Source organism: Streptomyces sp. NPDC000941 (assembly GCF_053599555.1).
The window spans coordinates 1-47,126 of sequence record NZ_JBSFMM010000078.1; the positions used below are offsets into that span (position 1 = coordinate 1).

The 47,126-nt window shown below is 71.5% G+C and carries 47 protein-coding genes and 2 pseudogenes; 27 read left to right on the forward strand and 22 right to left on the reverse strand.

Annotated elements, in window-relative coordinates; all coding sequences use genetic code 11:
* Positions 1 to 164: 164 nt before the first annotated feature.
* From ACWDSL_RS24530 to ACWDSL_RS24550, 5 genes are all read right to left on the reverse strand, one after another.
* A complete protein-coding gene (locus ACWDSL_RS24530; protein WP_450488760.1) occupies positions 165 to 992 on the reverse strand; it encodes an ABC transporter permease in 828 nt (275 codons plus the stop codon).
* Entirely contained in the window at positions 992 to 1,978 is a 987-nt protein-coding gene (locus ACWDSL_RS24535) for an ATP-binding cassette domain-containing protein (RefSeq protein WP_450488762.1), read from the reverse strand. The genes ACWDSL_RS24530 and ACWDSL_RS24535 overlap by 1 nt, the downstream gene beginning before the upstream one ends.
* A 254-nt stretch (positions 1,979 to 2,232) precedes the next feature.
* Positions 2,233 to 3,627 (reverse strand): RNA-guided endonuclease IscB, encoded by a 1,395-nt coding sequence (iscB, locus tag ACWDSL_RS24540; protein ID WP_450488764.1) that lies wholly within the window; start codon positions 3,625 to 3,627, stop codon positions 2,233 to 2,235.
* A gap of 261 nt (positions 3,628 to 3,888) precedes the next feature.
* On the reverse strand, positions 3,889 to 4,131 hold the full coding sequence (locus ACWDSL_RS24545; protein ID WP_450488766.1) for a DUF397 domain-containing protein: 243 nt from the start codon (positions 4,129 to 4,131) through the stop codon (positions 3,889 to 3,891).
* Positions 4,128 to 4,958, reverse strand: a complete 831-nt coding sequence (locus ACWDSL_RS24550) for a helix-turn-helix domain-containing protein (RefSeq protein WP_450488768.1) — start codon at positions 4,956 to 4,958, stop codon at positions 4,128 to 4,130. Before ACWDSL_RS24550 ends, ACWDSL_RS24545 begins: the two co-directional genes overlap by 4 nt.
* Positions 4,959 to 5,099: 141 nt before the next feature.
* On the opposite strand from ACWDSL_RS24550, the gene ACWDSL_RS24555 reads away from it, so the two are divergent.
* The 7 genes from ACWDSL_RS24555 (at position 5,100) to ACWDSL_RS24585 (ending at position 8,922) form a co-directional block, all read left to right on the forward strand.
* Positions 5,100 to 5,516: a hypothetical protein gene (locus ACWDSL_RS24555; protein ID WP_450488770.1), complete on the forward strand. Its 417-nt coding sequence runs from the start codon at positions 5,100 to 5,102 to the stop codon at positions 5,514 to 5,516.
* Complete coding sequence (locus ACWDSL_RS24560) at positions 5,517 to 5,675, forward strand: hypothetical protein (RefSeq protein ID WP_450488772.1); 159 nt, start codon at positions 5,517 to 5,519, stop codon at positions 5,673 to 5,675.
* 400 nt (positions 5,676 to 6,075) lie between these two features.
* A complete protein-coding gene (locus ACWDSL_RS24565) occupies positions 6,076 to 6,366 on the forward strand; it encodes a hypothetical protein (protein WP_450488774.1) in 291 nt (96 codons plus the stop codon).
* A gap of 213 nt (positions 6,367 to 6,579) precedes the next feature.
* A complete protein-coding gene (gene tgmA / locus ACWDSL_RS24570; protein ID WP_450488776.1) occupies positions 6,580 to 6,876 on the forward strand; it encodes a putative ATP-grasp-modified RiPP in 297 nt (98 codons plus the stop codon).
* Positions 6,876 to 7,703 (forward strand): MvdC/MvdD family ATP grasp protein, encoded by an 828-nt coding sequence (locus ACWDSL_RS24575; protein ID WP_450488778.1) that lies wholly within the window; start codon positions 6,876 to 6,878, stop codon positions 7,701 to 7,703. Before tgmA ends, ACWDSL_RS24575 begins: the two co-directional genes overlap by 1 nt.
* Positions 7,700 to 8,539 (forward strand): protein-L-isoaspartate O-methyltransferase family protein, encoded by an 840-nt coding sequence (locus tag ACWDSL_RS24580; RefSeq protein ID WP_450488780.1) that lies wholly within the window; start codon positions 7,700 to 7,702, stop codon positions 8,537 to 8,539. The genes ACWDSL_RS24575 and ACWDSL_RS24580 overlap by 4 nt, the downstream gene beginning before the upstream one ends.
* Positions 8,540 to 8,610: 71 nt before the next feature.
* Entirely contained in the window at positions 8,611 to 8,922 is a 312-nt protein-coding gene (locus ACWDSL_RS24585; RefSeq protein ID WP_450488782.1) for a DUF6087 family protein, read from the forward strand.
* A gap of 210 nt (positions 8,923 to 9,132) precedes the next feature.
* On the opposite strand, the pseudogene ACWDSL_RS24590 reads toward ACWDSL_RS24585, so the two are convergent.
* Both ACWDSL_RS24590 and ACWDSL_RS24595 read right to left on the reverse strand, forming a co-directional pair.
* Positions 9,133 to 9,427 (reverse strand): annotated as a pseudogene (locus ACWDSL_RS24590) (ATP-binding protein); the annotation flags it as partial.
* Positions 9,428 to 9,662: 235 nt separating this feature from the next.
* Positions 9,663 to 10,661 (reverse strand): DUF5937 family protein, encoded by a 999-nt coding sequence (locus tag ACWDSL_RS24595; RefSeq protein WP_450488784.1) that lies wholly within the window; start codon positions 10,659 to 10,661, stop codon positions 9,663 to 9,665.
* Between the two features lie 95 nt (positions 10,662 to 10,756).
* Here ACWDSL_RS24595 and ACWDSL_RS24600 point away from each other — a divergent pair, with 95 nt between their 5' ends.
* On the forward strand, positions 10,757 to 11,950 hold the full coding sequence (locus tag ACWDSL_RS24600) for an MFS transporter (protein ID WP_450488786.1): 1,194 nt from the start codon (positions 10,757 to 10,759) through the stop codon (positions 11,948 to 11,950).
* Between the two features lie 33 nt (positions 11,951 to 11,983).
* On the opposite strand, the gene ACWDSL_RS24605 is transcribed toward ACWDSL_RS24600, so the two are convergent.
* Both ACWDSL_RS24605 and ACWDSL_RS24610 read right to left on the reverse strand, forming a co-directional pair.
* Positions 11,984 to 12,316 carry a hypothetical protein gene (locus tag ACWDSL_RS24605; protein WP_450488788.1) on the reverse strand — a complete coding sequence of 111 codons (333 nt, stop codon included), beginning with the start codon at positions 12,314 to 12,316 and terminating at the stop codon, positions 11,984 to 11,986.
* Positions 12,317 to 12,500: 184 nt separating this feature from the next.
* On the reverse strand, positions 12,501 to 13,082 hold the full coding sequence (locus tag ACWDSL_RS24610; protein ID WP_089509831.1) for a TetR/AcrR family transcriptional regulator: 582 nt from the start codon (positions 13,080 to 13,082) through the stop codon (positions 12,501 to 12,503).
* Positions 13,083 to 13,346: 264 nt separating this feature from the next.
* On the opposite strand from ACWDSL_RS24610, the gene ACWDSL_RS24615 reads away from it, so the two are divergent.
* The 5 genes and pseudogenes from ACWDSL_RS24615 to ACWDSL_RS24635 all read left to right on the forward strand — a co-directional run bounded on the left by ACWDSL_RS24615 (position 13,347) and on the right by ACWDSL_RS24635 (position 18,878).
* On the forward strand, positions 13,347 to 13,697 hold the full coding sequence (locus ACWDSL_RS24615; RefSeq protein ID WP_450488790.1) for an antibiotic biosynthesis monooxygenase family protein: 351 nt from the start codon (positions 13,347 to 13,349) through the stop codon (positions 13,695 to 13,697).
* 156 nt (positions 13,698 to 13,853) lie between these two features.
* Positions 13,854 to 14,240 (forward strand): VOC family protein, encoded by a 387-nt coding sequence (locus tag ACWDSL_RS24620; RefSeq protein WP_450488792.1) that lies wholly within the window; start codon positions 13,854 to 13,856, stop codon positions 14,238 to 14,240.
* Positions 14,241 to 14,477: 237 nt separating this feature from the next.
* The gene (locus ACWDSL_RS24625; RefSeq protein ID WP_450488794.1) at positions 14,478 to 14,906 is read left to right on the forward strand and encodes a DUF4267 domain-containing protein; all 429 of its coding nucleotides are present in this window, start codon (positions 14,478 to 14,480) and stop codon (positions 14,904 to 14,906) included.
* Between the two features lie 358 nt (positions 14,907 to 15,264).
* Positions 15,265 to 15,988 (forward strand): annotated as a pseudogene (locus tag ACWDSL_RS24630) (AraC family transcriptional regulator).
* A 235-nt stretch (positions 15,989 to 16,223) separates the two neighbouring features.
* Positions 16,224 to 18,878, forward strand: a complete 2,655-nt coding sequence (locus tag ACWDSL_RS24635; protein WP_450488796.1) for a hypothetical protein — start codon at positions 16,224 to 16,226, stop codon at positions 18,876 to 18,878.
* A gap of 164 nt (positions 18,879 to 19,042) precedes the next feature.
* Here the strand turns inward: ACWDSL_RS24635 and ACWDSL_RS24640 are convergent, their stop codons facing one another.
* From ACWDSL_RS24640 to ACWDSL_RS24650, 3 genes are all read right to left on the reverse strand, one after another.
* The gene (locus ACWDSL_RS24640) at positions 19,043 to 19,594 is read right to left on the reverse strand and encodes a hypothetical protein (protein ID WP_450488798.1); all 552 of its coding nucleotides are present in this window, start codon (positions 19,592 to 19,594) and stop codon (positions 19,043 to 19,045) included.
* 97 nt (positions 19,595 to 19,691) lie between these two features.
* A complete protein-coding gene (locus ACWDSL_RS24645) occupies positions 19,692 to 20,993 on the reverse strand; it encodes a sensor histidine kinase (protein ID WP_450488800.1) in 1,302 nt (433 codons plus the stop codon).
* Complete coding sequence (locus ACWDSL_RS24650) at positions 20,990 to 21,688, reverse strand: response regulator transcription factor (RefSeq protein ID WP_450488802.1); 699 nt, start codon at positions 21,686 to 21,688, stop codon at positions 20,990 to 20,992. Before ACWDSL_RS24650 ends, ACWDSL_RS24645 begins: the two co-directional genes overlap by 4 nt.
* Positions 21,689 to 21,847: 159 nt before the next feature.
* Between ACWDSL_RS24650 and ACWDSL_RS24655 the strand changes: the two genes are divergently transcribed.
* Genes ACWDSL_RS24655 through ACWDSL_RS24670 form a run of 4 tightly spaced genes read left to right on the forward strand, consistent with a single transcriptional unit; the run spans position 21,848 to position 25,591 of the window.
* Positions 21,848 to 22,396 (forward strand): hypothetical protein, encoded by a 549-nt coding sequence (locus tag ACWDSL_RS24655; protein ID WP_450488804.1) that lies wholly within the window; start codon positions 21,848 to 21,850, stop codon positions 22,394 to 22,396.
* A complete protein-coding gene (locus tag ACWDSL_RS24660; RefSeq protein WP_450488806.1) occupies positions 22,396 to 23,628 on the forward strand; it encodes a peptidoglycan-binding protein in 1,233 nt (410 codons plus the stop codon). The genes ACWDSL_RS24655 and ACWDSL_RS24660 overlap by 1 nt, the downstream gene beginning before the upstream one ends.
* Positions 23,625 to 24,281: an ABC transporter ATP-binding protein gene (locus ACWDSL_RS24665; RefSeq protein ID WP_450488808.1), complete on the forward strand. Its 657-nt coding sequence runs from the start codon at positions 23,625 to 23,627 to the stop codon at positions 24,279 to 24,281. The genes ACWDSL_RS24660 and ACWDSL_RS24665 overlap by 4 nt, the downstream gene beginning before the upstream one ends.
* Complete coding sequence (locus tag ACWDSL_RS24670) at positions 24,281 to 25,591, forward strand: ABC transporter permease (RefSeq protein ID WP_450488810.1); 1,311 nt, start codon at positions 24,281 to 24,283, stop codon at positions 25,589 to 25,591. The genes ACWDSL_RS24665 and ACWDSL_RS24670 overlap by 1 nt, the downstream gene beginning before the upstream one ends.
* 666 nt (positions 25,592 to 26,257) lie before the next feature.
* Here ACWDSL_RS24670 and ACWDSL_RS24675 read toward each other — a convergent pair.
* On the reverse strand, positions 26,258 to 27,217 hold the full coding sequence (locus tag ACWDSL_RS24675) for a helix-turn-helix transcriptional regulator (protein WP_450488812.1): 960 nt from the start codon (positions 27,215 to 27,217) through the stop codon (positions 26,258 to 26,260).
* 177 nt (positions 27,218 to 27,394) lie between these two features.
* Here ACWDSL_RS24675 and ACWDSL_RS24680 point away from each other — a divergent pair, with 177 nt between their 5' ends.
* Both ACWDSL_RS24680 and ACWDSL_RS24685 read left to right on the forward strand, forming a co-directional pair.
* On the forward strand, positions 27,395 to 28,459 hold the full coding sequence (locus ACWDSL_RS24680) for an aldo/keto reductase (RefSeq protein ID WP_450488814.1): 1,065 nt from the start codon (positions 27,395 to 27,397) through the stop codon (positions 28,457 to 28,459).
* Between the two features lie 32 nt (positions 28,460 to 28,491).
* The gene (locus tag ACWDSL_RS24685; protein WP_450488816.1) at positions 28,492 to 28,791 is read left to right on the forward strand and encodes a putative quinol monooxygenase; all 300 of its coding nucleotides are present in this window, start codon (positions 28,492 to 28,494) and stop codon (positions 28,789 to 28,791) included.
* A gap of 25 nt (positions 28,792 to 28,816) precedes the next feature.
* On the opposite strand, the gene ACWDSL_RS24690 is transcribed toward ACWDSL_RS24685, so the two are convergent.
* On the reverse strand, positions 28,817 to 29,518 hold the full coding sequence (locus tag ACWDSL_RS24690; RefSeq protein WP_450488818.1) for a hypothetical protein: 702 nt from the start codon (positions 29,516 to 29,518) through the stop codon (positions 28,817 to 28,819).
* Positions 29,519 to 29,623: 105 nt separating this feature from the next.
* Between ACWDSL_RS24690 and ACWDSL_RS24695 the strand changes: the two genes are divergently transcribed.
* Positions 29,624 to 30,583 (forward strand): D-2-hydroxyacid dehydrogenase family protein, encoded by a 960-nt coding sequence (locus ACWDSL_RS24695; protein WP_450488820.1) that lies wholly within the window; start codon positions 29,624 to 29,626, stop codon positions 30,581 to 30,583.
* A gap of 79 nt (positions 30,584 to 30,662) precedes the next feature.
* On the opposite strand, the gene ACWDSL_RS24700 is transcribed toward ACWDSL_RS24695, so the two are convergent.
* Genes ACWDSL_RS24700 through ACWDSL_RS24710 form a run of 3 tightly spaced genes read right to left on the reverse strand, consistent with a single transcriptional unit; the run spans position 30,663 to position 33,806 of the window.
* A complete protein-coding gene (locus ACWDSL_RS24700) occupies positions 30,663 to 31,463 on the reverse strand; it encodes a hypothetical protein (RefSeq protein ID WP_450488822.1) in 801 nt (266 codons plus the stop codon).
* On the reverse strand, positions 31,456 to 32,886 hold the full coding sequence (locus ACWDSL_RS24705) for an ABC transporter permease subunit (protein WP_450488824.1): 1,431 nt from the start codon (positions 32,884 to 32,886) through the stop codon (positions 31,456 to 31,458). Before ACWDSL_RS24705 ends, ACWDSL_RS24700 begins: the two co-directional genes overlap by 8 nt.
* Positions 32,883 to 33,806: an ABC transporter ATP-binding protein gene (locus tag ACWDSL_RS24710; protein ID WP_450488844.1), complete on the reverse strand. Its 924-nt coding sequence runs from the start codon at positions 33,804 to 33,806 to the stop codon at positions 32,883 to 32,885. The genes ACWDSL_RS24705 and ACWDSL_RS24710 overlap by 4 nt, the downstream gene beginning before the upstream one ends.
* A 267-nt stretch (positions 33,807 to 34,073) precedes the next feature.
* Between ACWDSL_RS24710 and ACWDSL_RS24715 the strand changes: the two genes are divergently transcribed.
* Complete coding sequence (locus ACWDSL_RS24715; protein ID WP_450488826.1) at positions 34,074 to 35,243, forward strand: sensor histidine kinase; 1,170 nt, start codon at positions 34,074 to 34,076, stop codon at positions 35,241 to 35,243.
* Positions 35,240 to 35,965: a response regulator gene (locus ACWDSL_RS24720; protein WP_450488828.1), complete on the forward strand. Its 726-nt coding sequence runs from the start codon at positions 35,240 to 35,242 to the stop codon at positions 35,963 to 35,965. The genes ACWDSL_RS24715 and ACWDSL_RS24720 overlap by 4 nt, the downstream gene beginning before the upstream one ends.
* A 166-nt stretch (positions 35,966 to 36,131) precedes the next feature.
* On the opposite strand, the gene ACWDSL_RS24725 is transcribed toward ACWDSL_RS24720, so the two are convergent.
* From ACWDSL_RS24725 to ACWDSL_RS24745, 5 genes are all read right to left on the reverse strand, one after another.
* Positions 36,132 to 36,497, reverse strand: a complete 366-nt coding sequence (locus ACWDSL_RS24725; RefSeq protein WP_450488830.1) for a PH domain-containing protein — start codon at positions 36,495 to 36,497, stop codon at positions 36,132 to 36,134.
* Between the two features lie 60 nt (positions 36,498 to 36,557).
* A complete protein-coding gene (locus ACWDSL_RS24730) occupies positions 36,558 to 37,904 on the reverse strand; it encodes a FlgD immunoglobulin-like domain containing protein (protein WP_450488832.1) in 1,347 nt (448 codons plus the stop codon).
* Between the two features lie 228 nt (positions 37,905 to 38,132).
* Complete coding sequence (locus ACWDSL_RS24735; protein WP_450488846.1) at positions 38,133 to 39,611, reverse strand: DUF1996 domain-containing protein; 1,479 nt, start codon at positions 39,609 to 39,611, stop codon at positions 38,133 to 38,135.
* A gap of 60 nt (positions 39,612 to 39,671) precedes the next feature.
* Positions 39,672 to 40,358 carry a response regulator gene (locus ACWDSL_RS24740; protein ID WP_450488847.1) on the reverse strand — a complete coding sequence of 229 codons (687 nt, stop codon included), beginning with the start codon at positions 40,356 to 40,358 and terminating at the stop codon, positions 39,672 to 39,674.
* Positions 40,359 to 40,390: 32 nt separating this feature from the next.
* On the reverse strand, positions 40,391 to 41,752 hold the full coding sequence (locus ACWDSL_RS24745) for a sensor histidine kinase (protein WP_450488834.1): 1,362 nt from the start codon (positions 41,750 to 41,752) through the stop codon (positions 40,391 to 40,393).
* Positions 41,753 to 41,967: 215 nt separating this feature from the next.
* On the opposite strand from ACWDSL_RS24745, the gene ACWDSL_RS24750 reads away from it, so the two are divergent.
* From ACWDSL_RS24750 to ACWDSL_RS24770, 5 genes are all read left to right on the forward strand, one after another.
* Complete coding sequence (locus tag ACWDSL_RS24750) at positions 41,968 to 42,669, forward strand: ABC transporter ATP-binding protein (RefSeq protein ID WP_450488836.1); 702 nt, start codon at positions 41,968 to 41,970, stop codon at positions 42,667 to 42,669.
* Complete coding sequence (locus ACWDSL_RS24755; RefSeq protein WP_450488838.1) at positions 42,666 to 44,105, forward strand: PDGLE domain-containing protein; 1,440 nt, start codon at positions 42,666 to 42,668, stop codon at positions 44,103 to 44,105. Before ACWDSL_RS24750 ends, ACWDSL_RS24755 begins: the two co-directional genes overlap by 4 nt.
* 1 nt (position 44,106) lies before the next feature.
* Positions 44,107 to 44,871, forward strand: coding sequence for a cobalt ECF transporter T component CbiQ (gene cbiQ / locus ACWDSL_RS24760; RefSeq protein WP_450488840.1), 765 nt, complete (start codon positions 44,107 to 44,109; stop codon positions 44,869 to 44,871).
* On the forward strand, positions 44,868 to 45,668 hold the full coding sequence (locus ACWDSL_RS24765; protein WP_450488842.1) for an energy-coupling factor ABC transporter ATP-binding protein: 801 nt from the start codon (positions 44,868 to 44,870) through the stop codon (positions 45,666 to 45,668). The genes cbiQ and ACWDSL_RS24765 overlap by 4 nt, the downstream gene beginning before the upstream one ends.
* A 73-nt stretch (positions 45,669 to 45,741) precedes the next feature.
* Positions 45,742 to 46,950, forward strand: coding sequence for a serine hydrolase domain-containing protein (locus ACWDSL_RS24770; protein ID WP_450488849.1), 1,209 nt, complete (start codon positions 45,742 to 45,744; stop codon positions 46,948 to 46,950).
* Positions 46,951 to 47,126: the final 176 nt, after the last annotated feature.

Below are 47,126 nucleotides of genomic sequence, written 5' to 3' on the forward strand. Positions count from 1 at the left end.
GCCGAACAGGCCGACAGGGCGGTGTACGAGGACGCGGTGTCCTCGTACGCCGCCCTGGGGCGGGAAGAATTGCTGGCCACGGCCCTGACGGCGATCGAGCCCCTGACGCCCGCTCCGCGGGAGTACGGCGGGTACGGCAGGCACGGCGAGCACTGCCGGGCCCGCTAACGCCGGGGCTCCCGCTTGAACATCGCCCGCGCCCAGAGGAAGCCCACCAGAGTGAGCCCCACGCACCAGGCCACCGCGATGACGCCGCTGTTCCCGATCTCCGTGCCCATCAGCAGCCCCCGCAGCGTCTCGATGATCGGGGTGTAGGGCTGGTACTCGGCGAACCAGCGCAGCGCGGTCGGCATCGAGTCCGTGGGGACGATCGCGCTGCCGAGGAACGGCAGGAACTGCAGCGGCATGGGCGCGTTGCTCGCGGTCTCGGGGCTCTTGCACGCCATCCCCATGGCGGCGGAGAGCCAGGTGAGCGCGACGGTGACCAGCGCCAGAAGGCCGAGCACGGCCAGCCATTCGACGGCGGTGGCGTTCGGCCGGAACCCCATGGCCAGCGCGAGCCCGGTGACCAGCGCGATGGCGATCAGCGTCTGGAGGACGCAGCCGACGACGTGTCCGACCAGCACCGACGACCGTGAGATCGCCATCGTACGGAACCGGTTGATGATGCCCGCGGTCATGTCGACGGAGATGGCCACCGCCATCGCCAGCGATCCGGAGGTCGCCGCCATCAGGATGATTCCGGGGGCGGCGTAGTCGATGTAGTCCGTGTCGCCGCCGCCCGCCCCGCCCATCGGGCCGACACCGGTGCCCAGCGCGCCACCGAAGACGTACACGAACAGCAGCAGCATGACGATCGGCATCGCGGCGACGGAGATCGTCATGGCGGGGTAGCGCAGCGCGTGCCGGAGGTTGCGCCGCAGCATCGTCATGGAGTCGGTCAGGGGACGGGAGAGGGGCCGGGACAGGGGCCGGGACATGGTGCTGCTCATCACACGTTCACCTTCTGTGCGGTGGTGGTCTGGGTCCGGTCGGTCGGGTGGCCGGGTTTTTCGGTGAGGGCGAAGAAGACGTCGTCGAGGTCGGGGGTGTGTACGGACAGCTCCTCGGCGTCGATCGACTCGGCGTCCAGCCAGTCGAGCAGCGACCTCAGCTCCCGTACGCTGCCGTCGCTCGGCACCTGGAGGGTGAGCGCTTCGTCGTCGCGCGAGACCTCGCCGAAGGCGCGGGCGGCCCGTTCGAGATCGCCGGGCACGGCGAACCGCAGCCGGACATGCCCCCCGGGAATCCGCCGCTTGAGCTCTTCCGCGGTCCCCTCCGCGACCAGCTTCCCGCCGTTGAGCACCGCGATCCGGTCGGCGAGCTCATCGGCCTCGTCCAGGTACTGCGTGGTCAGGAACACCGTGACCCCGTCCGCCACCAGGTCCCGGACGATCTGCCACATGGTGTGCCGGCTGCGCGGGTCGAGGCCGGTGGTCGGCTCGTCGAGGAAGATGATGCGCGGCTGCCCGACCAGGGTCATCGCGATGTCGAGCCGCCGCTGCATCCCGCCCGAGTAGGTGGCGGGCGTCCTCTTGGCCGCGTCGACCAGGTCGAACCGCTCCAGCAACTCGGCGGCGCGCCGCCGCCCCTCGCGCCGGCCCAGGTAGTTGAGGTCGGCCATCAGGAGCAGGTTCTCCTCGCCGGTGAGCAGCTGGTCCACCGCCGAGAACTGCCCGGTCACCCCGATCGCGGACCGCACCGCGTCGGGGTCCTTGGCCGGATCGTGCCCGGCGACGCGGATCTCACCGCCGTCGGCGCCGATCAGCGTGGACAGGATCTGGACCACGGTGGTCTTGCCGGCGCCGTTGGGCCCGAGCAGCGAGAAGACCGTGCCCTCGGCGATGTCCAGATCGATGCCGTCGAGCACCACCTGCTCGCCGTACGCCTTGCGCAGCCCGGTCGCCGTGATGGCCCGGGGGGTTCGGGAAGTCGTCATGCCCAAGAGGGTGCGGGCGGCCAGGTTCACGGCGGTTTCACGGCGGTTTCACGCCCGCCGCCCGGCTCAATGACCGCTTGGCCGACCTGGCCGACCTGGCCGACCCGGTTCCGGGAACGGGCTCGGATCATCCGGTACGCCGCTGCGTTGGGCACTCGTTCCCGAGCTTTTCGGTCACGTGGAGCGCTTCGCCCTCAAAGGGGGCGATCCGACGGCCGGGAGGAATGGCATCTTTGGATTGTTCTGACGCGCATTCACGCGCGGGAGCATTCTGGTTGGTAGGTGTAGCCGTCGCCTCGCTGGAGGAGGCGGATGTTGGTGTGTCGGATTCCTGCGGCGAGGCCGTGAGGGGTGCGGATATCGAACTTGCCGGTGGTGCGGATCACGACGCGGCCGGTGTGGGTGCCGGTGTATTTGCCCTTGGGTACGGAAGCGGTCACGAGGTCGCCGGTGGCGTAGCCGTGCACGGTCTTGATTCGTGGGCTGGTGCGGCGGGGGAAGCCGTGGCGGTCGGGGCTGGTGCGCTGGTGCCGGCCGCGCCCTGAGCATCCGGCGACCAGTATGGTGGTGGCGGTTTCGGTGATTGTGTCGAGTTTGCCCACGTTGAGGGCGTCGAGTGTGTGGGACTTCGGGAGTCCGCAGCGGGTGCGGTTCCACTTCGTGCGACCGCCGGAAGCGACGTGGGTGGGCAGTATCTGGTCGAGGGCGCGCCACAGTGCCCAGCGGGTGGACTGCACGGCTGCCGCATCCCGCAGTGGGGCTCTGGCCTGGCCCAAGATCTTGGCGAGCTTGGTGGTGTCGCGTACGAATTCCTCGACGGGGCGGTTGGATTTGGTTTCGTTGCAGGGGATGCAGGCGGTGACCAGGTTGGAGATGCGGTCGCTGCCGCCCCGGCTGCGGGGGTGGATGTGGTCGATGTTGAGCGGCACTCCTGTGATGCCGCAGTAGACGCAGGCGCGGCCGAACTTGGTCAGGAGGTATTCGCGGATCTCGGTGCCGTGGAGGGTGCCGCGCTGGTACTCGGCTCCTTCCAGTGGCTTGCCCTCGCTGATGGCGTGGGTGTCGAACGCGACGCGTTCCACATGCACGGCGCGGACCGGTGCCCAGCGCGAGAGGCGCGTCACCCACGAGACGGTGGTGGTGACCCGGTGCTGGAGGGACGGGGCGAGCCAGCCGTCGGGGCGGGTGCGGTTGTTGAAGCGCGGGGCGCGGTAGCGCAGGTTCGAGGTGCGGCGACGGCGCCGGTAGGCGGCGCGCTGCCCCATCTTCTTCCGGATGATCGCGCCCCGGTGGTCGAGCTGGACTGCGTACCGTCCCCTGCGTTCTCCCGCTCGGGCGGTGAACGCGGCGATACCGGTGTGTTTGCTGCCGGGATCGACACCCAGCTCCACGCCATCGACCTCGGATTCGGCGAGGGCGCGGTCCTTGAGACGGATGGCGAACGGGGTGTGCCGGTGGACGACGGCGCGTCCTCTCTTGAGGAGCTTGCGGGCCCTGGCGGGTGTACAGGGCTGTAATGGTTGGCCGTGCTTGTCGAGCACGAACACAAAGGGGTGCCGCTCACGCGGCTCCTCCCCAACCGGCTGGTTGGGGGTGACGCCCCCACCGCCAGGTGAAGCGGCGGGGATCTCACCTCGCACATGTTCCACGCCGGTTGCCTCACGGCGCTCGACCCCCGTTTCGTCCCTGTTCCCGGGGTTGTCTGCTGGGCCGAGTTCCAGAGCAAGCTGCTGGTGAAGCACAGCTTGGTGGGTCTTCTCGCCTACGCGGAACGTAGCCAACTTCAGTCACCTCCAACGTGCTTTGTTGACTGGTGCTGGTAACGGCGGCTCTCAACCATTGCGGCTGAAAGATCGGCCCGTCAGGGCCGGGAACCCGTTACGGACGTTGCTCATGTGGGTGCGCCTCCATTACGGATTGGATGAACGCCGCTGGCAGGTCGAGAAGTCGCCGCCCCGGACCGCCGCGACGAACGACGACCAGGACGACGCCGGGAACAGCAGCGCCGCACCGTGGGGGACCTTGGAGTCACGGACAGGTATGACGCCGGAGGCGGAGCAGGTGGGTGCCCACTCGACACAGTTGCCTCCGTTGCCGTTGCTGTAGCTGGACTTGACCCACTCCGCACGGGAGAGGTCGGGGATATGGCTCATGTGGGTAGCGCCTCCATGACGGATTGGATGAACGCCGCCGACTCGCGTCGCGACAGGGCGTCGGCCCTGAGCAGATCGTAGGACCACTGGAGGGCGTTGACACGCTCCGAATCCTCCAGCAGCGTGCCGGTCCCGATGCTCTCCTCGAACGCCACCTCCGTGCCGTCGTCGAGGGTCATGAGCTTCAAACCGCCCCCCACCAGGGCGTGCGCCCCGTGGTCGAAGGGGACCACCTGGACTGCCCTGTTCGGGGTGTCCACGAGTGCGATGAGCCGGGCAAGCTGCTCCCGCATCACGGCCGGGCCGCCGATGGGTCGCCTCAGGACCGCTTCGTCGAGGACCAGCGCGAGCTCGGTCGGCGGGTCGGAGCGCAGGAGCTCCTGTCGACTCATACGGGCCATGACCAGTTCGTCGATCCGTTCGGCGGTCGCCTTCGGCATGGAGGTGCGGATCAGCTCGCGGGCGTACTCCTTCGTCTGGACAATCCCGGGAACGAGCTGCCCCGCGTACTCCTTTACGGTCCGCGCCCGCTCCTCCAGCTCCATCAGGCGCTGGTACTGGTCGGGGTGGATCTCCTTTCGCATCAGGGCGTACAGGGACGCAAAGAGATCACCTGTAGTGAAAATCTGATCGAGAATGGGCGGCAGCTCACGAGGCGGCATGTACTCGGCCACCTCGATACGCGCCAGATGGCTGCGGCTGGAGTGGGCTTCCGATGCCAGCCGCTCCAGACTCCACTCCCTTTCCTGGCGTTTGACGCGGAGCTGATACCCGAACAGATGTCGGATGGAACGGTCGGGGGTGAGTTCGCGTGAAGGCGGTGCCATGCGTTCGAGTTCCCTTCTCCCATAGGGATGTTGGGATATCCCGCGAGATCCCGGGATATCCAACTTCTCCCGACCCTACTCACATTGGCCGATGCTGTGAGGAGAAACAGAAAACCCCCGCGACGGGCAAGGTCCGGGGGCGTGGCGATCAACCCCGTGGAGGCCGACAGCATGCGTAAACATAGCGCTTGGATCTTCGAAATGCTGCTGCGGCTGTTATTTCCCGGCCATGGCCGTCACCGTGCTGCCGATTCTGCCGAGTACGGCCCCGCCGTGCGGCACCGGGCCAAGCCGATGGCGCCTACGGGGGCCGCGTCGGCCGAGTACGCGAACGGCTCCCCCGGCCAGTCCCGTCCGGTATCCGGGTTGCCGGACGGCCACGGGGCGGACATGGTCCGGCCCTACCTCGTCGCGTACGAACAGCAGCGGGAACAACGGCAGCGCCAGCTGCGCGCGGAGGGTCGGTTGCGGCGGCGGCGTCGCCGGACGCTGTGGTTGGCCGTGCACGGAATCGACATCGGCCCCCGCGTCATCCATGGCATGAGGGTGGTGGCATAGATGGATAGCCCGACGACGACGCCGCCCGCGCCGCAGCAGGGGCAGGGCGGGCAGCAGCAGGGGCACCCGGGCAGCGACGACCGCCCGACCCTTGAGGAGCTGCGGCAGCAATCGGCAGCCCTGAGCGAACAGATCGCTCAGCATCTGGGGCGGCGATGAACAGCGCGGAATGGGCCAGGGTTTTGCCGAATCTTGCGGTCGGCATGGTGGTCTACGACCGGCGTTACGAGATGCCCGGGACCATCGTCGACTTTGACGGGCCGTTGGTCTGCCTCACTCGTCCTACGGGCCTCGCATGGCGATCGCACTGTGCCTCCGTGCGCGCCGCCACCCCCTATGAGCGGCGACAGCTACGAGCCATCGCCCGGCTTCACGCCCAGCGCCAGCGAGGCGTAGCGCCCGCATAGACGCCGCCCCTGCCGGGTGATCACCCTGAGTTTGCGGTGAATATGGGACGGCGACACGCCGACACCACGGCGTGTCTCTGTCTCATATTCACCGCAAACTCAGGCTCCTCGCGCAGACAGAACTCACAGAGCACTTCGCCGGAGTGATCACCATGGCAGATGGACCCTGGCACGCCGAATGGACGTTCATCAGCACAGCCGGTGTCACCACAGGAACAGCTGACCGTGCGCGGTATTTCGATGTCCGCACTGCCATATTCAAGGCAGCCGACAAGTCGCTGCGCGATCTGTCGCGCGAGGAAACCACCGAGCGAGCGGAGCCCTGGAAACTCCTGGTCGGAGCCCTGTACTCCGAGGCAATGCTATCGGCCGACGAAGTCGGCGAATGGAGGTACGTGAGTTCGGACGGCTGGGCGAGGGTAACGGTTCGTTTCACACCGTAGCCACCATGGCCACCATAGCCACCACAGCCGTCTCGAACGGCGCGGGCGGCCCCCCGCACGGTTATGCGCGGGCATGATCCGGCGGCCTGGCCGCGTCCGCACGCGACAGCTCTGTCTGTGAAGACCGCCCTACCGGGGAAGACCTACCGATGAGCTCCACCCCCACCCCTGCCGCTCCCGAACGTCACAAGGAATCGACCGAAGGAGATGGCGTTGACTACCCCCGTGGAACGGGCGCGGGAAGCGTTCCCGCTCGCCGGCCGCAGGCTGCCGCACAGCACAGAGACACCGTCCGGGCCGGACACACGTCCCTGGGCTCTGCGGTTCGCCCGCACGCTGGACGCGTCCGGCGCCGTCACCGTCCCGGCCTCCGTCTACAACCATGCTCGTCAGGTCAACCTGTCTTACGACGGGGGCTTGTTGACCTGCATGGCCAACACCCACACCCCGACCGTGCCGGACGGCTCGACCACCAACCCGCCGCAGCTCGATGAGGGGCCCAAGGACTGATGACCGCACCCGTCCTGATCATCGCCGCCGCGGATGACTGGCCCACGGACCGGGTCGTGAGTGAGCTGACGGACCGAGGAGCGGAGGTGTTCCGCATGGACACCGCCGAATTTCCACAGGGGCTGTCACTCGGCGCGCGGATCGATCAGGCGCAGGCATGGGCGGGGGAACTGGCCACCGAGTTCCGGACGGTGGACCTGTCCCGGGTCGGCGCGGTGTACTACCGAGCCCCCGGGGCATTCCAGTTCCCCGACGGCATGACCGGGCCAGAGGAACGGTTCGCCGCCGCGCAGGCCCGCGCCGGTGTCGGCGGTGTCCTGTCGGCCCTGGCCTGCCGGTGGGTCAACCACCCGACTGCCATGGCACGGGCCGAGTACAAGCCCGTGCAGCTCGCTGTCGCTCGCGCCTGCGGGCTGCCGATCCCGCCCACGTTGATCACGAACCGGGACGATGCGGTGCGGGAGTTCGCTGCCGAGATCCCCGGCCCGCTGATCTGCAAGCCGGTGGCGTCACCGGTCTTGATCGAAGACGGTGCTGGCAGCCATACGCCCGGGAGCTGGGCCGGGCCGCCGTCCACCCGGCGTCCCGCTGGTACGGGCCCGTGCTGTCGACTCCGCGGCACGTGTTCGTGCCACGCTGGTTCAGCCCCGGTGCCGATGGCTGGACGGTCGCCGACGGCCCGGGTGATGAGGCGGCGTGGATGCGAGCCGCGCACACGGATCAGACTGTCATTACCCGCGTGGGCCCTGTCCACGCCGACCAGGCGACCGACGGTCGGCCGGTCATCGGACACCCGACGTCATCGGCGACGCTGCCAAGCCTCGTGATCGGAATGCTCCGCCACGGAAGGATCACCGCAGAGTGCAGCGTGCTCGATCTGGCCACTGGATCCGGTTACAGCTCCGCGCTCGCCTGTCGGCGCTTCGGGGATGCCAACGTGACCACAATGGATGTCGACCCCTACCTGACCGAAGTGGCGGCGGCCCGGCTCGACAGCATCGGCCTGCACCCCCGAGTCGTCACCGCAGACGCCAGGGCAGAGCTGCCCGGCGAGTTCGACCGCATCGTTTCCATGGTCTCTGTGCCTCGAATCCCTGCATCCTGGCTGCGCGCGCTGCGGCCCGGCGGACGGATGGTGACCACGCTCACCGGAACCGGCCTGATCCTCGCAGCCGACAAGACTGACGACGGCGGCGCGACGGGCCGGATCGAGTGGGACCGAGCCCAGTTCATGACGATCCGGACCGGCGACGACTACCCGCCCATGCTCGATGCCCTGTTCAAGGCCGCCCGCGACCAGGACGGCGAGAGCGTCACCGAATCCCCGTTCCCGGTGCTTGAAGTCGCGCAGGCGTGGGAGGTGTGGTCGATGCTGTCCCTCACGACCCCTGGTATCGAGCACCGCAGCGGCACCGACGACGACGGCAGCCGCCTCGTGTGGATGCTGCACCCTGACGGGTCATGGGCCCGCGCCCACACCAAGCCAGGCGCCCGGACGGCCACCGTGCACCAGAGCGGACCCCGCCGCCTGTACGACGTCCTTGACGGCATCCGGTGGCGGTGGATCGAACACGGTGAACTGCCGGTGTACGGGGCCCGGGTGACCGTCACACCGGACGGAGCAACCACCCTGACCCGTGGCGGCTGGTCCGTCACACTCTGACCAGGCGGCCTTTCGCCGGTGCGAGTGACCCGGGCAGACTGAAGGCGCGAGAACGAGCAGGGAGGGGCCCGATGGAAGACGAGCCGCTGAACGAGTGGGCCGACCGGCGCGACGGCCGACGGCCGGCTCCCGGCACCCGCCGGGAATTTCCTCTCGGCGACGGACCCGAGCGGTCCGCGCATGTCGATCCGGACGCCCCGCGCGGCATCGTGGAGTGGGACGGCCATCTGTGGATCCCAACCGGCGTGGCCGCCGACCATGCCACAGCAGCGCAGGAGACCGGGCCGCAAGACGCGGCGCAGCGGATACCGCTCCCTGAGTTCAACGCGTTGCCGCCCGCCCCGGAACCGTGGCGGCCTACCGAGGTGTTCCGCAGGCCCTGACCGCAAGCCCTCGGCAGGGTCAGGCCGCCACCCTCGCGGGGGCGGGCCATGACAGGGCCGTTGGAGCGCCGGGCCGATCAGCGTGGCAGGGCAGGCGCCGACCCGCCGTAGAGCTCGTCGATGCCGATGAGCAGTACAGCGTCGCCGCCGCGTGCCGCCTCGCCGCGCAACGCGTCGCTGAAGCCTGCGGCGCTGAAGCAGGCCAGCGCGAGGGTGTGAGATGTCGACCGACTTACGACCGATGTAGCTTGCGATCCCGCCCCGGGTGGTGTTGCCCTGAGCCACGGCGGCGAGGACCGAGAGGTACAGCGCGGTGTCCCGGATATCCGCTTCCTCGGCGAGCCAGGTACCGCGCCTCCCTGAAGAGAGGACTGAAGGGGGACAGGACCGTACGGCAGATCCAGTCGTTGAACTCCTTCAGGCTGCCCGGCACATCGTCCCCCAGGAACTGCCGCCGGTACGCCGGCGTGCCGCCGACCACGGCATGGAGGCGGGCCGCGAGGGCCGCGCCGAACTGGCGCAGCGACTCTGCTTCGGTCGCCGCCGTGGCCCCGAAGTAGAAGCCCCTGAGCTGCCCGACCAGGGTTCGCAGGGCGCTCCTCTTAGGACTGTACTCCTAAGGAGTACAGTCCTAACCTCGGCGGAACCACGGGAGCCATGTCGGCCACGGCTGCGACCGGCTTCCTGGACGAGCAACACGATGCGCCGAGCTGCAACCCGTCGAACCCGGCCGGGAAGCACTAGCCCCCGGCGGGCGCCATGAGCGCGTCGGCCACCGCTGTGCGCGCGTACAGCACCGAACGGCCCGCCCGGTGTGCCGTCACCAGACCCGCTCCGCGCAGCGCGGTGAGATGCTGCGACACCCCCGCCGCAGACATCCCGAACTGCGCCGCGAGCTGCGTCGTCGACGCGGGTGTGTCCAGCTCCGCGAGCAGCAGTGTGCGGGACCGGCCCAGCACCGCCGCGACCGCGTCGACCGACCCCGTGTGCCGCGGCTCCCACAGCGTGCCGATTCCGCGCGCGGGATAGGCGAGTTGCGGAGGGTCGGGCAGTACGGACCGGGTGAGCACCCGTGGCCAGGCGAAGGCGGAGGGCACCAGCAGCAGCCCTGCCCCGGCCTCGTCCCGGCTCAGCCCGCAGTGCCGGTGCACCAGGCGCAGCGTGCCGTCGTCCCAGCGCACGGTCTCATGCAGCTCGCCGAGGACATGTCCGGCGCCGTGCTCGGCCACCTGCCGGGCCCGGTGGAACACATCTGCCTCCAGCAGCTGCCGGATCCGGTCCCAATAGGGCGCGAGCGCCAGCTCCCAGTACGTCTCGATCTCGGCGGTGACCTTCCGCAGCGCCGCTTCAGGGGCCTCCCTGAGCAGCCGGATCCGTGGCTGCCGGCCCATGTCCCGCCCTTCGGCACCGAGCATGTCCAGTTCGGTGCGGACGCGCTCCGGCGGGGTCTGCCGGATCGCGTCGAGTTCGGCGGCGAGGGTGGGGAAGGGGGTCACCGGGGTCGGATTGAGGAAGTCCGCGAGATAGCCGCCCTCGGGGATCAACGCCGCCAGCCAGCCGCGGTCGAGCCCCGCCTCCGCCAGCCGCGGCCGCACCTGCGCCGACCACCGCCGGTGCAGTGGCGGCTCGCCCTCGGTGCGGCGCAGCAGCCGAAAGCTGGTGACGACTTCCCACATCGGAGAGACCGCGAAGCGGGTCTGTGCCAAGTCCGCGGCGGAAAAGCTGAGCCCGGCCTCCATACGATCTCCCTGCCGACGACGCCCACGGCCACCCATGGATTCGGTCTCACCTTAATCAATAGCAAGGGTGCTGGGTCACCCCGCACCCTCCAGGCATGCTCTCCACATTCCGCGGCCTGCCGTCCGTCGTCTGGACCGTCTTCGCCGGCACGATCGTCAACCGGCTCGGCTACCTCGTCACCCCCTTCCTGGTCTTCTTCCTGTCGGCGCGCGGCGTCACCGGCGCCGAGACCACCTATGTCCTGGGCGCCCTGGGCGCGGGCAACCTCCTCGGCCCGGCACTCGGCGGCCTGCTCGCCGACCGGATCGGCCGCCGTACCACGATGCTGATCGGTCTCCTGGGCGCATCCGCCGCGCAGGGCGCCCTGTTCGCGGCGCCAGGGGTGCTGACGATGGCCGCCGCCGCCCTGCTGCTCAGTGCGGCGGGCGCGATGATCAGCCCGGCCGCGTACGCGCTGCTCGCCGACTCCGTGGACGCGGGCCGCCGGCAGCGCGCGTACGCGCTCTTCGGCTGGGGTGTCAACATCGGAACGGCCGTGGCCGGTGTTCTCGGCGGCTTCCTCGCCGCACACGGCTTCTGGCTCCTGTTCACGGTCGATGTGGCCACCATGCTGGTCTACGCGGCGATCGTCGCCACCCGTCTGCGGGAGACCCGCCCCGCCGCGGAGGACAAGGGCGCGGTGGCGGACGGTGTCGGCTATGGCGTAGTCCTGCGCGACCGTCTGCTGCTCGCCCTGCTCCCGCTGTTCGGAGTCCAGCTCTTCGTCTACTCGCTGACCGAGGTCGCCCTGCCGCTGGCCATCCGCGACAGCGGGCTCTCGCCGGCCGTCTACGGCGCGATGGCCGCGGTCAACGCGGTGTTCGTGGTCGCACTCCAGCCGATCGCCACGGCCACTCTCGCCCGGCTTCCGCAGCTGCCCGTGCAGGCGGGCGGCAGCGTGCTGATCGCCGTGGGCGTGGCGCTGACCGGTGTGGCCGACAGCGTGGCCGTGTACACCGTGTCCGTGGTCGTCTGGTCCCTCGGTGAGGTCGTGGTCGCGGGGATCGCCGCGTCGATGGTCGCCGGCCTCGCTCCGGCCCACGCCCGCGGTCGCTACCAGGGGGCCTTCCAGTGGACGTGGGGAGCGGCCCGGTTCGGCGCCCTCACCTTGGGCGTCACCGTCTACACGTCCCTGAGCCCCGCCGTCCTGTGGTGGAGCGCGCTCCTCGCGGGCGTCCTGACCTCGGCTGTGACCCTGGCGCTCCGGTCCCGGGTCGACCGGCGCATGGAGCACGACCTGGCCGCTTGAGGCAGGCTCCGACGGACGACGGCTCACGACAACTCAGTTTCGGCGAAGGCACCAGCGGCCGGTGGACGGGAGTACGGCCGCGATCACGGCGGCGGTCGCCAAAGCGGCCGTCGCCGGGCCGACGACGAAGGCGATCACTGGTGGCCATCCCACTGCCAGATACTGCACGCTGACAGTCGAATTGTGCAGAGCCGCCACACCGCCGGTTGCCACGATCATCCAGCGTCCGGCCATCTTGTGCCGGGACAGCAGCAGCGCGCCGGTGGCGAGCCCGACCGTCTCCGCGATGCCCAGCACCATGTTCACCGCGATCAACCCGGTCGGCGCACTGGGGTCTTGGAGGTATCCGACGGTCTTGGAGACCATGTACAGGAGCCCTGGAAGGCACAGCCCACGGTGTCGCCGTGTGGACCTCCGGCTGCGTGCCCGCCGGCCTCATGATGCTCGGCGGCAAGTCCCGCAAGCCGCAGAAGCAGGGCTGATCCTTTCGGTCTTCCCTTTGAGGGCATCCGCCGTGACCGAGGTCGCGGTGGGTGCCTGGACGCGTTCTTCAGGGCGTGGGTGCGGTGAGATACCGCTGGACCGTGGGTCCGAGCCAGTCCACGATCTCCTCGCGGCCGAGCGCCACGCTCGCCGGGAACCGCAGCACGTAGCGCGTCAGCGCGAGCCCCAGCACGGTCGAGACGCACAGTGCAGCCCGCGCCTGCGCCTGCTCCGGCTCGTGGCCCAGTCGGCGGGCCAGCGGGATCATCTGCTCGCGCAGCACGCTCTGCATGCGATCGGCGGCGGCCGGGTCGGTGGCGCCGACCCGCATCAGCGCGGTGAGCTCCCCGTTCTCCTCCCACAGGGTGAGGAAGTGGCGCACCAGCGTACGGCCGATCTCCTCGCGCGGTTCGAGGGACAGGCCCGGCAACCCGGGATCGATCGCGACGGCCGCCGCGAACAGGCCCGCCTTGTTGCCGTAGTAGCGCATCACCATTGACGGGTCGATCTTCGCGTCGCGCGCGATGGCCCGGATGGTCGCCTTCTCGTAACCGTCCGCCACGAACCGCTCGCGGGCCGCGTCGAGGATCGTGGCGCGGGTGGCGTCGGAACGCCGTGCGGCCTGCTGGTTCTCCGGGGTGCCGGTCATGCCAACAAGCGTAGGCCAACAGGTGTTGACAGTCCAGAGCTGCGGCTCTACGTTTGCCAACAACGTTGGCCAACGGTGTTGACCAACAAGCGTTGGCAAGGTCGCGGTCGCTGGAGGCCCTTGGTGTCACCAGCGATGCCCTTGAGTGACCGTCAGATCCCGTCGTGCCACAGATAGCGAGCGTCGTGAGCGTCGCCGGACCCAGTACGGCGGTGGCCGGCCTCAGTGCCGCGGGGCAACCGACAGCGAGAGGAAGTACCGAAAATGGCCAAGCTGCAGAGTCTCGACCCGAATACGCCGATGTTCGCGCAGTTCAAGGAGAAGACCGGACCCATCGTCCTGGCCAACACCTTCGTCGTCCCGAAGGAGAGGACTGAAGCGTTCCTGGCCCTCTTTCGGAGGCAGGCGGAGTTCATGAAGGCTCAGCCGGGATTCGTCTCCCTGCAGATGCACAAGGGAACGGCGGACAGCCGGCTTCTGATGAACGTCGCGGTCTGGGAGTCGACCGAGGCGCTCGCCGCGGCGTTCGGCAGCCCGGAGTTCCAGCGCATGGCGGCCGAGTTCAGCGACGACATCGTGTCGTACCCGCACATATTCGAGCAGATCAACGTATGACACGGCAGCTGCAGCCAGAGAGGGCAGCCGGAGAAGCCCTGCCCTCCCCCGGCAGTCACGCATCCATGCACCATGCCGGGTCGCCAAGGCCGAGCCCGAAGCCGGCCGCGCCTTGCGCCCCACCACGCGTAGCCCTGTCCCTGAAGAGGAGTCACCATGCCCGTGGAACTGAATCACACCATCGTCCCCGCCCGTGACCCGCAAGCCTCGGCGCAGTTCCTGGCCGACATCCTCGGCCTGGGTGTCGATCCGCCGGTGGCACACTTCACGCCGGTCGCGCTGGCCAACCAGGTCAGTCTGGACTACGACCAGCTGGACGACTTCGAGCCACACCACTACGCGTTCATAGTCAGCGAGCAGGAGTTCGACGCCGCCCTCGCCCGCATCCAGCACGGCGGGATCACCCACTACGGCGATCCTGCATGCCAAGAGATCGGGCAGATCTATCGCAGTAAGCACACCATGGGCCGCAGGGGCGCCTACTTCCGCGACCCCGACGGACATCTCATGGAAATCCTCACCCCGGGCGGCGCCGGGTCGTGAGGCCGATGGCGGCCCAGCGGATCACGGCTTCACTGGTGGTGGCGGGATCGCGGCAAAACCGGCATCGGCGAAGACGAACCGGCAGGCCGGCGCGGTCAGAGACCGAGTAAGGCGATCTTGCCCCCACCCGCGCCGGTCCGCGTCATCTGGCACGTCATCGACCGCCCCCGCTATGCCCGCCGCATCTGCCGCAGAGCCCCTGCCCCACCCCAGGCTGAACGTCAAAGGAGAAGAACCATGTCGCTGAAGAACGTCAACACCGGCCTGGCCACCGTCTGCGCCCTGTTCGTCCTCTACCTCGGGTTGTCCTTCATCCTGGCCCCGGAGGCGTCCACTCAAGGCGTTGGCCTGCCGACCTGGCCCGCCGGCAACGGCGACGGCTTCCTCATCATGAAGGGCACCCGCGAATTCTCGATGGGCCTGGTCATCGGCATCCTCCTGCTGACGGGCCACCGCCGCGCCCTGGGCTGGGTCCTGCTGATGGAGGCCGTCGCCCCGTTCGGCGACATGATCAACGTCTTGGCCCACCACGGCCCCCTCGCCGCCGCGTTCGGCATCCACGGCCTGACCTCGGCGCTGATCGCGATCACCGGCCTGCTGACCCTCCGCGAGACCAGTAAGGCTCACAAGGCCACCGCCCCGGCGCCCGCCGCACAGCCCGCCTGACAGCCGCATGCCCCCAAGGGGTGGCCCGGCCACATGGCCGGGCCTCCGGTCTCCGGGCCTCCGGTCTCCGGGCCTCCGGACGGCCACGGTGCGGACATGGTCCGGCCCTATGTCGGGGCGTACGAACAGCAGCGGGAACAACGGCAGCGTCAACTGGGCGCGGAGGCTCGGCTCAGGCGGCGGCGTCGGCGGACGCTGTGGCCGGCGTGCACGGAATCGACGTCGGCCCCCGTGTCATCCATGGCGTGAGGTGGTGGCATAGGTGGATACTCCGACGCCGCCGCCCGCGCCGCAGCAGGGACAGGACGATGGGCCGCAGGGGAATCCGCGCAGCGACGACCGCCCGACCCTTGAGGAACTGCGGCAGCAATCGGCAGCCCTGAGCGAACAAATCGCTCAGCATCTGGGGCTGCGGCTGCCGCCGGTCGCGGGCGCGGGATTCCACGTGGTGCTCCACGGAACATGCTGGCTCGTCCCGCTGGACGACACCGCGCCGATCCCGCTCGGCCCCGGCGACGTGGTCTTCGTACGCGACGGCCGCGGCCACGTCCTCGCCGACCAGCCCTCGACACCGGCTGAGGAGCCCCGCCCCGAGCAGTTCAGCGACAGCATGCCCATCGGCTCCGTGTCGCTGGGCGGTGACGGACCGCGCACCAGCCTGCTGTGCGGCAACTACCATCTGGACCAAGGCCATCCTGCGCGCCTGGCTGGACGACCAACCCGCGGATGCCGCTCAGGGCTGGGCCGCCGCCCTGCGCGATACCGCGGTCGCCCCCGCACTGGCGGCGATCCACCAAATGCCCGCGACGCAGTGGACCGTCGAATCCCTGGCCGCCCGGTCCGGCTTGTCCCGCGCGGCCTTCGCCCGCCGCTTCAACGCGCTGGTCGGCGAGCCGCCGATGGCCTACCTGACCCGCTGGCGCATGACGACCGCCGCGCAGCTGTTGCAGGAGTCCGACGCACCGCTGACGACGGTGGCGGCACGGGCGGGATACGGGTCGGAGTTCGCCTTCGCCAAGGCATTCAAGCGGGAATTCGGGCTTGCTCCTGGCCTGTATCGGCGCCAGGCGCGCGCCGCGTGACGACGTTACCCCCGGTCCGAAGGGACGTCGATCGCTACCGTGCGCCCTGACCTGCGACGCCGTTCGCTCCGTCGCGCGGCGGGACCCCTCCCGGGCTCATGGGTCTATCGTCGCGCCATGCGTGAAGTCGCCGAGTCATGTCAAGTCTGCTTTTATCACGCATAGTTGGTCCCTATAGTGCTCCGAACGAATTGACGTCACGGCCTGCGACGGCACGGCAAGGACGGGGGCGGCCATGGAACAGGCGTTGGACGATGCGCTGGCGCAGCTGACGATCAGGGACCGGCTGCGCCTCAGGCGGCTGAAGTTCCGTCGTGCGGCCGGAGCGCTGATCCTTCAGCTGGAGGGCGATGAGCCGGCCGTACGGGGCTGGCCCCGCCTCTTCCACGAGCGGTACCGCGGCGTTCTGCCGCTCAACTGCCCGGATGAGCTGCCGGAGGAGGAGACACAGGAGCAGCAGGTCGTCACCGAGCTGCTGGCCATCGCCCAGGGCTGCGGATACGACGGCCGCCCGGCCTACCGACTGCCCATCAGCTTTCCCCGTTTCGCGGCGGCCTTCGCGGCGCTGTACGTCTGGCGGCCGGACGACGGGCAGCTGCCCGCCAAGCAGAACTCCAAGATCGCGCGGATGGTCAAACAGGCGATCGCCGAGGAACGCCGCTACACCCTCCAGGAGATGAAAGAACGGGCCGAGGCGCTGGCCCGGGACGAGCAGGTGGCCCAGCGTCTTGGCGGGCTGGTCGGGGTGATGGTGAAGGTGGCCGACGTCTGCCGCTTTCCCCACCGCCGTACGGTGCGCTGGTACCGCAGGAAGTGGTTCCGGGGACGGGTCGTCACCCAGCTGGAGGTCTTCCGGGAGTTACGCGGCCGGCAGCAACGGCCGGTGGCGGACAAGCAGCTTCTGCTCGTCGAGGCGCTGCTCGCCGACATCGACGCGCATTACGGCCGCTTCCGCCGCCTCAACCGGGCGCGGCGCCCGGTCATCCTGCTGCCGGACGTCGATCTGTCCTCCGCACGGCGGCTGGTCAGGGACCGGCTGCTCGACGCCTACGACGACGGGGCGCGCGAACTGCGGGTGCACCCTGTCGTCATCGCCACCTGCGCCCCGGGCGCCGCGCCACCGCCGCGGGGCGGCAAGCCTTCCGTGACCGCGGAGGAGCTGCCCGCGGCGGTGCCCGAACGGTTCCGCGAGCGGGACGAGGCGGTGGAGCGGTGGCGGCGCAGCCAGGACGTACCGCTGCCGAGCCGGGTGCTCCAGGTGCGCCTCGCCTCCCCGGCCCCTGCCCCGCTCCCGCCGCTCAAGGTCGGCCGCTGGGGGCCGGCGATGCTGTCCGCCGGCACCGCCGGCGTGGCCCTCGCGGTGCTCGCCGGGCTGCTGAGCTGGGCCCCTTGGGATCGCGCCGACGCCTGTGGCGAGCGGTTGGTGATGCGGGGCGCGGACTGCGTCGGGGTCTCGGACGGGACGGGGGTGTTCATGCCCCGCGTCCAGGGCATGCGCGAGGTGTTCGCCGGGATCGAGGCGGAGAACGAGCGGATCGAGCGTAAAGCGCATGCGACCGTGGCGCTGATGATCCCGATGGAGTCCGACAACGCGGCCGTACGCCGGCAGATCGTCAGCGAGGTGCAGGGCGCCTATCTGGGACAGCTCCAGGCGAACGGCTCGGACGCGGCCCCACCCATCCGGCTGGTGCTGGCCAACCCCGGCCGGGACTACCGGGCATGGCGCTACACCGTGGACCGGCTGGCCGACCAGGAGCCCGGGCTGCGGATGGTCGTGGGTTTCAACCTGAGTCTCGACAACACCCAGGACGCCATGCGCCACCTCACCAACGACCTGAAGATCCCCGTCGTGGCCGGCCTGGTCACCTCCCAGGCCTTCGCCAACACTGACGGCCCCGGCCCCTACCGCTACCCGGGCCTGGCCCGCGTGGTCTCCACCAGCAAGGACCAGGCCGCCGCGCTGCTCCACTACGACCCGGGCCTGGCCCGGGCCCAGACGGCCCTGGTCGCCGACACCCGGCCGGGCGACAGCTACAACAAGTCGCTCCGCGACGCGTTCACCGAGGCCCGGGGAGCCGGTGCCGGAGCCCAGGACATGACCTTCACCTCGGAGGGGCCGGAGACGGCGGGGGTCACCCCGAACGAGTTCGAGACCTTCGCCATGAACCTCTGCGAATCCAAGGCGCGCGTCGTCTACTTCGCGGGCCGGGCCTTCCACCTGGAACTCTTCGTGAAGAAGCTGGCCCGCACCTACTGCGCCCGGAAGCAGTCGTACACCGTGATCACCGGCTCCGACGCCACCTCGCTCGACGAGCGCCTGGGCAGCGACGAACGCGCCCTGCTCCGGGGCGACCCCAAAGCCGGCACCCCCACCATCAACGTCCTGTACGCGGCGCCGGCACACCCCGACGCCTGGAACGTGGAACTCGAACGCTGGAAGAAGCGCGCGGGCAAGAAGGCCGCGGACCCGGGCAATCAGCCGCGCTATCTGGTCGAACCGCAGCGGGCGATGGAGCAACTGCGCTCGGAGGCCCGGGCCCATGAGGGAAAGCTGGGCGCGGTGCGGCTCGACGACGGACGGGCGATAGAGACCCACGATGTGATCCTGACCGCCGCGAAGGCCCTCACGAAGGCGGCGGCGACCACCAGAACGCCCGTCCCGTCACAGGAGCGGATCAAAGAGGACTACGAGAATTTGAACTCCGCCTTCCGGATCCAGGGAGCAGGCGGCTGGATCTGCCTGACGAACGCCGGCAACCCGTACAACAAGGCCCTGGCCATCGTCCGCCTCGACCCGATGCGCGCCAAGCTGACCTTCGAGGCACTGGCCTGGCCCAAGGGCACCCCGGCCCAGGACGACCGCTGTGTGGTGCCGCAGAACCCTGAATGATCACCTCTGGTTCAGCGTGGCGGGGCAGGCACCGTTCCGCCATAGAGTTCGTCGGGACTTCGCCTCACCGAGCCAGGCCGAGCCGAGGAGGGAATTGATCAGCGGCCCGGTGATGCGGTACTGCGACTTCCCCGGACGAGATGGGTCCGCGGGGCGTCCGCCCCCTAACTGGGGCGGGCGCCCTCGCCGTTCCCGAGCGCGGTGGCCGCCTCGTGGTCGCCGCGTTCCTCCAGAAGGGCGGCGAGGTTGGCCACGGCGTGGGCGTGGCCCGCCTCGGCCGCCCGGCGGTAGAGCGGTTCCGCCTCCTCGAGGTCCCCTCGTTCGTCGAATCGCGCCGCGAGCTCGAAGGTCGCCTGGAGATTTCCCGCTTCCGAGGCCAGCCGGTAGACCTCGTCCGCTTCTTCCTCCTCGGAGAGGTTTTCCAGCAAACCCACCAGGGACTCGCACACGTCTTCATCCGCGCGGTCCATGTCGAACACCCGCCACAACAGCTCCACCGACTCTCCGTCCGGCACCTGCACATCCGTGGAGAGGAGCACGGCCAGCTCGATCAGGGTGTTCGCGTCGTCGGGATCGGTTTCCAGGATCCGGCGGTAGGTCTCCTCGAGTTCGCCGCGGAGCGGATCCAATATGTCGTAATCGGCCTCGGCCTCGAGGGCGTCGCGGTACTGCCGCTCCAGCCTGACGGCCTTGGCCCGGTCCGTTTCCTCACTCACTCTGCTGCCTCCGGCGCCGCATTCGAGATGGAGATCGAGATCGAGATCGCGGCGAAGCCTAGCCGCGCCGAAGCGCTACGGGGCGGCTATGGCGCGGCTACAGGGCCTCGGCCGCCACTTCGGCCGTCTCCGCGTGCGTCTCCGCGTGCGTCTCCGCATGCGCGGGCAGGGTCACTGTCACGGTCAGGCCGCCGCCCTCGCGGGGGCGGGCCGTGATCTCGCCGCCGTGGGCGCGGGTGATGGAGCGGACGATGGACAGGCCGAGGCCCGCGCCCTTGGCGGTGACCAGGCGGTCGGTGCCCAGACGGCGGAAGGGCTCGAAGAGGGCGGGGAGCTCGTACGGGGGGACGGCGGGGCCGGTGTTGGCCACCTCGACCTCGATGCGGCCGTCGTCGCGGGCGCGGCAGGCGACCCGTACCCGGCCGCCGCCGCTGCCACCGTCGCCGCCGTCGGGGGTGTTGTGGCGGATGCCGTTCTCGACGAGGTTGTGCACCAGCCGCTCCAGCAGCAGCGCGTCGCCGGTGGTGGGGGCCGGGGCCGTCTCCTGCGTCACCGTGACCCCGGCCGCCTCCGCCTCCCGTGCGGTCTGTCCGACGACATGGTCCACGACGTCGGAGAGATCGACCGGCGCCCGCTCGGTGATCTCGTTCTCCGAGCTCGCGAGCAGCAGCAGCCCGGTGATCAGCCGCTCGTGGCGGGCGTTGATCTCAAGAAGGTTCTCGCCGAGCTGTTTGACGTCCTCGGAGGCGGTTCTGCGGTGCATGGCCACCTCGACCAGGGCCCGCCCCAGGGTCAGCGGGGTGCGCAGCTCGTGGGAGGCGTTGGCGACGAAGCGGCGCTGGCCGTCGAAGGACCGGTCGAGCCGTTCGACCATCGTGTCGAAGGTGTCGGCGAGGTCCTTGACCTCGTCGTCGGGGCCGCGCAGGGCGATCCGCTCATGCAGGCCCCGGTCGGCGGCGGGCGCGCTCGCGATACGGCGGGCGGTGTCGGTGACCCGGTGCAGCGGGGCCAGCACCCGGCCGGCGGCCAGCCAGCCGAAGCCGGCCGCGACGCCGCCGACGACCAGGAGGGCGAGCCCGCCCTGGGTGATGAGCGAGGTGGTGGCGGCGGCGTTCAGCCGGTCGCGTTCGTCCTTCACCCACTTCTGCGCCGTCTTGTCGGTGAGGACATCGCCGTCCCCGGTGATCACCCGGTCCTGGGGTGGGCCCGCGGCGGGGCCTTCGGACTTCACGTTGCGTGCGTAGATCTTCAGACCGCCGCCGGCGAGCTGCTGGTTGAACAGTGCGTACGTGACGCCGAGCAGCACCACGCCGGCCGCGAGGAACAGCCCTCCGTAGATCAGGGTGAGCCGGGCCCGCAGGCTGATCCGGCGCGGCGGGAATTTCAGGCGGCGCTTCATACGATCCGGTACCCCACGCCCGTGACGGTCTCGATGATCTGCGGCTCGCCGAGCTTGCGGCGCAGCTTCAGTACGGCCAGCCGGACCGCCCCGGTGAACGGGTCGGCGTGCTCGTCCCAGGCCTTCTCCAGCAGCTGTTCGGCGGAGACCGCGCTTCCGTCGGCCCGCAGCAGCTCGGTCAGCACGGCGAACTCCTTCTTCGACAGCGGTACGTAGCGCCCGTCCCGGAACACCTCGCGGCGGGCCGGGTCCAGGGTGATACCGGCCCGGCGCAGCACCGGCGGCGCGGCCGGGCGGCTGCGGCGGCCCAGCGCCTGGACGCGGGCGGCGAGTTCGGCGAAGGCGAAGGGCTTGGTGAGGTAGTCGTCGGCGCCGAGGGTGAGCCCGGCGACGCGGTCGGCCACCTCGGCGGCGGCGGTGAGCATCAGCACCCGCGCCGTCGTCCCGGCCCTGGCCTCGGCTCCGGTTCCGGCGCCCGCCTCAGCTCCCGCTCCGGCCAGTTCGCGGCAGATGTCGTCGCCGTGCACACCGGGCAGGTCCCGGTCCAGGACGACCACGTCGTAGTCGTTGACGGTCAGCCGCTCCAGCGCCGCCGCGCCGTCGTACGCGACATCGACCGCGTGCGGCTCGTCGCGCAGCCACTCCGTGATCGCGTCGGCGAGCAAGGGTTCGTCCTCGACCACCAGTACCCGCATCGGTCTCCCCTCCCCGTCAGGACCTCCCCGGCCCGGCGAGGCCATGGTGCCCGTCCCGGCGTTTCCGCGGCGTTAGTGGGCGACGGAAACGTGGGGGAAACGCGGTCTGCTCTTGCATCCCTTCTCGTACGGACCGATCGAGCAGAAGGAGACGACGCCATGAGCAGGCGGATCCTCGGCATGGCAGCGGCCGTGCCACTGGCGCTGACCCTCGCCCTGTCCCTGACCGGATGTGGCTCCGACGGCGGCGGCGACGGCAAGGTGGCCTCGGCGAACGGCGCGAAGAAGGACGGCGGCGGCAGCGCGGGCCCGAGCATGGATCCACAGGAGATGGGGGTCAAGTTCGCGCAGTGCATGCGCGAGCACGGCATCGACATGGAGGACCCGGAGCCCGGGCAGGGCATCAGGCTCGCCATTCCGCCCGGCACTCCCAAGGGGACGGTGGAGAAGGCCCAGGAGGCCTGCCGCGAGTACGACCCGGTGCAGAACGGGGGCGGCCGCAAGCCGGACGCGAAGGCGCAGGAGAACATGCGCAAGTACGCCAAGTGCATGCGTGAGGAGGGCGTGGAGAACTTCCCGGACCCGGTGACGGAGGGCGGACTCCGGGTCGAGGGATCGATCATGGACGACCCCGACTTCTCCAAGGCGGAGAAGTCGTGCAACAAGTTCATCGGCGGTGGCGGCACGCTCCACAAGGAAAAGGGCTGATGGGGGAGGTGACCGTGGACAGCGCGCAGGACCGGGAGCCGGCGCGCGAACGAGAGCGGACACCCGAGCGGGAGCCTGAGCAGACACCTGAGGCATCGGAGCAACCGTCGCAGCAGGCACCTGATCCGGCAACTGCCCTCAGCCCCCGGCGCCGTAAAGCCAGGGGCCGGGGCAGGAAGGTGGTCGCCCTCGCCGTGCTCGTCCTGCTGGCGGGCGGCGGCGTCACCGCCGCGAAGCTGGGTCTTGGCGACCGCGGCTCGGGCGACAAGGCGGCGAGCGAACTGCCGCCGAGCACCGCCGAGGTGACCCGCCGGACGCTCAAGGACACCCAGAGCGTCGACGGACAGCTCGGCTTCGGCCCGACGACCACCCTGGCCGCCCGGCGGCCCGGCACGGTCACCGAGGCGCCCGAGGCGGGGGACCGGATCACCCGCGGCAAGGCGCTGTACGAGGTGGACGGGCGCCCCGTGACGCTGATGTACGGCTCGACGCCCGCCTACCGCGCCCTGAAGAAGGGCGCCGAGGGCGCGGACGTGCACCAGCTGGAGAAGAACCTCAGCGCGCTCGGCTACACGGGCTTCACGGTCGACGACGAGTACACCGACACCACGGCCGACGCGGTGCGCGAGTGGCAGGAGGACCTGGGGCTCGCGGAGACCGGGGCCGTTGAGCTGGGCAGCGTGGCGTTCGCGCCCGACGCGGTCCGGGTGGACAGCGTGGCGGCCCGTAAGGGCGACACGGTCGGCCCCGGCGGCAAGGTGCTGTCGTACACCGGCACCGAGCAGGCCGTCACGGTGGAGCTCGACCCCGCCGACCAGCGGCTGGCCAAGAAAGGCAGGGAGGTCGAGGTCGAGCTGCCGGACGACCGGATCGTCAAGGGCACCGTCCAGGACGTCGCCACGGTGATCGAGCCGGGCAACGGGCAGGGGGAGGAGGCGAAGACGAAGGTCGAGGTGGTCGTCGGGTTCAAGGACGAGACGGGCCGGAAGGCCGCCGACGCCTACGCGCTGGCCGCGGTGCACGTCGACTTCACCTCCGAGACCCGTAAGGACGTGCTCACCGTGCCGGTCGGCGCGCTGCTGGCGCTCGCAGAGGGCGGCTTCGGCGTGGAGGTCGTCCATGGCTCGACCTCGGAGTATGTGCCGGTCACCACCGGTCTGTTCGCCGACGGCCGGGTGGAGATCTCGGGCAGGGGCCTCGCCGAGGGCACGAAGGTGGGGGTGCCCAAGTGATCCGTCTGACGGATGTGACCAAGACCTATCCGGGCGGGGTCACCGCGCTCGGCGGCGTCAACCTGGACATCGCGCCGGGCGAACTCGTCGGCATCGTCGGCCCGTCCGGCTCCGGCAAGTCGACGATGCTGCACATCCTCGGCACCCTGGACCGGCCCACGACCGGCGGTGTGCGCATCGACGGCTACGACATCGGCACGCTCTCCGACACCAAGCTCTCCGCGTTGCGGGCGAGCCGCATCGGCTTCGTCTTCCAGCACTTCCACCTCGCCACCGGCACCTCGGCGCTGGACAACGTCGCCGACGGGCTCCTGTACTCCGGGCTGCCGGTGGGCGAGCGGCGCAGGCGCGCCGCCCTGATGCTGAACCGGGTCGGGCTCGGCCACCGCGTCCACCACGAGCCGCATGAGCTGTCCGGCGGCGAGCGGCAGCGCGTCGCCATCGCCCGCGCGGTCGCGGGCGACCCCGCGCTGCTGCTGGCCGACGAGCCGACCGGCGCGCTCGACTCGGTCTCGGGCGCCGAGGTGATGCGGCTGCTGCGGGAGCTGCACGCCGCGGGGACGACCGTCGTGATCATCACGCACGACTGGGAGATCGCAGGCGGTCTGCCCCGGCAGGTGCGGATGCGCGACGGGCGGGTGGTGGCGGACTGATGGCCACGGACACACACCCTGGGCGTACGGAGCCCACGGATCGTACGGAGCCTACGGAGCGTACGGGCCGCCGTGGGCGTGGGCGTGGGCGTGGGCGTACGGATCGGCGCGCCGACGAGCTCCGCCCCGCCCGGCTGCGCCCCCGCGACGTGGTCAAGGTCGGCGCGGTGGGCCTGCGCACCCGCCCGCTGCGGGCGTTCCTCTCCGCGCTGGGCATCGCCATCGGCATCGCGGCGATGGTCGCGGTGGTCGGCATCTCGTCGTCCTCCCGCGCCGATCTCGACCGCAGCCTCGCCGCGCTTGGCACCAACCTGCTGACGGTTTCGCCCGGTTCGACGATGTCGGGCGGCCAGGCGCGGCTGCCGGAGACCGCGGAGGAGATGGTGTCGCGGATCGGCCCGGTGTACTCCGTGTCGGCCGTCGGCAAGCTCAGCGACGCCAAGGTCTACCGTACGGACAAGATCCCCGCGGCGGAGACCAACGGCCTCGCCACCTACGCCGCCCGTACCGATCTGCGCGCCACCCTCGGCGCCAAGCTCCGCACCGGCAGCTGGCTCAACGGCGCGACCAGCACCTATCCGACGACCGTGCTCGGCGCCACCGCCGCGGAACGGCTCGGGATCGGGCAGGTCGGCCCGGACACCCAGGTCCTGATCGGCGGCCGGTGGTTCACCGTCGTCGGCGTCCTCGAACCCGCCCCGCTCGCCCCCGAGCTGGACACCGCGGCCCTCGTCGGCTGGCGCGCGGCCGAGAGCGAGCTGTACTTCGACGGGCGCCCCACCACGATCTACACCCGCTCGCAGGACTTCGCGGTCGAGTCGGTGGCCTCCGTCCTGGGCGCCACCGCCAACCCCGAGGCGCCCGGCGAGGTCGAGGTCTCCCGCCCCTCCGACGCCCTGGCCGCCCAGCAGGCGGCGGGCGAGGCCTTCACGGGGCTGCTCCTCGGCCTTGGCGCGGTGGCGCTGCTCGTCGGCGGTGTCGGGGTGGCCAACACGATGGTGATCTCCGTACTGGAGCGCCGGGCGGAGATCGGGCTGCGCCGCTCCCTGGGCGCGACCCGGGGCCAGATCCGTACCCAGTTCGTCGCGGAGTCCCAGCTCCTGTCGGCCCTGGGCGGGGCGGGCGGCGCGCTGTTGGGCGCCACGGTGACGGCGGGCTACGCGCTGTCGCAGGGCTGGCCCGTCGTGATCCCGCCGTGGGCGCTGCTCGGCGGCCTGGCCGCGACCCTCGCCATCGGCGGCCTGGCCGGCCTCTACCCGGCGCTCCGCGCCTCCCGGCTCTCCCCGACGGAGGCCCTGGCCATGCCGTGAACGGGCCGAGCCGCCCGCCCGGTGCCCACGGGGGGCGGGCGGGCGGCTCGCCGTTGTGTCGGTCCGGCATGCTTGGATGGCCGGACCGGACAAGTTCCGGGGCAAGGTGGGGCAAGGGGGGGAGTTGAACCTGTCACGGCGCTCGTACGCGCTGATCGCGGCGCTGGTCCTGAGCCTGCTCACCCTGGTGTACCTGGGCACCCGCGGCTCGCGGGAAGCGGCCGGCGAAGCCGCACCATGGCCCGCCGACGACCCCTGCGTGAAGGACGCGCCCCACCCCGGAGTCTGGGATGAAAAGGAGCCACGGCTGCTCACGCTCAGCTACGGATACTCCTCGAAGTCCCCGATGAGGGGCGGCAAAAAGCACTTCACCATCGAGGCGAGCATCAACGTGGGCCGCCACTCCCTCGTCCTCCACCCGCCCCTCGCACACGGCGGGGTGTCGGTCCGCTTCTGCGCCCCGTACGGGAAGGGGGTGATGGCGGAGGCAAAGGGGCTGTCGCCGAAGTCCGTCGAGGCGCCCGCCGCCAAGGACGGGGCGATACGCGTCACCCGCGATGAGCCGCTGCGCTTCATGGTCGAGCTGCCGCCCTCGGCGCTGCGGCACGGCTACTCGATGCACGACCTCATGGAGTCCAACCCGCCCCGCAGCAACGACGTGGCCGCCTATCCGGTCCTCGTGCTCACCGTCTCCGACCCAGGCCTGGACGCCCCGCTGGTGGCGGTCTCCTTCAAGCCGGACTCCACCCCCACCGCCCAGGCACTCGGCGCGCCGCCGCGCTCCTGAGCCCACGTCGTCAGCAGCCGCAGCGCGGTCTCGGACGGGGAGCCCTCCTCCACGGTGTGGGCGATCAGCGCCTGATCGGGGTCGTCGGGCAGGCGCAGGGTCTCGAAGCCGAGGTCCAGCTCGCCGACCACGGGGTGCCGGTAGACATACCGCCCATGGGTCTTGTCCTTGAGCCGGTGCTCCGCCCATGCCTCGCGGAACTCCGGGCAGCCGGCGGAGAGTTCGTCGAGCAGTGCCGTCGTCCCCGGGTCGTCGGGGTGGCGTGCCGCGTCGAGCCGCAGATAGGCGGCCACATCGCTCGCCTTGCCGGGCCAGTCGGCGTACAGGTTGCGCATGCCCTCGTCCAGGAAGACCAGCCGGGCCAGGTTCCGCTCGGCCGGCGGCAGCGCCCCGAAGTCGGTGATCAAGGCCGCGGCGAGGTGGTTCCAGGCCAGGACGTCGGTGTTCCGGCCGACGATGTACGCCGGGACGTCGGTCACCGAGTCCAGCAGCCGCCGCAGCCCAGGCCGTACGCGCTGCGGCAGGTCCGCCGCCTCCGTACGGTCCGCCTCCGACCAGGGGCGGGCCAGCCGGTAGAAGTGGTCGCGCTCCACGGCGTCCAGCCGCAGCGCGCGGGCGACCGCGTCCAGCACCGCCTCGGAGAAGTGCAGGGTACGGCCCTGCTCCAGCCGGACGTAGTGATCGACACTCACCCCGGCCAGCTGGGCCAGCTCCTCCCTGCGCAGTCCGGGGACCCGCCTGCGGCCGCCGTAGCCCGGCAGGCCCAGCTCCTCGGGCCGCAGCCGGGCCCGTCGGGACCGGAGGAATTCGCCGAGTTCCGCGCGTCTGTCCAGTGCCATGCGGCAAGTATCCCCAACCCGTTCGCGTCGCGGGGAGGCCAGCCTGGTCACGCCGTGCCCAGGCACCGGCTGCCACTGGGTACGCCGCCGCGGGGCGGCGAGAGTTGGCATCGCCGGAACGGTTCCAACGGTTCCGGCGCGACACATCTCATCCCGTCCCATTCAGGAGAACCTGCTGTGACCACCACGACCGTGGGCGGCCTCCCCGCCCTCCCCCTCGGTACCACCGGCATGGACATCACCCGAGTCGGCTTCGGCTCCTGGGCGGTGTCCGGGGCCAACTGGCGCTTCAGCTGGGGAGCTACCGACGACGCCGAGTCGATCACCGCGATCCGCCACGCGGTCGCCTCCGGCGTCAACTGGATCGACACCGCCGCCGTCTACGGGCTCGGCCACTCCGAGGAACTGGTCGGCAAGGCCGTGGCCGAGCTGCCCGAGGGCGAGCGCCCGTATCTGTTCACCAAGGCCGGGCTGGTCTGGGACCCGGCCGATCCGAAGGCCGCGCCCCGCCGGATCATGAAGCCCGCCAGTGTGCGCCGCGAGATCGAGGACTCGCTGCGGCGGCTGGGCGTCGACCACATCGACCTGTACCAGGTGCACTACCCGGACACCGGCGAATCCCTGGAGTACGCCGGCGGCGGCTTCGGCGCGGTGTCCCCGAACGCCACGCCGCTGGAGGAGTACTGGCAGGTCATGGCCGATCTGAAGGCCGAAGGCAAGGTCCGGGCGATCGGCCTGTCCAACCACTCGGCCGAGCAGTTGGCGGCCGCCGAGCGGATCGCACACGTCGATGTCATCCAGCCGCCGTTCTCGGCCATCAACCGCTCGGCCGCGGCCGAGATCGCCTGGGCGCACGCCCATGACACCGGCGTGATCGTGTACTCCCCGCTCCAGTCCGGGCTGCTGACCGGCGCCTTCACCGCAGACCGCGCGGCGAACCTGTCCGCCGACGACTGGCGCTCCGCCCACGCCGACTTCACCACGGGCCTGGCCGCCAATCTCCAGCTGGCCGACGCGCTGCGGCCCGTCGCCGAGCGGCACGGGGCCTCCGTCGCCGAGGTGGCCATCGCGTGGGCGCTGGCCTGGCCCGGTATCACCGGGGCCATCGTCGGCGCCCGCAAGGCCGGCCAGGTCGACGGCTGGATCGGGGCGGGCGGCGTGGAGCTTGCGCGGGCCGATCTGGACGAGATCGCCTCCGCCATCACCGCGTCCGGCGCGGGCGCCGGCCCGGTCGGCCCCTGACCGCTGTCCCGGCAGTCACAGGAGGCCCCGGCATGTCCCTTGTCGTCGTCGCCGAGTGCGTGGCCGAGCCGGGGCAGGAGGACCGGCTCCGCACCGCCCTGGAGGCGCTGATCGAACCGTCCTTGGAGGAGCCTGGCTGTCTCGCCTACCGACCCTACGCCGACCCCAACAACCCGGGGCACATGGTGGTGGTGGCGGAGTGGACGGACCCCGAAGCCCTCGCCCGGCACGGCACCACTCCGCACGTCCGCCATGCACGGCAGGTGCTCGACCTGGTGCTCGCCGAGCCGATGGCCGTACGGAAGCTGATGGCCGCGCGACCGCCGGGGTGACCCCGGCCGGACGCGCGGGGACGACTCAGGACTTGGCGTCTGAGGGCTCGGTGGCCTCGGACTCGGTGTCCGACGACTCGGCGGCCTCGGACGCGGCCTTCTCAGGCTTGGCGTCCTCGGGCTCGGCCTTGTCCTTGGCCTTCGCGTCCTCGGGCTTCGTGTCCTCGAAGTAGGTGTCCAGAACCGCGTCGAGTTCCGCCGTCCACTCCTTGAGGGCCTTCCTCGACGACGCCGCGACATCGGCCGAGTACCAGCGACGGGCGGTCGTGTAGACCGTGACGGAGAACCGGCGCGCGAACCGCGGGGTGTCGATCTCGACCGCGCCGATCTCGCTCCAGTCGAACTCCGCCGTCTCGCCGTCCAGCAGGAGAGTGACACCGCGACGGCCGGCGCTGATGGAGCCGCGGTGATCGGAGGCCTTGAAGACGGGGCCGTCGGCCTCCTCCTCGCCTCCGTCCTCGGCCTTCGCCTCGGCGTCGGCGGTCTCGGCATCGGCGGTGTCCTCTTCGGCCGCGTCCGCGGATTCGGCCCGCTCGTCATCGACGGCATCGACGTCATCGACGACATCCGCGGCGACTACGGCCTCGTCAGGGACGGCGTCCTCGGGTGAGGGCTCGGTTGCCTCCTTCGGCTCATCAGGGCGCGGGGCCGTGATGCCCGGGATGTACGCCGGATCGAACCCGGCGGCGGGCACGGGCGGGGTGCTCGGTCCTATGCGCTGCTCCACGGCGGGCAGTATTCCCGATAAACCTGTGCCGGGAACAGCCTCACAGGCCGTGCCCGGACAACGAAACGGACAACATCACGCGGAAAGCCGCGGTGAGGGAGCGGAATGAAGCTGCGCTGTGCGGTGCTCGACGACTTCCAGGGGGTGGCCATGACCAGCGCCGACTGGACGCCCGTCCTGGATCGGGTGGAGGTGGTGAGCTTCACCGAGCACTTCGGCACCGAGGATGAACTCGCCGCGGCTCTGGCCGACTTCGACCTCATCGTGACCTTGCGCGAGCGTGTGGCCTTTCCCGCCTCGCTGTTCTCCCGGCTGCCCAGGCTGAAGCTGCTGATCGCCTCCGGGATGCGCAACTCGGTGATCGACTACGCCGCGGCCGAGCGCCACGGCGTGACGGTCTGCGGCACCGCCAGCTCCCAGGCACCGCCGGTCGAGCTGACCTGGGCGCTGATCCTCGGCCTTGCCCGGGGCCTGGTCGTCGAGAACACCGCGCTGCGTACGGGCGGGCCCTGGCAGAGCACGGTCGGCGCGGATCTGCACGGCCGTCGGCTGGGGCTGCTGGGCCTTGGCAAGATCGGCAGCCGGGTGGCAGGGATCGGGCAGGCCTTCGGGATGGAGGTGACGGCCTGGAGCCAGAACCTGACGCGGCAGCGGGCCGACGAGGTCGGGGTGGCGCTCGCCGGTTCCAAGGAGGAGCTGCTGGCCTCCAGCGATGTGGTCTCCATCCACCTCGCGCTGAGCGACCGCACCCGCGGTCTGCTGGGCGCTGCCGAGTTGGCCCTGCTCAAGCCGACCGCGTACCTCGTCAACACCTCCCGGGCCGCCATCGTCGACCAGGACGCGCTGATCGACGCCCTGCGGCGCGGCGCCTTCGCCGGGGCGGGGGTCGATGTGTTCGACGTCGAACCCCTTCCGGCGGACCACCCCATGCGCACCGCGCCCCGGCTGCTGGCCACCCCGCATCTGGGCTATGTCTCCCAGGACAACTACCACCGGTACTACGGCGACGCCGTCGAGGACATCCGCGCCTTCCTCGACGGCTCGCCCGTACGCGTCCTCGGCTGACGCCCGTCCGTACGTCTCCTCGGGCGGGGCTGCCCGCGACTTCCTCGTCGGCTTACTCGGGGCAAGCTGACGCGGCCCGTCACGCGTCCCGGAATCGCAGCCCCGCCCACCCCACGGCCAGCGCCGCCCCGGCCCAGGCGGCGAGGACGCCGAGCCCCGCCCACGGGCCGAGGGGTGCGGGGCCGGTGTCCGCGAGGGTGGTCTGGACGGCGAGGCCGGCGCTCATGGGCGAGGCCTTCTGGACCAGGTGGAGGGCGTGCGTGGACATCGGGATGACCTTCGTGGCCAGAAACGGGCCGTACAGCAGCGCCGCCGTGGCCCCCACGGCCACCCCGGCGTGCCGGAGCACGGCGGCCACCCCGGCGCCCAGCAGCGCGACCAGCGCCAGGTAGAGCAGGGTGCCGACGGCCGCCCGCCACAGCGCCGGGTCGGACAGGGCGGCCGTACTGCCATGGCCCTGCCCCGCCAGTACGGCCCGCCCGGCCAGCACCGACCCGAGCACCCCGGGGACACCGGCGCCGAGCACCGCCGCGGTCACGACGGCGGCCTTCGCGGCGAGGACGCCGGTCCGTCCCGGGTGCGCGGCCAGCGTCGTACGGATCACCCTCGGCTGGTACTCGGAGGCGACCAGCGCCACCCCGACGGCGAGGGCGGCGAGTTGCGCGGCGTAGACGCCCGACAGGGCGAGCGCCACCGGGTCCGCCGGGGTGTCCCGGGGGCGCCCCTGGCCCGCGGCGGTGAGCGCGGTCACGCCCGCCATCAGCGCGGCCAGGGCCGCCAGGGTCCACAGCTGGGACGGCACCGTGCACAACTTGGTCCACTCGGCGCGCAGCGCCCGCCCTGCGCCTAGCGTCCGCCCGGTGCGCCGCGTCTCACGCATCGCGCCTGCCCTGCACCCAGAACGCGGCGCCGAGCGCCACCGCCGTGTACCCGCACAGGACGGCGAGGCCGCCCCAGGGGCTGATCGAGTCGTCGATCAGGGAGAGGGTCTGGCGGATCGCCAGACCCGCGATCGGGGTTGCCCGGTTGACGCCGTCGTTGACACCGACCGAGCTGATCCGGGCGACGATCGGAAGCACGAGGAACACCGAGAAGAGCAGGATCACCGCCCCCGCCGTACGCCGCACCAGCACGCCGACGCCCAGGCTGAACAGCGCGACCAGGGCCATGGCGGCTGCCGTGCCGACGACCGCGCGCAGCACCGCCGGGTCGGTGAGGGAAGGGTCGGGAAAGGTCGGCGGCCCCATGCCGTTGCGGCTCTGGATCGGCCGGGTGAGCAGCAGGACGGTGACGGTCGCCACGAGCCCGGCGGCGAAGACCGTGCCCGCCAGCACGACGGCCTTGGCGGCCAGCACCCGGGCCCGGCGCGGGGAGGCGCTGAACGTCGTACGGATCGTGCCGGTCCGGTACTCGGAGGTCACCGCGAGCACACCGAGCGCGATCGCCGCGATTATCGCGAACTGCGCACCGGACAGGCTGTCCTTGACCCGGTCGAAGCTGTTGAGCATGTCGCCGACGCCGGCCATCCCGATGCGGCCCATGTCGCCGCTCCCGGTGACGGTGAACGCGCCGCCGTCGCGCCGCAGGGTGCCCGGGTTGTCGGACGCCGTGCGGATCTCGGCGGGCGGCCCGCCGGCCGTGGGAGCCTCGGCCACGTCCGTCAACTGCCAGTCGCCCGCCGCCGGCGCCAGGGCCACGTGGTCGAAGACGGTGGTGCCGGTGGTGGGCTCGAAGCTGCCCGTGACATTGCCGGGGCCCACATGGCGCTCGTGCTTGCGCGCGGGGGAGGCCACGAACAGCCCCGCCTGGGCGCGTGTCGGCAGCGCGCGTGCGGTGAGCGTGCCGACCTTCCGCCACGTACGGCCGTCCGCCGACTCGTATCCGGTCACGTCCCGCCCCGAGCGGGTCAGCCGCAGCCACACCGGGGCGTTGGTCTCGCCGCCGCCGGTGACCTCGGTCTTCGCGTCGGCCAGCATCCGTACACCGTGGTCTGGGGTGACCATCAGCGCGACGTACGAGGAGCCGCCGGCCGTGGACGCCTTCATGACGACGCCGGACTTCGCCCAGGGGGCGCTGTCCTTCTGCCGGGCGACGCGTGCGGTGACGGAGCCGTCGCCGGTGAGTTCGCGGTGTACGAAGCTGAAGTGGTCGACGGTCTGCGGGGCGTCGTTGGCGTTGCCATGGCCGCCCTGCGCGGCGAGATAGCCGATGAGGACGGTCAGGGCGACGGCGGCCAGCAGGGCGACGGCGGTGCTGCGCACCGACATCAGCTTGGTCCACTCGGCGCGGATGGCGCGTATCACGAGCCCTCCCGTGCCTGGAATTCGACGGCGTCCCGGGTCAGCTCCAGGTAGGCCTCCTCCAGTGAGGCGCGATGCGCCGCCACCTCCGAGAACGGCACCCCGCCCGCGCCGAGCAGCGCCACCACGCGCTCTGCGGCCAGCCCGTCCACGGTGAGCCGGTCGCGCCCCAGCACCGCCACCTCGGCCCCGGCCCCGGTCAGCGCCGTCACCGCTTCCGCGCGGCGCGGGGTACGCAGCGTCACGCGCCCCTTGGACGCGGCGGCCAGCAGCGTCGCCACATCGGTGTCCGCGAGCAGCCGGCCGCGGCCGATGACGATGACGTGGTCGGCGGTGTCCTCCAGTTCGCTCATCAAGTGGCTGGAGACCAGCACGGTGCGCCCCTCGGCGGCCAGCGACCGCAGAAAGCCACGGATCCACTGGATGCCCTCGGGATCGAGCCCGTTGACCGGCTCGTCCAGAATCAGCACCGGCGGATCGCCCAACAGCGCCGCCGCGATACCGAGCCGCTGCCGCATACCGAGCGAGAAGCCCCCCGCCCGCCGCCGCGCGGCGGACGCGAGCCCGACCAGCTCCAACACCTCGTCGACGCGCCGCGCAGGCAGCCCGTTGTACCGCGCCAGCCACAGCAGATGACTGCGCGCCCGACGCCCGGGATGCACCGCCTCGGCATCCAGCAGCGCCCCGACGACCTTCAACGGCTCGCGCAGCGCGGCGTACGGCCGACCGCCGATCATGGCGGTGCCCCCGTCCGGGGCGTCGAGCCCCATCACCATCCGCATGGTCGTCGACTTCCCCGCGCCATTGGGCCCGACGAACCCGGTGACCAGCCCGGGCCGCACCGCGAACGTCAGCCCGTCCACGGCCGCCGTGGGCCCGTAACGCTTCCGCAGTTCGTGGGCCTCGATCGAGAGGCCCGTCATGGTTTTCGCCATGCCCAGGGACGCTACGCAGCGGTGTCCGGCAGGCCGTCACGCCGGTGGGGAATCTTTCCGCCCCGGGTGTCCCCCGCACGGGGGACGGCAGGGAGCGCCGCCCGCCGCATAATGACCGGCGTGAGGTGGAGAAAGCCCCTGGCCGGCGAGGCGGAGCGGGCTGCGGGGCGCGCAGCGGGGCACGCGGCGGCTGGGTCAGCCGGGCGTGGGGCGGCTGAGCGCGCAGCGGCCGGGGCGCGCGGCGCGGCCGGGCCCATGGCGACTGCGCTGCGGCGGCTCGGTCGCGCCCCGGACCTGCCGCTCGTGGCGGCCGCGGCGCTGTGCGCGGCCGGGCTGCTCCAGGCCGTCGTGCCCATCACCGACCGGCCCCCGGCCGCCGACATTCCGCTCACCCTGGCCCTGGTCCTCGGCTCGACGGCACCGCTCGCCTTCGCCCGCAGCCAACTCCTGCCCGCCGCCGCGGCGGTGACGGCCGCGGTCCTGCTGACCCCGCTCAGCGGTCGGCTGCCGTGCGCCGCCGCGCTGCCCGCCCTGGCCGCACTGCTCTATCTGACCGGACTGCGCCGCTCGCCCCGCACCACGCTCCTGCTCGCCGTCCCCTTCGTGGCGTACGCGGTGGGCCCGGCCCCGACCGCGGCGGGCGGCAAGCCCTTCGGCATAGCCCTGCTGGCGGGCGCCGCGGCCGCGCTCGCCGCCGGTGCGGCACGGCGGGCCGGCGGGGAGGCCGCCGCCCGGTCCGCGGCCGAGGGGGCGTACGCGCACACCGTGCTGGAACACGCGGCGCGCGGCGAGCGGGCCCGGATCGCCCGCGAGCTGCACGATGTCGTCGCCCACCACATCTCCACCCTGTCCGTGCAGGCCGAGACCGCCCGGCTGACCACCCCCGGGCTGCCCCCGCTGGGCGCCGAGCGGCTACTGGCGATCGGCGACACGGCCCGGCAGGCCCTCACCGAAATGCGCCGTCTGCTGGGCGTGTTGCGCGACGACGCGGCGGCCGAGGCGCCCGCGACGCGCCGCCCGCAGCCCGGACTCGACCAGCTCCTCACCCTGGTCGACGAGGCCCGCGACACCGCGGGCGGCGGGGTCCGGCTCGTCGTACGCGGCCGGATCACCCCCCTGGACCCGGGCCTGCAGCTCACCGCCTACCGCATCGTCCAGGAGGCCCTGACCAACGCCCGCCGACACGCCCCCGGCGCACCGGTCGACGTCGAACTCCACTACGCCGAGGGCGCACTGCGCGTCACCGTACGCGACGTGGGCGCCGGTCCAGCCCTCACCGAACTCGGCCTCGCCCCCGGCCACGGCCTCCTCGGCATGCGCGAACGCGTCGCCATGGCCGGCGGCACCCTGCGCACCGAACACGGCCCAGCGGGCGGCTTCGTCGTCGCGGCCGAACTGCCGCTGCGCGAGGCGGCGGCCGCATGACCGTACGCATCGTCATCGCCGACGACCAGGACGTGGTGCGCGCCGGATTCGGCGCACTGCTGGACACCCAGCCCGACCTGTCCGTCGTCGGCAGCGCGGCGGACGGCGCCGCGGCGGTGGGGGTCTGCCGCGAGACGCGCCCCGACGTCGTGCTCATGGATGTGCGTATGCCGGTCCTGGACGGCATTGAGGCCACCCGCCGCATCATCGCGGGTGCCGGGACGGGTGCCGGGGCGGGTGCCGGGGCGGGCACCGGACCCGGCCGCGGCCCGCGCATCGTCATGCTGACCACCTTCGACCTCGACGAGTACGTCTACGACGCCCTGGCCGCCGGCGCCAGCGGCTTCCTCCTCAAGGACATGACCGCCGAACGGCTCTTCGAGGCCGTACGCGTGGTCGCCGCCGGCGAAGCCCTGCTCGCCCCCACCGTCACCCGCCGCCTCATCGGCGAGTTCGTCCGCCTACGCCCCCACACCGCCGAACCCTCCCCGCTCGCCCTCCTGACCCCGCGCGAAACCGAAGTGCTCCGCCTCATCGCGGAGGGCCTGTCCAACGCCGAGATCGCCGCCCGCCTCACGGTGAGCGCCGAGACCGTCAAGACCCACGTCAGCCGAGTCCTGGCCAAACTCGGCGCCCGCGACCGGGCCCAGGCGGTGATGCTGGCGTATGAGTTCGGCCTGGTCGTGCCCCGCTCGGGTGGGCCACGAAAGGCGCCCTGGTAGCCATGCCCCATGCGACGGCTTCATCCTGATCGTCGTCAGCAGTTCGCCCGGCAGGCTCTGTCCCCACCACCGTCGCCCGCCGGGCCGACCGCCTCTATCTCGTCAACGCCCGCTTCACCTCGCCCCAGACACCGGAAACGACGTTCAACACCGTCGCGGTCCGCCCCTACTTGGCCACGAACTGCGTCAGGATCGCCTGTACCTCGTAGATGTCGACCCCCTTGGTGAAGGTCTTCTCGACCGGGGTGGCGGTGCCGGAGATCCAGATCTTGAGCTCGGCGTCGAGGTCGAAGGTGCCGGCGGTCTCCACCGCGAAGTGGGTGATGCTCTTGTACGGGACGGAGTGGTACTCCACCTTCTTGCCGGTGATCCCCTGCTTGTCGACGAGGATGAGACGGCGGTCGGTGAAGAGGATGGTGTCGCGTATCAACTGGTACGCGGCCTGGACCTGCTCGCCCTGCCCCAGCAGTCGCTCGAAGTCCTTTTGCGCTGCCGCCGGGTCGACAGTGTGTGCGTTGCCGAAGAGTGCCATGTCAGCCCCTATGTGTCGTCGGTGTATGAGCTTCGCAGGTGTGGGGTTCGTCCCCGCCGGTCAGGCGCCGGTGACGGTGATCTCCCCGGTGGTGGTGCTGGTGCCGGCGCCCTCGACGGCCTTGGCGGTCAGTGTCCAGGTGTGGCGGCCGTTGGCGGTGTACGTGCCCGCGTCGGTCTTGCCGTCCCACGCGACGTCCGCCTGGGGGCTGCCGCTCCCCGTGAGGGTGCGGACGGTGCGCCCGCTCGCGTTCTTGACGGTGAAGGTCCAGGTCACCGGCTTGTTGAACTGCCAGGTGCTGCCCCACTGCGCGTTGTCGACATCCAGCGAGGTGCCGTCCACATCGGACTCGATCTTCGCCAGGGACTGGGTGGGGACCCCGCTGGGCACGACGCGGATCGCGTTGGCCGAGTCGACGTACGCGATGTCGCCGCCCCACTTGTCCACGGCCCAGGTCAGCCGCCGCTGGTCGGCAGTGTTGCCGGCCGGCAGGTCCGCGATCGGGCGCGGGGCCGCGGCGGTGCCGGTGTGGAAGTCGGTGAGCAGCAGTTGGCCGGTGGTGCGGTCGTGGCGGACCAGGTAGCCGTCGCCGACGAGGGCGGGTCCTGAGGGGACGGTGAAGCTTTTCTCGGCCGTGCGGTCGTAGACCCCGGCCGGGCCGGTCGTACCGCAGCTCCAGTAGACCCAGCGCCCCATGACCTGCAGTTCCTTGATGACGCAGGGCGCGCCCGTGGCGACCGTCTCGACGAGATTCTTGGTCTTGATGTCGGTCTGGGTGACCGTCCCGGCGGTGGAGCTGGCGGCCCACAGCCGGGTGCCCCAGACGGAGGCGGCGGTGATGGAGCGGGTGATCCGGACGTCGGTGGTGCGGTACGGCTGCAGGTCGTCGAGGTACTGCTTGTTGGTGGACTGGGCGTTGTAGAGGAAGTAGCGGCCGGTGACATCCACGATCCGGGCGCCCGTCACGGCCGGTTCCACACCGTGGTAGGTGTTGGGGCTCGTCCGGATCTGGACGTATTCCTTGCCGTCGTCCACGAAGACAAGGCCGACGTCGCCGTTGCCGGAGCCGACCAGCGGGATGCATTCGCCCGCGTCGCACGGTACGCGCTTGATGTGGTCGCCGTCGGCGAACGTACCGGCGTACATCATCGGAACCCGGGTGGCTGCGGTCGACCCGTCCGGCGCGACCCGCCGCGTCATGACGTACTGCTCGCGGGACGCGCTGTGCTCCACGGTGGCCAGCGTGCCGCCCGCGAAGTCGATGCCCCAGACGCCGTCCGTCTGGATCGGCAGCGGGGTGTCCGCGGCGTTCGCGCTGGTGGTCGCGGTGAGGCCCGCGACGAGGGCGACGGCGGCGGCCAGTAACGGACGACGGGCCGGGCGTCTCGGATGAGCAGGGCGTCTCAAGGGGGCCTCCCAGAACGGTGGATTCCGCCGTGGTGGCGGGCGTGTACCAGGTCCTCGGGGGTGGGCCCCGCATGCGCCTCGAGGGCGAGTCGGACGGAGCGTAGCAGCGGGGTGGCTCCGGAAGCTTCTGTTCAGCGGGCGGGCAGCGACATTTGTCACCGCCAGATGGGCCTCGGGGGACGTGCGATAGGCCCGGCAGGGGGACTGGCCCCCTGCCGGGTCAGTGTGTCAGCCGCACTTGCGGCCGCTGTTGATGCAGCTCACGGCCTGCTTCATCAGCTTCTGCGACATTACGTTGATGAAGTCGCCGTGGTCCGTCACCGGCTTGTGCAACTGCTCCGGGAAGCTGTCCACCGCGAAGTTGCGGGCGCCGGGTGCGAGCTTGTAGGTGATCCGCTGGACCAGTTGCGGAATGGCCTTGAACCCCTGCTGGCACGAGCCGTCCGCGCCGGCGAACGCCACATGCGTACGGTGGTTCGCGCTGTCGATGTTCTTGCCGTCCCAGCAGCTCTGGAACTTGAACGTGCGCACCACGTTGCTGCCCTTCGGGCACACCGGGTACTTGTCCTTCAGCTGGCGGTTCTCGAATCCGGTGCAGCTCCAGGACGCGTTGGCGTTGACCGTGCCGTTGGTGAACGCCTTGGCGTCACCGGTGATGATGCGCAGGAACTTGGGCATCTCCACGACCTTGGAGACCGGGTTGCCCTTGAAGCTGAGCTGTACGGAGGTGGGCCGCAGGATGCGCCCCACGTTGCCCTCCGTACCGCCGCCCGGGGCGCCCGCGTCGAACTCCTTCGTGCCGTCCTGGAGCCGCAGGACCGGCCAGTAGTGGGTGGAACGGTCGCCGTTGGTGCAGGTGGTCCCGGCGGATTCGAGGACCTGGTTGGAGGCGAAGGCGTCCGTCTTCTTGTTGCCGACGTAGTCGTGCATGTGGTGGGCGCCGTTGCCCACGCCGGGGGCCACGATGACGTTGTCGGAGTTGAAGTGCTTGTTCTCGTTGCGTCCGCAGCGCGAGGAGAAGGTGCCCTTGGAGCCCTTGGCCTGCACCCGCGGGTTCTTGACGTTGGGCTTGACCTTGCGGATGTCCACGAAGTCCGCCCGCTGCGGGCCGGACTGCTGCTGACCGCCGGTGCCCTGGGCACCCGCGCCCTGACTGCCCGCGCCCTGTGCGCCCGCGGTCGGGGCCGCGTCCCCCGCCGCGGGGGTGTTCGGCGCCGCGGCCTGGGCGTCCGCCGCCGCCTGGTCCTGCTTGACGGTGCAGGCCGCGAGCGAGTCCAGGCCCGACGGGCGGGTCTTGACCTTCTCGATCTCGGTGGCGATCCGGTCCAGGGTCTGCCGCCGCTCGGATGTCAGCGGGTCCAGTACGCGGGTGCGTACGGACTCCTGGTCGGCCTTCGCGCCCGGCTCCGCGAGCCGTTGGTACGCGTCGGCGACCTGGCTGTCCATCTTCGCCAGCTCGTTGTTGACGGCGGGCCGCGCCTGCTGCGGCACGTTCGACAGGCTCGTCGCGACATCCGGGCACTTGACCGTCATACCGGCCCGCGCGGCCGCCTGTTGCGCCGGGGTCTCCTTGGCGGCCGAGGCGTTGTTGTCGGTCATCAGGAGCGCTCCGCCCCCGACAGCCAAGGCCGTCACACCGACCACGGACATAACGATCACTCGGGACCGCTTATGTCTCTTCCTGTTTTTCACCGGGCCGCCCCTCATCGGTTGTCGTCGCATACCGAAGAGATACGTAAACGGGGGCGGTTCTTCTCAACGTTGTTCTCAGCCGCCGTCGGCATCCCGTCGCGCACCGGGGCTGACCAGCCCGGTTTCATACGCCACGACCACGGCCTGGACCCGGTCGCGCAGCCCGAGCTTGGCGAGGATGCGGGCGACATGGGTCTTGACGGTGGCCTCGGAGAGGTGGAGGCGGGCGGCGAGTTCGGCGTTGGACAGGCCCTGGGCCAGCAGCCGCAGCACCTCCGCCTCGCGCGGGGTCAGCGCGGCCAGGTCGCGGTGGAGCGCGGAGGTGTCGGGGTCCCGGCGGGCGTAACGCTCCACGAGGCGGCGGGTGATGGCCGGGGCCAGCAGCGCGTCGCCGTCGCGGACCATGCGGACGGCGGCGACCAGATGCTCGGGGGTGACGTCCTTGAGGAGGAAGCCGCTGGCCCCGGCGGACAGCGCCGCGTAGACGAAGTGGTCGAGGTCGAACGTGGTCAGGATGATCACGCGGGGCTCGCCGGGGGCGCCGCTCAGAATGCGCCGGGTGGCCTCCAGGCCGTCCACCTCCGGCATCCGGATGTCCATCAGCACCACATCGGGCCGGGTGCGCCGGACCGCCTCGACGGCCTCGCCCCCGTCCGCCACCGCGGCGACCACGTCGATGCCGTCGGCCGCCAGGATCATGGTGAAGCCCGTACGGACGAGCGCCTGGTCGTCGGCGACCACCACGCGCAGCGGCCCGGTCACCTCTCGTCCAGAGGTCGCCTCTCGTCCAGAAGTCACATCTCCTCCAGGGGGCACATCTCCTCCAGGGGGATGGTTGCTTCGACGCGGTAACCGCCACCGGGGCGCGGCCCGGTGTGCAGGGTCCCACCGTAGACGGACAGCCGCTCGTGCAGTCCGATCAGCCCGCGCCCGCCACCGGCCGCCGCGGACGCGCTGGGGGTGCCGCCGGTGTCGGTCACCGCCACCCGCAACCGGTCGTCGCCGTAGGCGACGGTGACCTCCGCCGTCGATCCGGCCGCGTGTTTCACGGTGTTGGTCAGCGCCTCCTGCACCACGCGATACGCGGCGAGGCCGACCCCGGACGGGACGGGCCGCGGCGTCCCGGACACCGTCAGCTCGACCGGCAGCCCGGCCTCCCGCACCCGGGCGACCAGCGCGTCCAACTGGCCCAGGCCCGGCTGCGGGGCGAGGTCCGGGGTGGCGGCTCCGTCGGTGCCGATGGTGTCCTCGTCCATCGTCAGCAGGCCCATCGCGTGACGCAGTTCGGCCATCGCCGCCCGGCCGCTCGCCTCGACCGCGAGCAGCGCCTCGCGGGCCCGGTCGGGGGTGGTCGCCATGACCTTGCGGGCGGCCCCGGCCTGGATGACCATCACACTCACGTTGTGCGTCACCACGTCGTGCAACTCGCGGGCGATACGGGCGCGTTCCTGCTCGGCGGCGCGGCGCAGCTCCTCGGCCCGCTCCCGCTCCAGCGCGGACATCCGCGCGTCGCTCTCGCCCGCCCGCAGCTTCCAGGTGCGCAGCCCGTTGGCCGCCACCACGATCGGCACCAGGATCAGCAGCGGGATGTACTCGTTCTGGACGACGGGCAGCGTGCCGTCCGCGAGCCTGCTCAGCGCGAACACCGCCACCGGCAGACTCGCCAGCGTGGCCACCCGGTACGGGCTGTAGGCCGCGGCGCCGTAGGCGGCGATCACGCAGGCGTACGAGGTGATCCTGGGCGTCTCCGTCGGCGTCAGCGCGACCGCGACCGTCACGATCCACAGCACGGCGAGCGGATAACGGCGGCGCAGCGCGAGCGGCGCCGAGGCGGCGACCGCCAAGGTCACCGGGAGGAGCCAGCCCGCCAGCCAGCCCGGGTCCGGGGGCGGCTCGTGCGGGAGCGGCGGCGGCACAGGTGGGGGCGCGGGTTCGGACGGCTCGGCAGGGACCCACGGTTCGACCACGCCGTCGACGACCGTCTGGACCTGCCCGTCCCAGTGCTCCACGGCGTACTGGACGCTGGCGATACCCAGCGCCAGCGCCAACGCCACGTCGAAGACCATGCCTCGGCGGGTGGGGAGGGGCAGCGGGCCGGTCGCGCGCTTCAGCAACTCGGTCAGTTCGCGCAGCCGGGCCGGCAACGGCACGTTCATCACCGGCTCATTCTCGCCACCGGACCAGGCCCGGAACATCCTCCCCCCGGTCTTCGGAGCGCCCGCCCCTACATCGCTCGCCTACATCGCGGGGATGACACCGGCCGCCCTCATCCCGGCGCGGTACCGGAAATGCCCCGGCCGAGCGACGTGCCCCGGAGGCGCCCGCGCCTAGCGTCCAACCGCGTCACACGCATGGACCTAGGGAGACGAGCATGACCACGCCGGTGATCGAACTGCGGGATGTGAGCCGCGGATACGACGAGGGGCCGCCCGCGCTGGACGACGTGTCGCTGACCGTGCGGCCCGGGGAGGCCGTCGCGATCCTCGGACCGTCCGGCAGCGGCAAGTCCACGCTGCTCAACCTGGTCGCGGGCCTGGACCGGCCGGACTCCGGAACGGTCACGGTGGACGGCGTGCGCGTGGACACTCTGGGCGAGGCGGCGTCGGCGCGCTTCCGGCGCGCGAAGATCGGCATGGTCTTTCAGTTCTTCAATCTGCTCGACGATCTGACCGTCGCCGACAACGTCGCCCTGCCCGCGCGGATGGCCGGCCGGTCGCGGGGCGCCGCTCACCGGCGCGCGGCCGAACTGCTCCAGTCGCTCGGCGTCGACCGGCACGCCGACGCCTACCCGGGGCGGCTGTCCGGCGGCGAGCGGCAGCGCGTCGCGGTGGCCCGGGCCCTGGTCAACCGCCCCGCGCTGCTGCTGGCGGACGAGCCGACCGGCGCGCTGGACACCGCCGCGGGCGAGGCCGTCCGCGATCTGCTCACCGAGCTCAACGCCGCCGGGCAGACCGTGGTCCTGGTCACCCATGACCTCGCGCTGGCGCAGTCCTGTACGACGCGTACGGTCCGGCTGGTCGACGGCCGGATCGCCGCGGAGGGGCACACCGTCATGGCGGAGGAGGCCCGATGAGCGCCCTGGGCCGGGTCGTGCGCTCGGGGGTGCGCCGCCGCCGGGTGCAGAACGCCGTGATCGGGCTGGCCACCACGATGGCCGTGACCGCGGCCGTCCTGTGCGCCTCGCTGCTCGTGGCCTCCAGCGCGCCGTTCGCCGACGCCTTCGCCAAGCAGCGCGGTGCGCATCTGTCGGTGCGGTACGACGCGGCCAGGGCCACGGCCGCGCAGCTGGCCGGGTCCGCGGACGCCCGCGGGGTCACGGCGGCGGCCGGGCCCTTCCCGACCGCGTCGGCCACCCCGAGCCTCGACGGCGAGAAGCTCGTACCGATGTCGGTCGTCGGCCGCGCCGATCCCGGCCGCGATCCGGTCGACCGCGTCACCCTGACCCAGGGGGTCTGGGCCACCAGGCCCGGCCAGATCGTGCTGTCCGCCGAGGCCGGAGTGCCCCCTGAGCCGGGCCTGCGGCTGAGCTTCCCCGACCTGCCCGGCGAGCCGACGCTGACCGTGGTCGGCGTGGCCCGCTCGGTCAGCCGTACCGCCGACGCCTGGGTGGCCCCCTCTCAGATCGCCTCGCTGACCGCGCCCGGCGCGCGGGCGGGCTATCAGATGCTCTACCGCTTCGCCGACGCGGACACCGGCGCCCGGATCGCCGCGGGGCGCGCGGCGGTGACGGCGGCGGCGCCCGCCGGGGCGCGGGTCGGCGACCAGTCCTGGCTCGCCGTCAAACGGGAGGCCGAGCAGGAGACCGCGGTGTTCGTGCCGTTCCTCGTCGCCTTCGGCGTGCTCGGGCTGGTCATGGCGGTGCTGATCGTGGGCAATGTGGTGGCGGGCGCGGTCGGCGGCGGGCTGCGGCGGATCGGCGTCCTCAAGGCGCTCGGGTTCACCCCCGCCCAGGTCGTACGGGCCTATATGGCCCAGGCCCTGATCCCGGCGGCGTTCGGCACCGTGGTCGGTGTCATCGGGGGCACCCTGCTGACCCGTCCGGTCCTGTCCGAGGCCGAAGAGGCCTACGGGACCGCCGGGTTGATCATCGCCCCGTGGGTCGTGGTCGCGGTGGCCGCGGGGGCGCTCGGCCTGGTGGCGGTGACCGCGCCGGCGGCGCGGCGGTCGGCGCGGCGGGTGTGGGCGATCGGGGTCGCGGCGGCGCTGCTGTGTGCCGGAGTGGTCAGCTTCTACGCGTCCGCCAGCCCGGACGGCCTGGAGAAGGTCGCCCACGACAACGGCATCGACAAGAAGACCGAGGACCACGCCGGCAAGGACTCCCCGCTCGCCGACTACGGCGTCAAGGACATCTCCGACGCCCGGCTCTCCGGCGGCCTGGCCGGGGTGATCGGGGTCGGCGCGACCCTCGCCGTGGGCTCGGGGCTGTTCATCGTCGTACGGCGCCGCGCGAAGAAGGCCGCCGCCGGGCCTGCCGCCGTTCCGTCCGCGCACCCCTCCGAGACGGTCTGACATGGGCGCGGGTCACGCCCACAGGCTGTACCGGGAGGGCCGCTCGCCGGTGCACGCCCTGCCCCCGCAGTGCAAGATCGCCGCGGTGCTCTGCTTCGTACTGGTCGTCGTCTCCACCCCGCGCGAGGCGGTGTGGGCCTTCGGGGCGTACGCCGTGGCGCTGGCGGCGGTCGCGGCGGCGGCGCGGATTCCGGCGGGGTATGTGCTGCGGCGGCTGCTGATCGAGATCCCTTTCGTGGCCTTCGCCGTGCTGATGCCGTTCGTCGCGGACGGCGAGCGCGTCGCGGTGCTCGGGATGGAGCTCAGCCGCCCCGGCCTGTGGGGCGCCTGGAACATCCTGGCCAAGGGCACGCTCGGGGTCGCCGCCTCCGTGCTGCTGGCCTCCACGACCGAGCTGCGCGCCCTGCTGCTGGGGCTCCAGCGGCTGCGGATGCCGTCGCTGCTGGTCCAGATCGCGTCGTTCATGATCCGCTACGGGGACGTCATCACGGACGAGATGCGGCGGATGCGGATCGCCCGCCAGTCGCGCGGCTTCGAGGCGCGCGGGGTGCGTCACTGGGGCGTGCTCGCCAAGTCCGCGGGGGCGCTGTTCATCCGCTCGTACGAGCGCGGCGAGCGGGTCCACCTGGCGATGATCAGCCGGGGCTATGCGGGCACCATGCCCGTGATCGACGATATGACGGCGACCCGGGCCCAGTGGCTGTCCGCCGCGGCCCTTCCCCTGACCGCGCTGGTGGTCTGCCTGACCGGATGGATGTTGATATGACCGGCTCGTCTCCCGCGGAGACCACTCCCGAGACCACTCCCAAGGCCACCCCACCCTCCCTCCAAGTATCCGGCCTGGCGTACGCCTACCCCGACGGCCACCAGGCCCTCTTCGGCGTCGACCTGACCGTGGCCCGCGGCGAGCGCGTCGCGCTGCTCGGGCCCAACGGCGCGGGCAAGACCACCCTGGTCCTGCACCTCAACGGGATCCTGGACGCGGGCGCGGGGACCGTCACCGTGGCCGGGCTGCCGGTCGCCAAGCGGAATCTGGCCGAGATCCGCCGCCGCGTCGGGATCGTCTTCCAGGACCCCGACGACCAGCTGTTCATGCCGACGGTGCGCGAGGACGTCGCGTTTGGCCCGGCCGCGGCCGGGCTGCGCGGCGCGGAGCTGGAGCAGCGGGTGATCACGGCCCTGGAACGGGTCGGCATGGCCGAGTTCGCCGACCGCCCGCCGCACCACCTCTCCTTCGGACAGCGGCGGCGGGTGGCGGTGGCGACCGTCCTGGCCATGGAACCGGAGATCCTGGTGCTGGACGAGCCCTCCTCCAACCTCGACCCCGCCTCGCGCCGCGAGCTGGCCGACATCCTGCGCTCCCTGGACGTCACGGTGCTGATGGTCACCCACGACCTGCCGTACGCGCTGGAGCTGTGCCCGCGCTCCGTGGTGCTCAGCGGCGGAGTGATCGCCGCCGACGGCCGCACCCAGGACCTGCTGTGCGACGAGGCCCTGATGAGGGAAAATCGACTGGAGTTGCCTTTCGGCTTCGACCCCCGCTCGGTGACGGCCCCGGTCTGAGGTATCCGGCGGGGGCGATGCACCATGGGGGGAGCACACTTCGCCCTCGGCATGGTGGGAGTACGGATCAGTGGTGGACGTCCAGGGCACGGTGGCCGACGGATTCGAACCGGTCCGGGACGCCTTCGTGGACAACTTCGCCCGGCGCGGCGACCGCGGCGCGGCCGTGACGGTGTACCGGGAGGGCCGCAAGGTCGTCGGCCTGTGGGCCGGCGTGAAGGATGTTCAAGAGGACGCCGACGGCGAGCCGTGGGCACAGGACACCGCGCAGGTCGTCCGGTCCGTCACCAAGGGCGTCGCCGCCGCCGTCCCGCTGCTGCTCCACCAGCGCGGCCAGCTCGACCTGGACGGCCGGGTCGGCACGTACTGGCCGGAGTTCAAGGCGAACGGCAAGGAGCGGGTCCTCGTACGGCATCTGCTCAACCACCGCGCCGGGGTGCCCGTACTGGACACCCCGCTGGTCCCCGTCCAGGCCATCGACGGCTTCCACGGCCCGCGGGCGGTCGCCGCCCAGCGGCCCGTATGGGAGCCGGGCACCGCCCACGGCTACCACGCGCAGACCTACAGCTGGCTGATCGGCGAGCTCGTCCGGCGGGTCACCGGGCGGACCATCGGCCGCTGGATAGCCGAGGAGATAGCCCGGCCGCTGGGGCTCGACCTGTGGCTCGGGCTGCCACCCGAGCAGCGCGCCCGCGTCGGCCGGATCGGGCCCGTGGAGGCCCCGCCCGTGCCCGCCGCACAGGGCCCGCGGCTGCGGCCCAAGCGGTCGGTCGCCGAGGCGTACCAGAACCCCGACTCGCTCACCCGGCGCGCCTTCGGGGCGATCAGCCCGGCGCCGGACGAGAACGACCCCGCCTACCTCGAGGCCGAACTGCCCGCCTCGGGCGGCGTCGCCACCGCCGACGCGCTGGCCCGCTTCTACGCGGCGCTCATCGGCCCGCTGCCCTCGGCCCCCCAGTCTTCGGCAGGCCCCCTGCGATCCGGCGGCCGCCTCTTCGCGCCCGCGACGCTCACCCTGGCCCGTACGGAAGAGTCCGCGGGCCCGGACGAGGTGCTGGTCATCGGCACCCGCTTCGGCCTCGGCTACATGCTGCACGGCCCGGCCTCCCCGCTCCTGACCCCCGGCTCCTTCGGCCACCCGGGCCGCGGCGGCTCCCTCGCCTTCGCCGACCCCGAATCGGGCATCGGCTTCGGCTATGTCACCAACGGAATGCAGCGCGGCGTCACGGCCGACCCGCGCCCACAGGCGCTGGTACGGGCGTTGCGGGCCGCTCTGCGGTGACGCGCTGCTCCCGGGGGTCCCGGGGGCCGGGGGAGCAGCCGGATCGTGTGGTGCCGCGGACCGGCGGCGGCCCGTACGACGGTTGGTGGTGGGCGGTGCTCGGCCTCCTCCGGGCGGGTTGACGTTGCGGTGGATATGAGAACGGTTAACCCCGAGGCGTAAAAGAGTAAACGGAT

What these genes read in the sequence shown, in the direction of transcription:
- ACWDSL_RS24530 (WP_450488760.1), bottom strand. Translation starts at nt 992, where the DNA reads ATGAGCAGCACCATGTCCCGGCCCCTGTCCCGGCCCCTCTCCCGTCCC.
- ACWDSL_RS24535 (WP_450488762.1), bottom strand. Translation starts at nt 1,978, where the DNA reads ATGACGACTTCCCGAACCCCCCGGGCCATCACGGCGACCGGGCTGCGC.
- ACWDSL_RS24545 (WP_450488766.1), bottom strand. Translation starts at nt 4,131, where the DNA reads ATGAGCCATATCCCCGACCTCTCCCGTGCGGAGTGGGTCAAGTCCAGC.
- ACWDSL_RS24550 (WP_450488768.1), bottom strand. Translation starts at nt 4,958, where the DNA reads ATGGCACCGCCTTCACGCGAACTCACCCCCGACCGTTCCATCCGACAT.
- ACWDSL_RS24560 (WP_450488772.1), top strand. Translation starts at nt 5,517, where the DNA reads ATGGATAGCCCGACGACGACGCCGCCCGCGCCGCAGCAGGGGCAGGGC.
- ACWDSL_RS24565 (WP_450488774.1), top strand. Translation starts at nt 6,076, where the DNA reads ATGGCAGATGGACCCTGGCACGCCGAATGGACGTTCATCAGCACAGCC.
- ACWDSL_RS24575 (WP_450488778.1), top strand. Translation starts at nt 6,876, where the DNA reads ATGACCGCACCCGTCCTGATCATCGCCGCCGCGGATGACTGGCCCACG.
- ACWDSL_RS24585 (WP_450488782.1), top strand. Translation starts at nt 8,611, where the DNA reads ATGGAAGACGAGCCGCTGAACGAGTGGGCCGACCGGCGCGACGGCCGA.
- ACWDSL_RS24595 (WP_450488784.1), bottom strand. Translation starts at nt 10,661, where the DNA reads ATGGAGGCCGGGCTCAGCTTTTCCGCCGCGGACTTGGCACAGACCCGC.
- ACWDSL_RS24600 (WP_450488786.1), top strand. Translation starts at nt 10,757, where the DNA reads ATGCTCTCCACATTCCGCGGCCTGCCGTCCGTCGTCTGGACCGTCTTC.
- ACWDSL_RS24605 (WP_450488788.1), bottom strand. Translation starts at nt 12,316, where the DNA reads ATGGTCTCCAAGACCGTCGGATACCTCCAAGACCCCAGTGCGCCGACC.
- ACWDSL_RS24610 (WP_089509831.1), bottom strand. Translation starts at nt 13,082, where the DNA reads ATGACCGGCACCCCGGAGAACCAGCAGGCCGCACGGCGTTCCGACGCC.
- ACWDSL_RS24615 (WP_450488790.1), top strand. Translation starts at nt 13,347, where the DNA reads ATGGCCAAGCTGCAGAGTCTCGACCCGAATACGCCGATGTTCGCGCAG.
- ACWDSL_RS24620 (WP_450488792.1), top strand. Translation starts at nt 13,854, where the DNA reads ATGCCCGTGGAACTGAATCACACCATCGTCCCCGCCCGTGACCCGCAA.
- ACWDSL_RS24625 (WP_450488794.1), top strand. Translation starts at nt 14,478, where the DNA reads ATGTCGCTGAAGAACGTCAACACCGGCCTGGCCACCGTCTGCGCCCTG.
- ACWDSL_RS24635 (WP_450488796.1), top strand. Translation starts at nt 16,224, where the DNA reads ATGGAACAGGCGTTGGACGATGCGCTGGCGCAGCTGACGATCAGGGAC.
- ACWDSL_RS24645 (WP_450488800.1), bottom strand. Translation starts at nt 20,993, where the DNA reads ATGAAGCGCCGCCTGAAATTCCCGCCGCGCCGGATCAGCCTGCGGGCC.
- ACWDSL_RS24650 (WP_450488802.1), bottom strand. Translation starts at nt 21,688, where the DNA reads ATGCGGGTACTGGTGGTCGAGGACGAACCCTTGCTCGCCGACGCGATC.
- ACWDSL_RS24655 (WP_450488804.1), top strand. Translation starts at nt 21,848, where the DNA reads ATGAGCAGGCGGATCCTCGGCATGGCAGCGGCCGTGCCACTGGCGCTG.
- ACWDSL_RS24660 (WP_450488806.1), top strand. Translation starts at nt 22,396, where the DNA reads ATGGGGGAGGTGACCGTGGACAGCGCGCAGGACCGGGAGCCGGCGCGC.
- ACWDSL_RS24670 (WP_450488810.1), top strand. Translation starts at nt 24,281, where the DNA reads ATGGCCACGGACACACACCCTGGGCGTACGGAGCCCACGGATCGTACG.
- ACWDSL_RS24675 (WP_450488812.1), bottom strand. Translation starts at nt 27,217, where the DNA reads ATGGCACTGGACAGACGCGCGGAACTCGGCGAATTCCTCCGGTCCCGA.
- ACWDSL_RS24685 (WP_450488816.1), top strand. Translation starts at nt 28,492, where the DNA reads ATGTCCCTTGTCGTCGTCGCCGAGTGCGTGGCCGAGCCGGGGCAGGAG.
- ACWDSL_RS24695 (WP_450488820.1), top strand. Translation starts at nt 29,624, where the DNA reads ATGAAGCTGCGCTGTGCGGTGCTCGACGACTTCCAGGGGGTGGCCATG.
- ACWDSL_RS24700 (WP_450488822.1), bottom strand. Translation starts at nt 31,463, where the DNA reads ATGCGTGAGACGCGGCGCACCGGGCGGACGCTAGGCGCAGGGCGGGCG.
- ACWDSL_RS24710 (WP_450488844.1), bottom strand. Translation starts at nt 33,806, where the DNA reads ATGACGGGCCTCTCGATCGAGGCCCACGAACTGCGGAAGCGTTACGGG.
- ACWDSL_RS24715 (WP_450488826.1), top strand. Translation starts at nt 34,074, where the DNA reads ATGGCGACTGCGCTGCGGCGGCTCGGTCGCGCCCCGGACCTGCCGCTC.
- ACWDSL_RS24720 (WP_450488828.1), top strand. Translation starts at nt 35,240, where the DNA reads ATGACCGTACGCATCGTCATCGCCGACGACCAGGACGTGGTGCGCGCC.
- ACWDSL_RS24725 (WP_450488830.1), bottom strand. Translation starts at nt 36,497, where the DNA reads ATGGCACTCTTCGGCAACGCACACACTGTCGACCCGGCGGCAGCGCAA.
- ACWDSL_RS24735 (WP_450488846.1), bottom strand. Translation starts at nt 39,611, where the DNA reads ATGAGGGGCGGCCCGGTGAAAAACAGGAAGAGACATAAGCGGTCCCGA.
- ACWDSL_RS24745 (WP_450488834.1), bottom strand. Translation starts at nt 41,752, where the DNA reads ATGAACGTGCCGTTGCCGGCCCGGCTGCGCGAACTGACCGAGTTGCTG.
- ACWDSL_RS24750 (WP_450488836.1), top strand. Translation starts at nt 41,968, where the DNA reads ATGACCACGCCGGTGATCGAACTGCGGGATGTGAGCCGCGGATACGAC.
- ACWDSL_RS24755 (WP_450488838.1), top strand. Translation starts at nt 42,666, where the DNA reads ATGAGCGCCCTGGGCCGGGTCGTGCGCTCGGGGGTGCGCCGCCGCCGG.
- cbiQ (WP_450488840.1), top strand. Translation starts at nt 44,107, where the DNA reads ATGGGCGCGGGTCACGCCCACAGGCTGTACCGGGAGGGCCGCTCGCCG.
- ACWDSL_RS24765 (WP_450488842.1), top strand. Translation starts at nt 44,868, where the DNA reads ATGACCGGCTCGTCTCCCGCGGAGACCACTCCCGAGACCACTCCCAAG.